The 57,671-nt window shown below is 44.1% G+C and carries 44 protein-coding genes (2 of these 44 cut by a window edge); 22 read left to right on the top strand and 22 right to left on the bottom strand.

The window, feature by feature from the left end; genetic code table 11:
• The 3 genes in view from EAG18_RS05165 to EAG18_RS05175 are tightly spaced (at most 60 nt apart) and all read left to right on the top strand, a layout consistent with a single transcriptional unit that may run on beyond the window.
• On the top strand, positions 1–3,427 hold the 3' portion of the coding sequence (locus tag EAG18_RS05165) for an amino acid adenylation domain-containing protein (protein WP_125251335.1). It extends 530 nt beyond the left edge of the window; 3,427 of the gene's 3,957 nt are visible here — the last part of the coding sequence; its start codon lies off the left edge, out of view; its stop codon occupies positions 3,425–3,427.
• A 60-nt stretch (positions 3,428–3,487) separates the two neighbouring features.
• Entirely contained in the window at positions 3,488–5,575 is a 2,088-nt protein-coding gene (locus tag EAG18_RS05170; protein ID WP_275557232.1) for a TonB-dependent receptor, read from the top strand.
• 51 nt (positions 5,576–5,626) lie between these two features.
• Complete coding sequence (locus EAG18_RS05175; RefSeq protein WP_275557233.1) at positions 5,627–7,018, top strand: PepSY-associated TM helix domain-containing protein; 1,392 nt, start codon at positions 5,627–5,629, stop codon at positions 7,016–7,018.
• Here EAG18_RS05175 and dhbA read toward each other — a convergent pair.
• From dhbA to fhuF, 6 genes are all read right to left on the bottom strand, one after another.
• Positions 6,993–7,757, bottom strand: a complete 765-nt coding sequence (dhbA, locus tag EAG18_RS05180) for a 2,3-dihydro-2,3-dihydroxybenzoate dehydrogenase (RefSeq protein ID WP_125251336.1) — start codon at positions 7,755–7,757, stop codon at positions 6,993–6,995. The genes EAG18_RS05175 and dhbA overlap by 26 nt on opposite strands.
• A complete protein-coding gene (locus EAG18_RS05185; RefSeq protein ID WP_125251337.1) occupies positions 7,747–9,051 on the bottom strand; it encodes a condensation domain-containing protein in 1,305 nt (434 codons plus the stop codon). Before EAG18_RS05185 ends, dhbA begins: the two co-directional genes overlap by 11 nt.
• Positions 9,051–9,917: an isochorismatase family protein gene (locus tag EAG18_RS05190; protein WP_125251338.1), complete on the bottom strand. Its 867-nt coding sequence runs from the start codon at positions 9,915–9,917 to the stop codon at positions 9,051–9,053. The genes EAG18_RS05185 and EAG18_RS05190 overlap by 1 nt, the downstream gene beginning before the upstream one ends.
• 9 nt (positions 9,918–9,926) lie before the next feature.
• Positions 9,927–11,543 carry a (2,3-dihydroxybenzoyl)adenylate synthase gene (locus EAG18_RS05195; RefSeq protein ID WP_125251339.1) on the bottom strand — a complete coding sequence of 539 codons (1,617 nt, stop codon included), beginning with the start codon at positions 11,541–11,543 and terminating at the stop codon, positions 9,927–9,929.
• A complete protein-coding gene (locus EAG18_RS05200; protein WP_125251340.1) occupies positions 11,530–12,744 on the bottom strand; it encodes an isochorismate synthase in 1,215 nt (404 codons plus the stop codon). Before EAG18_RS05200 ends, EAG18_RS05195 begins: the two co-directional genes overlap by 14 nt.
• A 79-nt stretch (positions 12,745–12,823) precedes the next feature.
• Positions 12,824–13,582, bottom strand: a complete 759-nt coding sequence (fhuF, locus tag EAG18_RS05205) for a siderophore-iron reductase FhuF (protein ID WP_125251341.1) — start codon at positions 13,580–13,582, stop codon at positions 12,824–12,826.
• A gap of 99 nt (positions 13,583–13,681) precedes the next feature.
• On the opposite strand from fhuF, the gene EAG18_RS05210 reads away from it, so the two are divergent.
• The 8 genes from EAG18_RS05210 to EAG18_RS05245 all read left to right on the top strand — a co-directional run bounded on the left by EAG18_RS05210 (position 13,682) and on the right by EAG18_RS05245 (position 25,807).
• Entirely contained in the window at positions 13,682–15,316 is a 1,635-nt protein-coding gene (locus EAG18_RS05210) for a cyclic peptide export ABC transporter (protein ID WP_125251342.1), read from the top strand.
• A gap of 359 nt (positions 15,317–15,675) precedes the next feature.
• Positions 15,676–16,356, top strand: coding sequence for a DNA-3-methyladenine glycosylase I (locus tag EAG18_RS05215; RefSeq protein WP_125251343.1), 681 nt, complete (start codon positions 15,676–15,678; stop codon positions 16,354–16,356).
• Positions 16,357–16,376: 20 nt separating this feature from the next.
• Positions 16,377–17,798, top strand: a complete 1,422-nt coding sequence (locus EAG18_RS05220; protein ID WP_125251344.1) for a YdiU family protein — start codon at positions 16,377–16,379, stop codon at positions 17,796–17,798.
• Complete coding sequence (locus tag EAG18_RS05225) at positions 17,799–19,577, top strand: ABC transporter ATP-binding protein (RefSeq protein WP_125251345.1); 1,779 nt, start codon at positions 17,799–17,801, stop codon at positions 19,575–19,577.
• A 151-nt stretch (positions 19,578–19,728) separates the two neighbouring features.
• A complete protein-coding gene (locus EAG18_RS05230; RefSeq protein ID WP_125251346.1) occupies positions 19,729–20,778 on the top strand; it encodes an OmpA family protein in 1,050 nt (349 codons plus the stop codon).
• Between the two features lie 310 nt (positions 20,779–21,088).
• Positions 21,089–23,686 (top strand): bifunctional aconitate hydratase 2/2-methylisocitrate dehydratase, encoded by a 2,598-nt coding sequence (gene acnB / locus EAG18_RS05235; protein WP_125251347.1) that lies wholly within the window; start codon positions 21,089–21,091, stop codon positions 23,684–23,686.
• 243 nt (positions 23,687–23,929) lie between these two features.
• Positions 23,930–24,562 carry a 2OG-Fe dioxygenase family protein gene (locus EAG18_RS05240; RefSeq protein WP_125251348.1) on the top strand — a complete coding sequence of 211 codons (633 nt, stop codon included), beginning with the start codon at positions 23,930–23,932 and terminating at the stop codon, positions 24,560–24,562.
• A 9-nt stretch (positions 24,563–24,571) separates the two neighbouring features.
• A complete protein-coding gene (locus EAG18_RS05245) occupies positions 24,572–25,807 on the top strand; it encodes a cysteine desulfurase-like protein (protein ID WP_125251349.1) in 1,236 nt (411 codons plus the stop codon).
• Positions 25,808–26,257: 450 nt separating this feature from the next.
• On the opposite strand, the gene EAG18_RS05250 is transcribed toward EAG18_RS05245, so the two are convergent.
• The 10 genes from EAG18_RS05250 to EAG18_RS05300 all read right to left on the bottom strand — a co-directional run bounded on the left by EAG18_RS05250 (position 26,258) and on the right by EAG18_RS05300 (position 40,025).
• The gene (locus EAG18_RS05250; protein WP_125251350.1) at positions 26,258–26,719 is read right to left on the bottom strand and encodes a cyclic nucleotide-binding domain-containing protein; all 462 of its coding nucleotides are present in this window, start codon (positions 26,717–26,719) and stop codon (positions 26,258–26,260) included.
• Between the two features lie 22 nt (positions 26,720–26,741).
• Complete coding sequence (gene ntrC / locus EAG18_RS05255; RefSeq protein WP_125251351.1) at positions 26,742–28,139, bottom strand: nitrogen regulation protein NR(I); 1,398 nt, start codon at positions 28,137–28,139, stop codon at positions 26,742–26,744.
• The gene (gene glnL, locus EAG18_RS05260; protein ID WP_125251352.1) at positions 28,136–29,218 is read right to left on the bottom strand and encodes a nitrogen regulation protein NR(II); all 1,083 of its coding nucleotides are present in this window, start codon (positions 29,216–29,218) and stop codon (positions 28,136–28,138) included. Before glnL ends, ntrC begins: the two co-directional genes overlap by 4 nt.
• Before the next feature lie 251 nt (positions 29,219–29,469).
• Positions 29,470–30,000, bottom strand: a complete 531-nt coding sequence (locus tag EAG18_RS05265; protein WP_275557234.1) for a DUF4124 domain-containing protein — start codon at positions 29,998–30,000, stop codon at positions 29,470–29,472.
• A 413-nt stretch (positions 30,001–30,413) separates the two neighbouring features.
• Positions 30,414–31,820 carry a glutamate--ammonia ligase gene (gene glnA, locus EAG18_RS05270; protein WP_125251353.1) on the bottom strand — a complete coding sequence of 469 codons (1,407 nt, stop codon included), beginning with the start codon at positions 31,818–31,820 and terminating at the stop codon, positions 30,414–30,416.
• Between the two features lie 930 nt (positions 31,821–32,750).
• Complete coding sequence (locus EAG18_RS05280; protein WP_125251354.1) at positions 32,751–33,473, bottom strand: ABC transporter ATP-binding protein; 723 nt, start codon at positions 33,471–33,473, stop codon at positions 32,751–32,753.
• 26 nt (positions 33,474–33,499) lie between these two features.
• Positions 33,500–34,750, bottom strand: a complete 1,251-nt coding sequence (locus tag EAG18_RS05285; RefSeq protein WP_275557235.1) for an HlyD family efflux transporter periplasmic adaptor subunit — start codon at positions 34,748–34,750, stop codon at positions 33,500–33,502.
• A gap of 150 nt (positions 34,751–34,900) precedes the next feature.
• Entirely contained in the window at positions 34,901–36,196 is a 1,296-nt protein-coding gene (locus EAG18_RS05290; protein WP_125251355.1) for a HAMP domain-containing sensor histidine kinase, read from the bottom strand.
• A complete protein-coding gene (locus tag EAG18_RS05295) occupies positions 36,183–37,550 on the bottom strand; it encodes a sigma-54 dependent transcriptional regulator (protein WP_125251356.1) in 1,368 nt (455 codons plus the stop codon). Before EAG18_RS05295 ends, EAG18_RS05290 begins: the two co-directional genes overlap by 14 nt.
• Positions 37,551–37,580: 30 nt before the next feature.
• Positions 37,581–40,025 (bottom strand): ABC transporter permease, encoded by a 2,445-nt coding sequence (locus tag EAG18_RS05300; protein ID WP_125251357.1) that lies wholly within the window; start codon positions 40,023–40,025, stop codon positions 37,581–37,583.
• Between the two features lie 369 nt (positions 40,026–40,394).
• On the opposite strand from EAG18_RS05300, the gene typA reads away from it, so the two are divergent.
• Complete coding sequence (gene typA, locus EAG18_RS05305; RefSeq protein WP_125251358.1) at positions 40,395–42,215, top strand: translational GTPase TypA; 1,821 nt, start codon at positions 40,395–40,397, stop codon at positions 42,213–42,215.
• Positions 42,216–42,289: 74 nt separating this feature from the next.
• Here the strand turns inward: typA and EAG18_RS05310 are convergent, their stop codons facing one another.
• From EAG18_RS05310 to EAG18_RS05330, 5 genes are all read right to left on the bottom strand, one after another.
• Positions 42,290–43,138, bottom strand: a complete 849-nt coding sequence (locus EAG18_RS05310; RefSeq protein WP_125251359.1) for a CZB domain-containing protein — start codon at positions 43,136–43,138, stop codon at positions 42,290–42,292.
• 44 nt (positions 43,139–43,182) lie between these two features.
• A complete protein-coding gene (locus EAG18_RS05315) occupies positions 43,183–44,277 on the bottom strand; it encodes an ABC transporter substrate-binding protein (RefSeq protein ID WP_125251360.1) in 1,095 nt (364 codons plus the stop codon).
• Complete coding sequence (locus EAG18_RS05320; protein WP_125251361.1) at positions 44,258–46,327, bottom strand: GNAT family N-acetyltransferase; 2,070 nt, start codon at positions 46,325–46,327, stop codon at positions 44,258–44,260. The genes EAG18_RS05315 and EAG18_RS05320 overlap by 20 nt, the downstream gene beginning before the upstream one ends.
• Positions 46,305–48,470: a DNA helicase II gene (gene uvrD / locus EAG18_RS05325; protein WP_125251362.1), complete on the bottom strand. Its 2,166-nt coding sequence runs from the start codon at positions 48,468–48,470 to the stop codon at positions 46,305–46,307. The genes EAG18_RS05320 and uvrD overlap by 23 nt, the downstream gene beginning before the upstream one ends.
• A 139-nt stretch (positions 48,471–48,609) precedes the next feature.
• A complete protein-coding gene (locus tag EAG18_RS05330; RefSeq protein ID WP_125251363.1) occupies positions 48,610–49,557 on the bottom strand; it encodes a chemotaxis protein CheV in 948 nt (315 codons plus the stop codon).
• Positions 49,558–49,679: 122 nt separating this feature from the next.
• Between EAG18_RS05330 and EAG18_RS05335 the strand changes: the two genes are divergently transcribed.
• Positions 49,680–50,759: an ion channel gene (locus EAG18_RS05335; RefSeq protein WP_125251364.1), complete on the top strand. Its 1,080-nt coding sequence runs from the start codon at positions 49,680–49,682 to the stop codon at positions 50,757–50,759.
• Positions 50,738–50,941 carry a hypothetical protein gene (locus tag EAG18_RS22320; protein ID WP_275557236.1) on the top strand — a complete coding sequence of 68 codons (204 nt, stop codon included), beginning with the start codon at positions 50,738–50,740 and terminating at the stop codon, positions 50,939–50,941. Before EAG18_RS05335 ends, EAG18_RS22320 begins: the two co-directional genes overlap by 22 nt.
• Here the strand turns inward: EAG18_RS22320 and EAG18_RS05345 are convergent.
• Positions 50,938–51,399, bottom strand: coding sequence for an EVE domain-containing protein (locus EAG18_RS05345; RefSeq protein WP_125251365.1), 462 nt, complete (start codon positions 51,397–51,399; stop codon positions 50,938–50,940). The genes EAG18_RS22320 and EAG18_RS05345 overlap by 4 nt on opposite strands.
• A 125-nt stretch (positions 51,400–51,524) precedes the next feature.
• On the opposite strand from EAG18_RS05345, the gene tesB reads away from it, so the two are divergent.
• The 8 genes from tesB to EAG18_RS05385 form a co-directional block, all read left to right on the top strand.
• Positions 51,525–52,382, top strand: a complete 858-nt coding sequence (gene tesB, locus EAG18_RS05350; protein WP_125251366.1) for an acyl-CoA thioesterase II — start codon at positions 51,525–51,527, stop codon at positions 52,380–52,382.
• A gap of 347 nt (positions 52,383–52,729) precedes the next feature.
• Entirely contained in the window at positions 52,730–53,398 is a 669-nt protein-coding gene (locus EAG18_RS05355; protein WP_125251367.1) for a CsgG/HfaB family protein, read from the top strand.
• 34 nt (positions 53,399–53,432) lie between these two features.
• Positions 53,433–53,777: a DUF4810 domain-containing protein gene (locus EAG18_RS05360; RefSeq protein WP_125251368.1), complete on the top strand. Its 345-nt coding sequence runs from the start codon at positions 53,433–53,435 to the stop codon at positions 53,775–53,777.
• Position 53,778: 1 nt separating this feature from the next.
• Positions 53,779–54,438: a DUF799 domain-containing protein gene (locus EAG18_RS05365; RefSeq protein ID WP_125251369.1), complete on the top strand. Its 660-nt coding sequence runs from the start codon at positions 53,779–53,781 to the stop codon at positions 54,436–54,438.
• Positions 54,439–54,523: 85 nt separating this feature from the next.
• Positions 54,524–55,324 carry a VOC family protein gene (locus EAG18_RS05370; RefSeq protein ID WP_125251370.1) on the top strand — a complete coding sequence of 267 codons (801 nt, stop codon included), beginning with the start codon at positions 54,524–54,526 and terminating at the stop codon, positions 55,322–55,324.
• 132 nt (positions 55,325–55,456) lie between these two features.
• Entirely contained in the window at positions 55,457–56,122 is a 666-nt protein-coding gene (locus tag EAG18_RS05375) for an SDR family oxidoreductase (RefSeq protein WP_125251371.1), read from the top strand.
• A gap of 84 nt (positions 56,123–56,206) precedes the next feature.
• Positions 56,207–56,575: a hypothetical protein gene (locus EAG18_RS05380; protein WP_125251372.1), complete on the top strand. Its 369-nt coding sequence runs from the start codon at positions 56,207–56,209 to the stop codon at positions 56,573–56,575.
• On the top strand, positions 56,576–57,671 hold the 5' end (the start) of the coding sequence (locus EAG18_RS05385) for a fatty acid cis/trans isomerase (RefSeq protein WP_125251373.1). It continues 1,238 nt past the right edge of the window; 1,096 of the gene's 2,334 nt are visible here — the first part of the coding sequence; the start codon lies at positions 56,576–56,578; the stop codon falls past the right edge of the window. It begins immediately after the preceding gene.

The following is a 57,671-nucleotide window of genomic DNA, read 5'->3' on the forward strand; positions in this document are numbered from 1 at the left end:
CGCATGGTCAAAAACTTTGATCTTAAAAGACTTGCTAGCGGCATATCAGGGACAAGCACTGACTAAACCATCATGTCGTTACCTAGATTATGCGACGTGGCAAAGTGAGTACTTGCTTAATGAAGAGGCCAACAATATTTTAGACTATTGGCAAGGTTATGTGGGTGCAGCACCGCAGCCGATTGCGCTACCTATGGTGGAGCCTGAAACCGAACACCAAGCTCATGCGCTGACATTAAGTTGTCAGTTACCCAGTGCGCAAGTTCAGCAAGTTAACGCCTTTTGCCAGCGCCACGGAAACACTGCCGCAGCGTTATTTATGACGTTATTGCAAGCGACATTGAGCCGCTTTAGTAGTACCGCGCACTTTTTGATAGGCTCGCCTACCGCAGCTCGTAATCTGCCAGAGCTTGCTGATGTGGTTGGGTGTTTTATGAATACTCAACTGTACAGAAATGAAGTACAAGATGGTGTCACTTTTCTTGATGCGATTGAGTGCAACCAACGACATACGCTGCGTTTGATTAATGAAGATCAAGTACCATTTGAATGGCTTGCGGAGCAATTAGAATGGCCTGTGCAGGCTGATAGACATCCGCACTTTCAAGTCTTGTTCAACTATTTGCAAAGTGACCCGCAGCCAACTAGCGACCAAACGATGGCGCTTATCCCCGTGAGCGTAGAAAGCCACACTGCAAAGTTTGAATTATCGTTAGATGTTAGTGTGCAAGAGGGGGCGATTGAGCTTTATTTTGAGGCCGACAGCACGGTGTATAGCCAATCGCTATTGCAACAATTGCAGCACAGCTATCTCACTTTATTACACGCTGTGCTGCATGAGCCACAGCAAAGTATAAATAACGTACTTATCCATCAGCCCGACAGCGTATTTTGTGCGCCACAACAAGATAACGATGCAGTCACTATTATCGACCTTATTACTAAACAAGGCAGCCGCCAAGAGTCGTTGGCCATCGCGGATGATAGCGGTGCGCAGCTAAGCTACCAAAAGTTGCTTGAGTTAAGCGCTAATTTTGCCCACTTTCTAATTGCGCAGGGAGTGCAAAGCGAAGATAGAATTGCCATTATCACTTCTCGTCAGGTTGATATGGTTATTGCGCTGCTTGGGTGTATGCAGGCGGGGGCGGTGTATGTTCCTATCGACCCGACCATGCCACAACAGCGCCAACAATTAATTTTCAATTCAAGTGCCGCTGTGGCGATTGTGACGAATATCGACACTGTTTATAACCCCGGGAATTTACCTGTTTGGTCAATTGCTGCGGTGAACGAGCAGCAATCTTCGCAGCCTCCGTCTATTGTTCGTATCAGGCCGCAGCAGCTGGCTTATATTCTCTATACCTCTGGTTCAACTGGTCAGCCTAAAGGTGTTGCGATAAGTCATGGTAATTTAGTTAACTTCATTCTCGCCATGCAGTCTCAATTTTCACTCACACATGACTCAAAATGGTTAGCCTTGACTGCACTGGGGTTCGATATTTCTGGTTTAGAGCTTTATCTGCCTTTGGTCAGTGGGGCGCAGACTTATATTGCTAACTCAGTACTAGCACTACAAGCTACTGACTTAATCGGTATTACTCATATTCAAGCGACCCCTGCGGGGTGGCAGGCCTTATTGGCAAAAGAGTTGATTAGCGCTGCGGTTATTGGTCTGTGTGGCGGAGAGGCGCTGCCTCCAGCGTTGGCTCAATCATTACAAGATAAACAAGTCACGCTCTACAACATGTATGGCCCGACGGAGACCACAGTGTGGTCTTCTAGCCACCTTGTCACTACGCATATTCATCTTGGTCATCCGATCCGAAATACACAGTTATATGTGTTAGATCAGCACTTAAACGCTTGTCCGCAGGGCGTATGTGGAGAGCTGTACATCGGTGGTTTAGGGTTGGCTCGGGGATATTTTGCACAACCTGCACTGACTGCACAGCGGTTTATCGCCAATCCATTTTCTGACATGGGTGAGCGACTCTATCGCACAGGTGACTTAGTTGAGGTAAACGCCCGTAATGAGCTGCATTTTCTCGGCCGTACAGATCACCAGATAAAAATTAGAGGGCACCGTATAGAAATCGGTGAGATTGAAAGTCAGTTGCTATGTATTGATGGTATAACCCAAGCTGTGGTGGTTGCTCACGATGCCGAGGGGAGCAAGCAGTTGATTGGTTATGTTTGCACCCAGCAGTTGCAAAGTGAAGACATAAAAACAGCGCTGAGTGCACTGGTGCCAAGTTATATGGTGCCAGAGCAACTTATTATACTGGATACTCTACCGCTTAATCACAGCGGTAAAGTGGATAGAAAAGCGCTGCCAGCACCTTCATTACAGCAGACGCAGGGCACATTACCTGTGGGTCATGTTGAGCAAGCATTAGCACGCGTCTGGCAACAGATTTTACAGCGTCAGCAAGTGTTTCGGGAAGATAATTTCTTTGCCCTTGGAGGCAACTCGATTCACGCGCTACGCATGGTGCATCAGTGGCATAAACTTGCCAGACCTGAACCTCTCGTTGCTCAGGCTATCTGGCAAGCGGATAACTTACGTGCCTTAGCTGAGCAAATGGTGGCCTCAAAACAAGCTTCTGTGAGTGATATTTTGCCTGAGTCAGTAGGGGGACGCGCACCCAGTGATTTATTAATATGTCTTCACGATGGCCGTGGATTTACCATGTCATATCGCCCCTTGGCAATGGCGATGCCTGAACAGATGAGGTGTGTCGGGATCACCCCTGACACTGAGTTATCATCTAGCGATAATTTTAAGACGCTGGCATCTCGTTATGCTCAACAGCTTGGAGACCTGAGCGGCTATGAAAATATTCATGTGTTAGGCTGGTCGTTAGGTGGTGCCTTGGCATTACAGTTGGTTGAAGCGCTCGCATTACATAAATATCAGGTAGCTAACGTCTTCCTCATTGATAGCTGGGATCCCTTTGAACTTGCGAATCAAAGCTCGGAGAGTTGGCGTGATTATATTTTAACGCGACTTTCTGAAAGCGTCGCCGCTCCCGAGCGCTTTACTGATTTTGCGCAAGCGGTAAGGGCGTTTCCATGGTCGGACGGTGATTCTAGTGCGTCAAGAGGTGAGGATATTTCACGCTTTGTGACAGCGCATCTAGCACTGTTGGAAAAGAATATTGCTGCCATGCCAGTGTCAGAAATTATCCAGACCTTAGAGCAAACTTATTTATTGCGCTGCGCAGGTCGACACGAAGTGGAATATCACACATTAGATACGCCTACCTATTATGCGGTGTGGAGCACAGAGCGCGATGAAGTGCTGACTAACGCGTTCAACCAGCGCTTTGGCATTGAGCACATTGAGTATGTGAATGCCAATCACATGGAGATTATTTCTCATGGGAGTGTCATAGAAACTGTACAAAAAGTGATAAAATTAAAATAAGCATAGATTGTAAGTGATAATTGTTTTCGTTACCATTGCAGGTAATAAGAAAAGGAGATTATGACGATGCAATCAGTAGGTAAGCGATTACTGATATTAGCCAGTATTGTTCCGCTATCCAGTTGGGCAGCAGAGCAATCACTGGCAAGTGAAGATATAGAGGTAATAGAAGTGCTTGGACGAGATTCGGAAAAGCATTTTGCTACGTATACGTATTCCGCAACTAAGACTGCAGCTGATATTTTAGATTTACCGCAATCCATTAGTGCAGTGACCAAAGAGTTAATTCAGCAACAGGGATTGATGCGCCTGAATGATGTAACGCCTTTTGTTAGCGGTGCCAGTGAGTTTTCGGTATACAACGATATTACTATTCGCGGTTTTCGCAGCCAAGATGATCGTCGCCTCAATGGTATGCGCACGTACAATGACTTTTGGTCACAAACAGCCATCGCGCATGTCGAACGGGTAGAAGTGATAAAAGGCCCAGCCTCTGCAATTTTCGGTGATGCCAGCCCCGGTGGTGTCATTAATACGGTAACCAAAAAACCGCTCGCAACCAGTCGCCATGAGCTAAGTGCTCGTATTGGGAGTTATCAAGAGAAGTATGTGGCGCTTGATACCACTGGTGCTGCGAATCAATCTGAGTCAATATTATATCGCTTAAATGTTGGTTACGAAGACTCAGAATCTTTCAGAAATCAAGCGTTTAACAAGGGGTTATTGGTCTCTCCAAGCGTTACTTTTCTTGCCAGTGATACCCTGAAGCTAAACTTGGAGTTTGTCTATTCAGACAGTGAGGGGATTTTAGAACGAGGCCAGCCCAATATTCGTGGCAGTCAACAGTTGGGCGCGGTGCCAATCGAAGTCTCGGCCACCCAGCCTGGGGACCATTTAGATACTGAAAGTTTGATTAGTAGCCTTGCCGTTGATTATCGTTTTAGCGACTCATGGTGGCTAGCTGTACAGTATATGCACCAAGATAGTGACCAAGATTTAATCGAGCATGGTATTGGAAACTATGTTGATGGTTCTGACTCTGTGGTGAATCTGCGTTACATTGATCGTAACTCTGAAGCAGAGTCGGACTCGTTCTCCAGTTATCTAAATGGTAATTTCTATACTGGAAACATCGAACATAATGTTGTCATTGGTTATGACTATATTGACAGGTTTAGAGAATCTAGTCAGCGTGTGGCCAATAATGCAATACAGTTCGATATCCTAAACCCGGTTTACCAACATCGCGATACGGCCAGTTATAATGCAACTCAGCGCCCTGTGTTTGGGGGTAACCTACAAAGCGAAGGGATTTATATACAAGACCGCATCGTGCTGGGACAATGGTCGCTATTAGCCAGTTTACGTGAAGAGCGCTTTGACCTTGATAATACGGGTGGTGGTAGCTCAAAAGATAGCCAGTTACTGCCAAGGCTTGGCACTGTATACAAACTGTCAGATACCCAGAGCGTCTATGCCAGCTGGATGCAAGGGTTTGAGCCACCTCCACTGTATTCAAATAACCCTGAGCAAGGTGGACCATTTAAGCCACAAGATAGCGAATTATACGAAGCCGGTTTTAAGGCACGTTTATTCAATGATAACTTACAAATAACAACAGCAATTTATCAAATTACTCGTGAAAATGTTGTGCTATATGATGCTGAAGCATCAGCTAAAATTGATTTCGCTCGCTACATGTATCGTCAGCGTGGTGCTGAGCGGGCGAGAGGATTTGAGTTTGATCTCAACGGTCAATTGAGCGAACAGTTCTCAATTATTGCTAACTATGCTTACAACTCAGCAAAAGTAACCAAAGATCTGAATGACAGTGAGATTGGGAAACGTAAAGAAGGTGCTGCTAAGCATATGGCGACAATTTGGTCACGGTATCAATTTAATGATAATTGGTCTGTAGGTATTGGCGCCAACTACGTCGGTGAGCGTCCGACATCATCAGAAGGACTATTGCTGCCAAGCTATGTGCTGTATAACGCGGGTATTTATTATCAAGCGGATGACTGGAAAGCATCACTGGTAGTAGATAATCTATTTGACAAAGTACATTGGACCGGCGGTTACAGCTATAGCCAGCTATTCCCAGGTGATCCGCGTAGCGCGAGCTTAGCGATTAACTATCGATTCTAAACAAGGAGAGTGAAGTACGCGCTGTTGCGACTTCCTTTTTAGGTGAAAAAAATGACAGCAAAACAATGGTTCAGTTGGCATAGTTTAAGCGGCGTTTGGTTTGGCTTACTATTATTCGTGATCTGTTGGACAGGGGCATTTGCTACCATTTCTTATGAGTTAGATTGGCTATTTGATGAGACGGTTCGTGCGCCAGAGAGCAGTCCTCAAGTGAGCTTGGCGAGTGCATATGAAAAGGTGCAAGAGACCTATCCGGACGCGCGAATCGGGATTGCTTTTGCAGGTGCCGAGGCACATTTTGCGCACGACTTTGTGGTGCGCTTACCCGACAACCCATGGCAACATATTTATGTTGATCCCTACACCGGGAATATTCAAGGAGAAACGAGCTTTTTGAATATTCAACGGTTTTTCCGAGACTTTCATATGCACTTCTTTGGTGTGTTCGATAGTATCGTTTCTTACTATTTGGTTTTGGTGTTTGCAATTCCGATCACCATATCAACGCTGACGGCACTGTACCTTTATCGAGGATGGTGGCGTAAATTTTTTACATTAAAACTCAGTGGAGACACTCGCGCGAAAGTCGCCAGTACCCATAAATTAGCTGGAGTATGGAGTCTATGGTTGGCTGTGGTCATTGCCGTGACCAGCATGTGGTATTTATTTGAGTTTGTTAGGATGGACTTAGCTGATGGCAAAACGGCATATACTGATGTTGGGCAGTTCGCTGTAAATCCATTGCCAGAGTTGGCAGCACAAGATAAACCTCAACTATCAGTGGTGACACTCGCAGCTAAGGTTAAAGAAGCGCGACCAGACTTAGATATTAGAGCTATCCGCTATTCTGGCGGTTACTTTTATGCTGAAGGCCAGGCTAATGATGTATTGGTCAGAGACCGCGCTAACAAGGTTTATGTCAACCCATACACAGGTGAGATAGTCTATAGCCAAACTGCATCTAGCCAAGGGTTATATTGGCGATTATCTGACACTGCGGATCCCTTACATTTTGGTAATTTTGCAGGGGTTTGGGTAAAAATACTGTGGTGTATATTTGGCTTAGCGCTGTCATTTTTAGTGCTTAGCGGTACCTATATGTATGTTAAACGTCAGTTGAAACTGCGTCGCAAAGAAGATCTTCGCGGTGTGAAGGTGTCTCTGGGGTTAAGCGGTGCACTGCTGTTGTGCATTGGATATTATGCCTACCACACACTGATGGGGTATGGCATTGCTGGCCAGTTCCCGGTGTTGCCATTGGGCTCTAAACTATTTTTGGTGGTATGGACATTATTAACGTGCGCCATTATCGCTATCTGGATAAAAGCGTTGCTGAATCTATGTCGCGAAGCAACGCTCGTGAATAAGCCTGAGGCTAAGCCTAAAGCAAAGTCTCAGGCGAACTCTAAGGCGAAGCCTAAAGTGTCGCACCACCATCTATAGTGAGCACTTGCAAGGTAGTATGCGAACTCAGTGATGAAGCAAAAAATAACACTGAATTGGCAATTTCTTCTGGTGTCGCCAGTTTTTGCAGTGGGATCCCAAGCTTGTATTGGCTTGCAAAACCCCGAATAACTTGGTCGGCACCTGAATCATCTAACCACATACCGGTTTGCATTGGGGTTAATGTTGACCCCGGTGCGATAACATTGGCACGTATGCCATAAGGGGCTAATTCTAACCCCGCGGTTAGGGTTAATTGTGTTGCAGCAGATTTAGAGGCACAGTAGGCGGCCATACTTTGACGTGGTGTATGACTGGCATTTGAGCTAACCGTTACAATACTGCCGAGACCTTGCTGTTTGAAGTGACTTGCACAGGCTTTTAGAAACACAAACACGGCTCCTGCGTTAACGTGTTGACAGTGCTGCCATTGCTCTAATGAGTGCGACTCTAATTCACCTAACTCAAGTACCCCTGCGACATTAAGTAAATTATAAGGGGCAAGACCCTGCTGAATAAGCTCAGTCAATGTAGCTTGTAGTGTTGTTAAGTCTTCGAGATCGCACTGTACTGCTTTAAACAGGTTATGAGTACGGGGAAATTGTTTATCAAAACCAACAACGCGCGCGCCAAGTTGAATGAATTTTTCCGCAATACTTTGACCTATCCCTTGGCCTGCACCTGTGATCCAAACCACCTTATTGCGATACTCCTGTTGCAGCAGACTATCAAATCCCATGTTCTAACTCCTGTGTAATCGCGTTACAAGATAAAGCTGGTGTGCGTGTCCAGCGACTCGCGGTTGAGACGATGGCCTGTGCAATTGCACTAATTTGTTGTGATGAATATCTGGCATGGTTGTAATCAATATCAAACTGCGCTGGCTCATCACCATTTAGGTAGATTTGGATCATCAGGTCATCAGTGGTACCTGCACTGAGAATGTGACTACGCGTTGTTACCTCGCCATAACGAGGATGACTGGTAAACGGTAGAATGTTAATTGTCGGGCCGCTTATCTCAATGGATTTACCTTGTTGTTTACGGTCGCGTTTTAAGTGCTCTACGCGGTAGCACTGTAAGGACTTAAGGCGCTTAATTTGTTTATTGATGTGCTTTGCAACATGCTTTAGCCCATCCGCCGACGGTAAAGTTAATGGTAATGGCAGAACATTGCTTTGTACCGTCGGACAGGAGAACTCAATAGCACAGTGGCGATTCATCATCACAAGCCCTAAGGTGACTTCAAAGGTACTGTGCTTGGCAGCTAACACGGCTGCAATGACGCTCAGTAAAATTTCACTTGGGGCGGCATCCACATAGTTTGCGGCAGATTGTAACGTTTGCCATTGGGGACGTGTTAACCCGAAGTGATAACGTTGATTAGGTGCTGTGATCGCGGCTTCACTATGACTAAAGCTTTGTGCCGGTGGGTGTTGATCCAGCCACTGGTTTAAAGACGCTTTAGCCTCGGATAGACGTTGTTGGTATTTGTCGCTGGTGTGTAAATCAAGTAGCTGTTGTTGCGTGGTAAATTGGCAATGAGGCATAGGTTTACCCGCGTTTAATGCGTTATAACAGCGAGTTAAAGCTTGATGAAATAGCCCAAAGCCATAGCCATCTAGCACGATGTGATGGCCAACAATAAAACAATAATCTTGGCTTGGCGTACGTACTAATTTAAATTGCATTAAGCAGTCAATAGCCAAATCAAACGATTTGCCGAGCGTTGTGGCAACCTGCTGAGACATAAACTCCGCGACTGAGACAATATCATGGTCAAGATATTCAATGTTCAATGAGGGCTGAATGTTTCTCACAATAATACTGGGGGTAAAGCTGTCATCATGAATAAAGTGACTACGTAATAACTCTGTTTGCTCAAATACATGATGCAGCGCGGCTTTAAACAGCGCGGCATCGATTTTACCGTGAAACTCTAAACACTCGGCAACATTAAACAAATGACCTTGGCCACTGATGGTATGCAGTAGCCACATGGCATGCTGAGAGTCAGTTAATGGCAACGCCATTATTCAGCCATCCGTGTTTCTAACAGCTCCACCCAAGCAGCAAGCGTTGGTACTTGTGCAAGCTCGATGAAATTAGTTTCAATACCTTGTTGCTGCCACAAAGAAATTAAATTCATGACTTGTACAGAGTCTAAGCCGTAATCAATGAGGCTTTCATGTTCATCAAACTCATCAGGTTCACAATCAATTAATGGCAAGATAAACGCTTTTAATCCGTCTAGAGTGGTCAAGTTTGTACTGGCTTCACCGATAAGCTCTGCGGTGGTAAGCACTTTACCTGCACGTTGACTGATGATGTGAAGTGCCATCATATGTTCATCTTTGGTGAAATCTGCGATTGCATCTGCGACAACAAAGGGTTGGATATCTCGCATAAACGCATCTATTGCCGTGGTCATTACACCGATATGACCATAAATACCGACAATCAATAGTTGATCACGTTGCTGAGCTTGCAGTTGACTTTCAAAATCACATTTTTGAAATGCGCTATACCGCCACTTGGTCAAAACCGTGTCTTTTTCTGTGGGGGCAAGTGCATCAACGATAGGTTGCTGGCTGGGATCTTGTAGTCCAGCTCCCCACATATCAAGTAGTAAGCCGCGCTCATTACGACCTTGTTTAATTGGCTGAGCGGTGTAGTAGACTGGAATATCATGCTCATAACAATGCGCTTTTATACGTTGAATATTTTCTATCATGGCGGTGACTAATGGGTTGTCTTGACCATAAAAAGAAACAAAATAATGCTGGACATCATGGATCAATAACGCTGCACGGTGTGGCTCTAGCTGCCACTCTACGCGATTTGGTGCAAGCTCAGCGGCGCGCGGCAGAGCATAGTGATTTAATTTAGGTATACTCATGTTACTTCTCTAAAATTGTGGGGTAGGTTGCTGAACTTCGGTTTCGTTACGAAGCTGTTTTTTATCGACTTTGCCAACAGGCGTTAACGGTAAGTTGTCTATAAACTTAAACTTATCTGGCACTTTGTAGTCAGCGATACCCTGCTCGCGCAGGTATTTTCGAAGTGCAAGTGCTTTAACTGGTATACCAGTAAGAAAAGCAAAACTTTTTTCACCTAACGTTGCATCTGGCATAGCTACAATCGCGGCTTGTTGAATATTTGGATGCCCGAGTAAAAGGTTCTCGACTTCTTCTGCTGCGATCTTTTCACCACCACGATTGATTTGGTCTTTCACTCGACCGGTGACGATGAGGTGGCCAGATGGTAAACGTTTTACCAAGTCTCCGGAGCTATAAAAACCATGCTCATCAAAGGCACTTTGATTATGTTCCGGTGAGCGATAGTAACCGCGAATTGTATAAGGCCCTCTTGTTAAGAGTCGCCCTTCTTCACCATCTGGCACTAAGTTACCTTGCTCATCGACGACTTTGATTTCATCGTCTTCACTGATTGGTCGACCTTGTGTATGAAGGATATGCCAAAGATCATCATCATAGCGGGTATAGTTAACCAACCCTTCAGCCATGCCAAATACTTGTTGTAGCTGGCAGCCAAGTAGTGGCTTAACTTGCTCTGCAATGGTCAGGCTTAATTTAGCGCCACCTACTTGAATTACCGCGAGGCTTTGTAAGTTATGTGCGCTTTTTGGTGCGTGCTGTAACCACAGTTGTAAGGCTGGAGGAACTAAAGCCGTATGGGTAACTTGGTATCTTTCTATTAGCTGGAAGCAACTGCTTGGGCTGGGATCGTTTGCCATCACAACCGTGCCGCCTGCGGCAAAAACCCCAAGTGCGCCAGGGGAGCTTAGTGGAAAGTTATGAGGCGCAGGGAGGGCGCATAAATAAACATGTTGCTCTGTTAATTCGCAAATATCTTTGCTGGCGACCACAGAGTACAAATAGTCATTGTGGGTTCGCGGAATCAGTTTAGGTGTTCCTGTACTGCCGCCCGAAAGTTGGAAGAACGCCACGTGTTCAGGGTTTAAATCAGGGGCAATAAATGCGCGGGGCTGAAGGTAGGCCTGTTTTAATAGGCTATTACCTTTGGGGTGATCCACCAACGTCGTGCGAATACTTGGGTACTGTTGTTGTAATGTTTGAATAAAAGCGTCATCACGATACAGCTCATGCGCTGAAGAGACAATCAGTACTGTTGGTTCAAGTTGCTCGCAGTAACTGTTAATTTCTGTCTGTTTATGGCTAAACAGCGCACATACGGGGGCTGCGCCTAACTTTAGCAAAGCAAATAAGCTAATATAAAATTCAACTTGGTTTGCCAGTTGAATAAGCGCAGTATCTCCTTGCTGGATCCCTTGAGCGGCAAGGTAAGCAGCCAAGTGATCGCTATACGCTTCAAGCTCTTGATACGTCAAACTACGGTGGGCATCAATAACGGCTGGTTTGTCGCCATGTTGTGCGAGCTGATCGCTGATGACTGAAGTTAGCGGGCGGTCTTGCCAATAACCTTTTTCACGATAGCGCTTTGCTAGCTCAGGGGGCCAAGGGGTAAAATCAATTTGCTTCATGGAGTTTATTTCTCATTGCGTAGTATGTTTGCTTTATTTCGAGTGCATTCAACATGGTATTGAGTTTTGCCTCTGTTTCTAACCACTCCGAGCGGGGATCAGAAGCCGCCACTATGCCTGCGCCAGCAAAGAGTGTCGCAGTGTGTTTATATAGCTGCGCACAACGTATTACCACTACCCATTCACCGTTACCCTGCTTATCAAACCAGCCAATTATTCCTGAGAATAAGCCTCTGCTATGTTGTTCTAGTTCCGCTATTTTTGGATAGGCAACAGAGGTCGGCTTACCGCATAGCGCAGGGGTGGGGTGCAGCTGGTTGGCAATCATCAAGCTGTGAGTTTCAGGATGTTGTAAGGCACCAGAGATCACAGTGGATAAATGCCACATGGTGGCTGTACTTAATAATTCAGGCTGGGCAGGGATATTTAGTTTACTGCAAAATGGACTAAGTACTTGCTGGATGTCTTCAATGACCACAGCATGCTCATATCTATCCTTTTTTGATGCAAATAATACGCTGCGTCGATGGGCTTCTTCCTTTGGGCACGGATCTCGTGGAATAGACCCAGCTAATGGGTTGGTGGTTAACGCTTCAGCTTGCTTTTTGAGTAACAGCTCAGGGCTTACTCCCATTAATGTCGCGCCATCTATCGTCGGGAATGAAAAGTGATACCCTGACTGACTTTGCTGTAATAAATTACGTAGCACCAAGTGGTGATTTATTGGCTGATCGAAATCCAGCTGTGTTTGCTTACTGAGTACAATTTTGTCTAGCTGCTCGCTATCGAATAATTGCTTCGCTTGGACAACCGCTTGCTCAAATTGCGCCTGCGATTGAATGTCTGTAATTGCTGATAGGTGGTTCTTTTGCCCATGAACAGGAGCCAATTCAGCATCAAACCAAGCGTTAAACGCGGCTTTATCCCAGCGCGATACCTTTTCCGGAATGATGACTTGTGCCTGTTCTGTTTTGCAAAACGGCAGTGCTGCAAATGCGATGGTGTCATCAGGCAGGTCACGCATGTTAGCGCTAATGTTGGCAACCAGTTGTGCGGTATCGTTGATCGGTAGCGTAATGCGTTTGCGCACGCCTTGACTGATTAGGCAGTGCGTTCCTGTGGTAAAGAGGCAGTTTTTCTCTGGGTTAAACTGCGCGGCTTTTGCATATTGTTCGAGCTGAATAACTTGACTGAAGTCCATGAGCACACCTCGCTGACAAAGCAGCAGTGAAAACGAATTAATTGACATCAAGACGAAGGTAAACAATAAAGATTTAGATTTATATGTCGTTAGTTGCCATCATTGTTTTATACAGAGCTCGCTGTTGTTGGCGTGCATCGGCATGATGTGGTTGTTTGGGGCAATCACGGCAAAGCTTGCTATTACTTACCTTGTGTAAAAAGCAACAGGATGCTCTTAATTGATAAGGGCCATGTTTATCACTAAGCTCGATTCGAGGTGCGTAAAATGGGTTAGGCAGTTGTCCTAAGAATTTTGACTGGGTGAGGGTCTCAAAGTCTTCCTGCGTCTCTGTGCGCCTGCCAGTATAATGAAGGATTGTGGGGAAAAACTGCCTTAGTCTAAAAGCGCAATTGCTCCATAAAACAGGTTCAGGCACACCAAAGTGCTGTACTAAGAAACGATGTAAGGGCACCAAGTGCTCAAAGATGAAGCTGTCGTATTTTTCCAAGGTAGGCTGCGAAGCCATAGCGGTGCCTTGGTGTGGTAATTGTAGCTGCCAATGATTGGTGTCTATGCTTACCTGCTCAGTTGCAAAAGGCAGTTTACGATTTAACACACTGTGTACAAACAGCACCGAAGGCATGATCTGTAAGGTGTAGTGCATATGCCATACCGAAGCTTGTGCTCTTTTACCTTTCACTCCTTTGGCTGCACTGAATTGCGCAATCGCCTCGCTAAGTGTCACCACGCGCTCAAGTTGTTGAGACAGTGGCGTTTTCGTTTCGCTGATTAATGAAACGCCGCGTACGTATTGTTCAAGTGCTGGTGACAAGTAAGGTTTGAGAATAGGTAACATGATTTAGGCTATCGGGTTTTTAATATATGACGCGATCCAAGTGAATTTTTTTAGTTCAAAGTCGTCCTGTAAGGGATTTGATCATCCTTGGGAGAAATCGTGTTAGTTTTTCTGATAAAAAAGACTTGGCAGCGCTTTGTTGCGACAGCGCTTAGCAGTATTATTTTTGGCATTATCAGTGTTTCATTGGTGGCACTGATCAACGAAATTATTAATGCTAATGGTGAACGCCAAACTGAGTATTTTATGGTGTTTGCTGCGCTTGCCTTGGCGGGTGTTGTGGTACAACTTATTTCCAAGTTGGTCGCTGAGCAGCTCAGTGAGCATAGTCAGGCTGAATTGCGAAAGTTAGTTGCAGATAAAACCATAGAAGCGAAAATCAGCAATATAGAAGCGCAAGGAGACGCAAAGATCAAATCTTGCTTAACTGAGCATAGCCTCAAGGTTGCAGGGTTTTTTATGAGTATGCCAGGGATTTTAACAAATGCCATGATAGTCTTGGGTGCTTTTGTATACATGGCGTGGCTAGATTGGGTTATCTTTCTTTTTGCGCTGCTCACCTTAGTACTTGGCTCGGTGAGTTATAGCTTTGCAAACAATATAGCCTTCAAGAAAATTGCTAACGCAGCGGCGATGCAGGATGGCCTTTTCCATCAGTTTGATGCCATAACAGACGGCATTAAAGAGCTCAAACTTAATCGCAGTAAGCGCGCATTTTTTAAACAAGAAGTCCTCCATCCAGCCATTGATGCCTTGCGTAAAGAACGTATCGACGGGGTATCGATATTACATATGGCATCATCGTGGGGTGGCTTTTTAATTTTTACTTTCATTGGTGGCGCACTTTTCTTCCTTTCACAGCAAACCGGTGAAGAGAGTCAGCGTATTATGTCGGGCTTTGCATTATTGTTTTTGTATATGCTTACGCCTCTTGAAACCTTACTTGCCAACATACCCAGAGCATTTGCTGCGCAAGCCTCTGCTAACACCATTAAGACACTAAGTGATGAGCTGGTCAATGAGGATGAGAGTCGGGTACCAGCACTTGCAAGTTTTGAACGCATTCAATTACAGTCGCTATGTCATCGCTACTATCATGAGCAAAGTGACGATATATTTTCATTGCAGCCGATTGATATTGGGTTTAAAAAGGGTGAGTTGATTTACCTAGTTGGTGGTAACGGCAGTGGCAAGACTACTTTTGCTAAAGTACTGTGCGGCCTATATGAAGCTGATGAAGGGCAGATCAAAGTAGATAATCAAGCGATCACATGCACTGATTTAGATGGCTATCGGCAGTTATTTAGCACCGTGTTTGGTGACTATTACCTATTTGATCGCCTGTTAAACGTGCCATGTGAACAATTGGAGCAAAAAGGTAACGCGCTAATTCGTAAGCTGAATCTACATCATAAGGTAAGTATCGAAGCTGGCCGTTTTACCACGCAGCGTCTTTCTCAGGGTCAGCGCAAGCGCCTTGCACTGGTCGTTGCTTATTTAGAGGATCGACCATTTTACTTATTTGATGAATGGGCTGCTGATCAAGACCCTGTTTTCAAAGATGTATTTTACCGAGAGTTGTTGCCAGAGCTGAGAGACAAAGGAAAAACAGTACTTGTCATCACTCATGATGATAAATACTTTGCTTTGGCGGATAGATTACTCAAGATGGAAAATGGCTGTTTAACAGAGGTAACACCATCAGCTGTTACACCAATGCCAACGCTCGCTTAATACCAATTTGACTTAATACTTACTCAATTTGAAGGAGTAAATCTGACGCTAACAGCGTTAAAAGTTCCTCGTTTAGAACAACTAAATAGCAAAATTTTTGCCTTGCCTACACGGATGTAGGTACCTTGGCGATAGCTGGACGCGTTAGCGGGGTTATCGACAAGATTTTCTGGCCTCAAAATAGACCACTTAATTAAGCAAATTGGTATAACTTTCCTATTCCCTTAACTTTAATTGGCCGTTGCGATCCCCAACGGTCAATTATCAACATATCTTGTTGCTATTTGTAGAAAACCTCTGACATCAATATTTCAGATCAGTTACCCTGTAATAACTATCCAGTAAATTCAGTAGCGAGCATGAACGTATTCGACAACATTTATCAAAGAGCTGCTCAGCGCAAAGGTTCGGAAGCGGCACTTGTAGCAAAATTAAGTAAACCATTAAGTCCAGAAAGCCTACGTGCGCTCAGTGATGACCAGTGGCTGGAGGAATTTACCCGTAAAGTATTTCAAAGTGGCTTTTATTGGTCTGTCGTTGACAACAAGTGGGAAGGATTTAGAGAAGTTTTTTGGCAGTTCTCCGTCGACAAGTTACTGATGATGTCACCAGAAATGTATGAGCAGCGTAGTCAAGATGAACGTATCATTCGTAATGCCAAAAAAGTGAAAAGTATCGCTGATAATTGTCATATGATTTTTGAAGTACAGCAGCAGTATGGCCGCTTTAGTGAGTTTGTTGCTAGCTGGCCTGAAGATAATATTGTTGGATTATGGTTGTATCTGAAAAAACATGGTGCGCGTTTGGGTGGTAATACAGGTCCTTACGCACTGAGAGTTTTGGGAAAAGACACCTTTTTGTTGAGTAAAGATGTAGAAACGGTACTGCGCGCAGAAGCTATTATTGATGGTGGGCTACAAAGCCAAAAGTCATTATTAGCAGCACAACAATTTTTCAATGAAATGCGTCAGTATAGTGGTTTCAGTCTACAAGAATTAAGCCAAATCGTAGCGATGAGCGTAGGTGAAAACGTTCGCTAGTGAAAGAGGGAGAAAGTTGGATGGCGTTTTTTCAGCCCTATCAAGGCACAGAGCTGCTTTTTGATGAGCAGCCTACAAAATTTAATCAACCCGTTTTGCTGTTAAAGCATGCTCCTTTATTGGAGAAGTTGGGTCTTAGTCATGTTGACGATATAGCACTGGCTGCATTGTTGAGTGGCCAGCAACCGCTTGGAGAGATTAAGCCGGCGAGCCTAGCATACAGTGGTCATCAATTTGGTCAATTTAACCCACTGCTAGGAGATGGTCGCGCTCACCTTATTGGTGGGGTTAAACTTGAAGATGGCACACAATATGACCTGCACTTAAAAGGCTCTGGTGCAACGCGGTTCTCGCGTGGTGGTGATGGTTTTTGTGCGCTGGGCCCTGCTGTCAGGGAGTTTATAATGAGTCAGGCGATGGCTGCGCTTGGGGTGCCAACAACAGAGTGCTTATCGGTAGTCACAACCGGCCATCAAGTTTATCGTCAAACTGAGGTGCCTGGTGCTGTGGTGTGTCGTGTGGCTAAGAGTCATATTCGTATCGGCACTTTGCAATATCTTGCCACTCAAGAGAATCAGGCGGGGCTATGGCAACTGTTACAGCAGCTAGGTGTGCAATTATTTGACGGTTTAGCGGTGCGCTCGGAGCGTGATGTGCTTGAACTGTTCCGTGAGGTATGTGAGCAGCTGGTGGACTTGGCGGTAGAGTGGATGCGAGTAGGCTTTATTCATGGCGTCATGAACACAGACAATATTTTGCTCAGTGGTGAAACCATAGACTATGGTCCGTGCGCCATGATGGAAAAGTTTGATTTTAACGCAGTATATAGCTCAATTGATAGGCAGGGGCGTTATGCGTTTGGTAATCAACCAAATATCATGAACTGGAATTGTGCGCGACTGGCGGAGTCCTTGTTGGTGTTATGGCAAGATGAGCAGCAGGGTATCGCTGCACTAAGCCAAATATTGACAGAGTTTTCAGAGTCTTTTAATCGTAAATATAAAGACATGTGGGCGGCAAAGTTAGGAATTGACGAGTGGCACGATGCCGATGATGTTTTACTTGCCGACTTGCTCAAGCTAATGACTGAGCATTCACTTGACTTTACTAATACCTTTGCAGCGCTTACGAACACTTTGCTTGGAAACCCAAATAAGACCTTACAAATACCCAGTGAACTGGATAGTTGGCAGCAACGTTGGCAACAAAGGCGTGCATCAGATGATGTCGCGACGCACTTGATGAGTCAAGCAAATCCAATTTTGATCCCTCGAAACGCACTGGTAGAAGCAGAGATTGAACAGTTTAATCAGAGTGGGTCGAGTGAATCGCTTGATGRTTGGCTACTGGCACTCAACAGCCCTTACGAATATAAGGACTATCCTGAGATGTGGATGAAGGCATCCACACCCGCACACTATAAAACTTTTTGTGGAACCTAAATGGCAAAAAATCAGCTTTCTTGGCAAGAGATCAAAGATAAGGTACTTGAGCAAAAGCGCCCACTAATTTCAGCGCATATTATTGCGTTGTTTGCGGCCTTGGTCAGTGTGCCCATTCCGTTAATGATGCCGCTGCTAGTGGATGAAGTGCTACTTAACACGCCAGGCCCTGCCGTGAATTGGATGAACTCAATACTGCCACAGCATTGGCACCAGCCCAGCGCTTATATCATTGTTATTTTGCTGGCTGTTATTGCCATGCGACTTGCTAGTTTAGTATTGGGGGTGATGCAGTCTCGACAATTCACAATTATTGGCAAGGGGATCAGTTATGAGATCCGTGAACGCTTACTTTCTCACTTGCCTAAGGTGCAACTCAAAGAGTATGAAAGTCAAGGTGGCGCGGCTATTAGTTCGCGCTGTATCACAGATGTGGAAACATTAGATAAGTTTATTAGCCAGACCTTGTCTCGCTTTTTGATAGGGTTACTGACCATCGTTGGTACTGCTTCTATTTTACTGTGGATTGATTGGGTGCTTGGACTGGTTATTTTGCTACTTAATCCTGCGGTTATCTATTTTTCTCGGCAATTTGGTAAACATGTCAAAGAGCTAAAAAAAGAAGAAAATGCAGCGTTTGAGGCATTACAAACAGCGTTAGTAGAGACGTTAGATGCAATTTCTCAATTAAAAGCGGTACGTCGTGAAGGCACTTACTTTGAACAAGTTAAAGTAGCTGCCAAAGATCTCAAACATTTTGCTGTGCAGTCACAATGGAAAACGGATGCCGTTAATCGCCTAAGCTTTACAGTGTTTTTGGTTGGGTTCGAGTTTTTCCGTGCTGTTGCCATGTTTATGGTGGTGTTTTCTGACTTAACCGTAGGGCAGATATTTGCGGTATTTGGATACCTATGGTTTATGATGGGACCGGTTCAGGAAATCTTGGGTATTCAATATGCTTATTATGGGGCATCAGCGGCATTAACGCGGCTCAATCAAGTATTTAATTTTGCCACCGAGACACAGTATCCTGCAACGCATTCGGTGTTTGATTCTGCTCAAGTGGATATTAAGTTCAACAATATTGATTTTGCCTATGTTGCAGAGCAGCCCGTACTAAAACAAGTTTCTTTACACATTCCAGCAGGTAAGAAAGTGGCTCTGGTGGCGGTCTCTGGTGGGGGGAAATCAACATTAGTGCAGCTGCTGTTAGGATTATATGAAAAGCAAAGTGGCGATATTCACATTAATGACACACCAGTAGAGCAAATTGGCTATGACGCTGTGAGAGATAATATTGTCACTGTATTACAACAACCCATGCTCTTTAATGCCAGTATTCGTGAAAATCTGGCAATGGGAAGAACAGTAGCTGATGATGTGCTTTGGCAGGCGTTACAAGTTGCAGAACTTGCCAGTACTGTAATGATGTTGGAAGACAAGTTAGACGCCCAAGTCGGTCGCAATGGTATTAAATTATCAGGTGGACAGAAACAGCGACTTGCCATCGCCCGTATGGTTGTCGCAGATCCAAAAGTGGTGGTATTGGATGAAGCAACATCAGCGCTTGATATTGAAACAGAAGCCAAAATTCATCGTAATTTACAGGCTTTCTTAGCGAGCAGAACCACACTGATCATCGCCCATCGCTTGAGTGCAATTAAACAAGCCGACTTAATTTATGTGCTTGATGACGGTTCTGTATCCCAATATGGAGCGCATGATGAACTATTACAGGAACAGGGGCTTTACCGTATCTTGTTTGGCCATCAGCATTAATGGATATTTGGCGAAAATTCTGGATGTAACGTTAAGTAAACATTAATAGACCAGCTAATATTATCTTTGCAACGTAATCAGTCTGCGCATTATCTGATAAACTGTCAGAGTCAATACTCAATGCGTTAACTAACAGAGATGGGAAGGAATGATGAAAATTAAAACTTTGAGCTTACTAGTTGCGATGGCAGTATCAGCCACTGCACATGCAAATACCACCGAGCCAACTGAAGGCGTATATCTTGGTGTATTTGGTGACTACTATGATGCCGACTGGCAAAATCACCGCGACATGGCTGGTTTAGATGTTGAGGACTCAACGGGTTGGGGGGCTGAAATTGGCTACCGCTTTGATAAGTTTTGGAGCGGTCGTATTGAATATGCAGACATGGACTTTGATTTAGGTGGGATCAGTAATGGTTCGCTTGACGCTGAGCGCTATGGTATCGATGGTCTATATCACTTTGATGGTGGCCCATTCTACGGTCTAGTTGGTTTGAAAAAAATGAACTTAGATGCCATTTCAGATAACACCTTCGCAAACTTAGGTGCGGGTGTACGTCACCACTTTACTGAGCACCTATTTTTAAATGCTGAAGCTGCTGTGTATCAGGGGTTAGAAGCTGGTTTTACTGATGTAGGTGGTAAAATTGGTATTAACTACTCGTTCGGTAGTGCAGGTAAATCAGAAGCAGTTGCACCAGCTCCAGCACCTGTTGTTGCACAAGCACCGCAAGACAGTGATAAAGATGGCGTAGTGGATAGCGAAGATAAATGCGCAAATACACCAATGACGGATGCAGTTGATGCGTCTGGCTGTACTTTGTATGAAACGAAAGAAGACAAAGTGAGCCTGCTAGTGCGTTTCCCACACGATGATGCCACTTTCTCTCAGCAATATGTCGATGACATCAATGCTGTAGCCAAGTTCTTAAAAGAACATAAAAACGCAGACGTTTTGATTGAAGGTCACGCGTCAGCTGTCGGTGATGCTGATTACAACCAACAACTGTCTGAGCGCCGCGCGAAAAACGTTGCTGAAAAACTCGTTGATATGGGTATAGATTCAATGCGTATTACCACTGTGGGTTACGGTGAGGAGCGTTTGAAGAATCCAGCGAATACGCTAAAAGCACATGCGGAAAACCGCCGTGTAGAAGCGCATGTTTCTTCTAAAGAAAAAGTAAAAGTTAAGCGTTAATGTTCACTTAACTTATGCGAAAAGGCTCCTATTGGAGCCTTTTTTGATCCAATTAATTGCGCGCTTTTACAAAATTTAAATGATTCTCGTTTGACTAATATTCATCAAAATATACTTGTTCCACTATGCTTATTCATAGTATTTATAGTGACTATAAGGCGAGGTATCGCATGCAAGATTTTCATCTATACTCAAAGACCTTATAATTGTTCATTATATTTTATGGTCAAGGGAATGGTTCAGCCGGTTTCACTAATAACCGCAGCCAGATCATTTACTTGTCTGTCCACGTCACCAAGAGGGCAATATTGTGCTTCAAGAATATCGTAAACACGTAGAAGAGCGTGCCGCGCAAGGTATCGTGCCTAAGCCGTTAGACGCGCAGCAAACTGCTGACCTTATCGAATTATTAAAAACTCCACCGGCTGGTGAAGAAGAGTTTATTGTTGATCTATTCATTAACCGTGTACCGCCAGGTGTAGATGACGCGGCTTATGTAAAAGCGGGCTTTTTGGCTGCGGTAGCGAAAGGCGAAGCTGAATCACCACTTATTTCAAAAGAGTATGCAGCTGAGCTACTTGGTACCATGCTAGGTGGTTATAACATCGCGCCAATGATTGACCTGTTAGACGATGCAACACTTGCACCTATCGTTGCTAAAGGTTTATCTCATACACTACTGATGTTTGACGCATTCTACGACGTAGAAGAAAAAGCAAAAGCTGGCAACGAGTTTGCTAAGCAAGTTATTGAATCATGGGCAAATGCAGAATGGTTCCTTGAGAAGCCAGCGGTTGCAGACAAAATTTCTGTAACTGTATTCAAAGTAACGGGTGAGACAAACACAGATGACTTGTCTCCAGCTCCAGACGCTTGGTCTCGTCCAGATATCCCATTACACGCACTGGCTATGCTTAAAAACGAGCGTGATGGTATCAACCCAGACAAACCTGCTGAAGTAGGTCCTATCGCACAGCTTGAAGCGCTGAATGGTAAAGGTTTACCGCTAGCATACGTGGGTGATGTTGTTGGTACCGGTTCATCTCGTAAATCTGCAACTAACTCAGTACTTTGGTTCATGGGTGATGACATCCCATTCGTACCAAACAAGCGCGTTGGCGGTGTTTGTCTAGGTGGTAAAATTGCACCTATCTTCTTCAACACCATGGAAGATTCAGGTGCACTACCTATTGAACTTCCAGTTGACGAGCTAAACATGGGCGACCAAATCGACATCTTCCCATACGAAGGTGTAGTTAAGCGTCACGGTACAGACGAAGTTATCTCGACGTTCTCACTAAAATCAGACGTAATTCTTGATGAAGTGCGTGCTGGTGGTCGTATTCCACTTATCATCGGTCGCGGTCTAACAGACAAGGCACGTACCTCTCTTGGTCTTGAAGCTGAAGACATCTTCCGTAAGCCAAAACTAGTGGCGGATTCTGGAAAGGGCTTTACCCTTGCACAGAAAATGGTAGGTAAAGCATGTAACATGCCGGGTGTACGCCCAGGTCAATACTGTGAACCAACAATGACAACGGTAGGTTCTCAGGATACCACGGGTCCTATGACGCGTGATGAGCTTAAAGATCTTGCTTGTCTTGGCTTCTCTGCTGACCTGACAATGCAGTCATTCTGCCACACATCAGCTTATCCTAAGCCAATCGACGTAAACACACACCACACACTTCCTGATTTCATCATGAACCGTGGCGGTGTATCGCTACGTCCAGGTGACGGTGTTATCCACTCATGGCTAAACCGTATGCTACTACCTGATACAGTAGGTACAGGTGGTGACTCACATACTCGTTTCCCGTTAGGTATTTCATTCCCAGCAGGTTCTGGTGCGGTAGCATTTGCAGCTGCAACAGGTGTAATGCCACTTGATATGCCTGAGTCAATCCTTGTTCGCTTTAAAGGTGAAATGCAGCCAGGTATCACACTACGTGACCTAGTACACGCTATCCCTTACTATGCAATTCAGCAAGGTCTATTGACGGTTGAGAAAAAAGGTAAGATCAACGAATTCTCTGGTCGTATCCTTGAAATCGAAGGTGTTGAACATCTAACTGTTGAGCAAGCGTTCGAACTATCTGACGCTTCTGCAGAGCGTAGTGCAGCAGGTTGTACTGTTAAACTTTCACAAGCGTCTATTGAAGAGTACCTAAACTCTAACATCGTGATGCTTAAGTGGATGATCTCTGAAGGCTATGGTGATGTACGTACTATTGAGCGTCGTATCACTAAGATGCAAGAGTGGTTAGCAAACCCAGAGCTAATGACAGCAGACGCGGATGCAGAATACGCGCACACTATTGAGATTGACCTTGCAGATATCAAAGAGCCAATCCTTTGTGCACCGAATGACCCTGATGACGCACGTTTACTTTCAGCGGTAACCGGTGAGAAAATCGATGAAGTATTCATCGGTTCTTGTATGACTAACATCGGTCACTTCCGTGCAGCTGGTAAACTACTAGATAACTTCGGTGGTCGTCTACCAACGCAACTATGGGTTGCTCCACCAACGAAGATGGACCGCGATCAGTTAACTGACGAAGGTTACTACGGTATTTATGGCCGTGTAGGTGCACGTATCGAAACGCCTGGATGTTCACTATGTATGGGTAACCAAGCACGTGTTGCTGATAAAGCAACAGTGGTGTCTACCTCTACTCGTAACTTCCCTAACCGCCTAGGTACAGGTGCGAATGTATTCCTTGCATCAGCAGAACTTGCAGCTGTCGCTGCTATTCTTGGTAAATTACCAACACCTGCTGAATATCAAGAGTATGCAGAGAAAATCAATGCAACGGCTGCTGACACGTACCGTTACTTGAACTTCCACAAGATGCCTCAGTACACTAAGAAAGCAGACTCAGTGATCATTCAACAAGCAGTTTAATTACGCGTTTAGAATACATTGAGATAAAAAGCCAGCACTTGCTGGCTTTTTTTATGCGCATAAAACGCTCGAGTTAAATGGTGTTATCAAGCTTTATTTTAAATCTAGATAAGTAATCTATTAAAGTTGTAATAAGTGGGTTTTTATTGCGTTTTAGTGATTAAAATCCCGTTTTTTTAAACAGTAATTTTCTCTAGTTTTATTAGAATTATCGGCAAATTCTCATCAATGGGCGAGAGGATCATGACAACAGTAAACAACCAGAATTTATTACAACTACGCTTTTTACCACAGCAGCATATTGATGCAGTGAAGCCGTATTTTAGCCAGCTTCCAGACAACCCTTATGCTGATGGCGCATTTAGAAAACGTCGCTACTCGGTGGTAAAGTTCATCAATAATGAAGTAACATTACAGCCGACCAAGGCCTTTGTGCAAGACGACTCAATTAATACCTTTCAAGGCAATGTTGAGCGTGTTTACGAAAACCTAGAACAAGAAATGCTAAATACCGATGGTTTCAAGCATATGCTTGCAGAATTTAAAGCCATGACAGGTATTGCAGATGACACCGATATTGAGGTGCATCAGTTCCGCATGCTGGCGATAGAAAGTGATACACCTCCAGCCCCTGAGGGCGTGCACCAAGATGGCTTTGACCATGTGTGTGTATGTGGTGTTTCGCATGAAAATATTGCTGGTGGTGAATTATTGGTATACGAGCATAAAGAAGCCGAGCCATGTTTTAAAATGGAAATCAAAGATGGTCTATTTGCACTGGTGAATGACCGTGAAGTGTGGCATAACGCAACACCAATGAATAAGCTAGATGCCGAGCAAGTCGGTTACCTAGATTGCTTCGTGTTTACAGCCTAAGAGGGTAGTATGGATTTAAATCAAGTGCGTCGTCAGTTTCCTGCGTTGATGCAAAGTGTCGGCGGGACTGCTCCTATTTTTCTAGATGGCCCAGGTGGCTCTCAAGTACCACAATCTGTGTTGAGCGCGATGTCAGCCTACCTTGGTTACTTCAACTCCAACTTGGGTGGCGCATTTTTCTCAAGCGACAAAACGGTCAGTTTAATGAATGAAGCCCGCCAAGCGGTGGCGGACTTTTTGAATGCACCGAGTGTTGAGCAAATCGTTTTTGGTGCCAACATGACTAGCCTTGCATTCAGCTTTAGCCGAGCCGTATCACGTGATTGGCAAGTTGGCGATGAAGTTATTGTGACCAATGCAGATCACTATTCAAATGTATCTTCATGGCGTCAAGCTGCTGAAGATAAAGGGGCGACTGTACACACAGTTAAGGTAAACGAAACCGACTGTACGCTTGATTTGGCACAGCTAGAAGGGTTATTAAATCATAACACGAAGTTAGTTGCTGTTACGTATGCCTCTAATACCACAGGCTCAATCAATGACATCAAGCGCATTGTCGAGCGTGCGCACCAAGTTGGTGCGTTAGTGTTTGTTGATGCTGTTCACTATGCGCCACATGAATTACTTGATGTTCAAGCACTAGACTGTGATTTCCTTGCATGCTCAGCCTATAAGTTCTTCGGCCCACATGTTGGTATCGTTTATGGCAAACGAGAGCATCTAGAAGGCTTTACACCATATAAAGTAGAGCCTGTAAAAGATATTATCCCTTATCGTTGGGAAACGGGTACTCAGAGCTTTGAAGGAATAGCAGGTGTGGTGGCTGCCATAGACTATATCGCCTCTTTAAGCGAAATGAGTGCCGATACGCCGCGCCGTGATAAGTTAGTGGAAGCCTTTGCACGCATCAAAGCGCACGAGACGCAACTGAGCCAACATTTCTTGACGCGTTTAGCGGAGTTTAAGCAAATTAAGCTATTTGGTATCGCATCGCTTGATAGGTTAGCAGAGCGTACACCAACGTTTGCGCTGACATTTGACGGCATTGCACCTCGTGAGGTTTCTGAGTTTTTAGGTGCAAAACACATGTGTGTATGGGATGGTCACTTTTACGCGCAAGGGTTATGTGAGCAACTAGGCGTAATGGACAAAGGCGGTGTTGTTCGCATCGGCTGTATGCACTACAACACGATTGCTGAGTTAGATCGACTATTTGATGCCTTTAGTGAATTATTAGCGTAAGTCGTATCAACATAATGGGAGCCAAGGCTCCCATTATTTATTTCCCAACAAGATCACATGGAATCGTGTTTGTTGGAAGCTAATTTGATACGCTCATATTAGCGAACTCAAAGAGAAGGAAGCACTCATTGGTAAAGGATATAAATAATATCGGCAAGATAGTGGCCATACCGGTATGTTGTGGACTGTTAACCATTTTAATGATTTATGCGTATCAGTTTCCGGTTCCGATGGTTGGGATGGTCAATGAAACGGATTTAACAAGTTCGGATTTTTGGTGTACGGCAGTACTCGGTTATCTCTTTTACGGATTTATCTGCTTTACTATCCCGCTGATGATGCTTATTCAGTATGTCATTTCAAAGTCAAAGTGGATTACAAATCACAGCGGGCAAGACAAGCTGCTTTGGTGTAGTGCCATTCTTTTATGTTTTGCTTGGGCTGCTTTACTTAGTCAGTTACACCTTCAATAAAGGCATTAAGCTTTGCAATACGATGACTCATGCCTTCAATCAGCTTGTCTTTAATTTTTTCTCGGATCACATTGGGCAAGCGCGTAAGAGCATCAGGAGTAATAGCTAATATAATGCTGTCTTTTACCGCTTGTGCACTGGTGCTGCGCTCTCGGTTTGTGATAAATGCGCCTTCACCTAAGAACTCTCCGGGTCCGACTTTGCCTAAGTCATGAGCGGCATCTTGTTTAAAAATCAAAAATTCGCCGCTTAATACAATATAAAGACGATTGTCTTTTTCAAAGCGTTTAAAGGCGTGGCGCTGCTGTGGTACCAGATATAGATGGCTAAAAGACTCCAAGAGCACCTGACGCTCTGCCAAGGTAAATTCTTTAAAAAAGGCTAAGCGATTAATAATCTCTAGCTGTTTTATCAGTGGGACATTTTCAAGTAACTTCATGCAAATGATTTATCATCTAAACTTAATCTTGAATATTGCGTTCTTTTAGCTTTCGCGTCAACGTGTTGCGTCCCCAACCTATCTTTAATGCAGCATCTTGCTTGTGACCATGGCATGCATGCAGTGCTGATTTTATTAAACGCGTCTCCAATTGTGCCTGTATATCTGGCCAAATATGATCTTTGCCTTTACGCAGTTCCGTATCAAGCCAAGATTGAAAAGCATCAAGCCAATGGGCTTGCTCAGCGGCTTCGAGTTGCTGTGGTTGCGCTAGTTCCTCTGGTAAGTCAGCAGCAGTAACAAGCTCACCAGGGGCCATTACTGTTAGCCAACGACAGGTATTTTCAAGCTGGCGAACATTACCAGGCCAATGATACGCCTGCATTTTTTGTAAGGCTTGTGTGGAGATAATTTTAGGATCAGCTTTTAGCTCTTTGGCACTTTTTGCTAAAAAATGGTCGCATAGTGCTGCAATGTCCTCAGGTCTTTCCCTAAGTGCCGGTAGCTTGAGACGTACAACGTTAAGGCGGTGAAACAAATCTTCACGGAATTTGCCCTGTTTTACCAGTGCTTCTAGGTTTTGGTGTGTGGCAGCTACAATTCGAACATCGACTTTAACACTGTTGTGGCCTCCGACGCGATAAAACTCGCCATCAGCAAGGACTCGCAATAATCGAGTTTGCACATCCAATGGCATATCACCAATTTCGTCAAGGAACAAAGTACCGCCATCTGCTTGTTCAAAACGTCCTCTACGCATGCTATCGGCCCCAGTGAAAGCCCCTTTTTCATGACCGAAAAGCTCAGACTCAACAAGATCTTTTGGTATAGCAGCCATATTGAGCGCAATAAACGCAGCATCTTTGCGCGGACTATGATTATGCAGTGCACCTGCTACTAACTCTTTACCTGATCCGGACTCACCGTTGATGAGTACACTCATACTCGATGCTGAGAGTTTTCCAATGGCGCGAAACACCTCTTGCATGGCCGGTGCTTCGCCTATGATATCCGGGCTAGTCGCTTTGCTATTTGTGCGTTTGTGTTTTTTAGTCTGTTGACTGGCACGAAATGCTCGTTGCACCAGTGACACTGCTTCGTTTAAGTCAAAAGGTTTGGCAAGATATTCGAAAGCGCCTTTTTTGAACGCATTGACAGCGGAGTCTAAATCAGAATGCGCTGTCATAATGATGACAGGCAAAGTTGGGTGTAGACTCGCTATCTTGTCTAATAAGGCCATACCATCAATGCCTGGCATACGTACATCTGAAATCAGCACTGCGGGTTGCTCATATTCAAGCGCAGTTAACACGTCCTGAGCACTGGCGAAGCTTTCGGTTTCAAACTCTGCTCGCTTTAATGCTTTTTCTAAAACAAATCTAATTGAAGCGTCATCATCGACTAACCACACTGATTTCATTGCACGGTTCCTGTTTCGGTGTTGTCAAAGGGAAGGTAGATACTAAATTCAGTGTGTCCCGGCCAACTATCGCATTCGATAAACCCTTGGTGTTGCTCCACCAGCGTTTGTGCAATAGACAGCCCAAGCCCTGAGCCACCTTCTTTGTTCGTTATCATCGGGAAAAATAACGTTTCTTTTACCTCTTCTGCGATACCCGGACCATTATCGCTGATCCGCACAAGTAGCGCTTTTTTAAGCAGCCGCTCGCCATGATGCAGACGATGCTTAATACGCGTTGTGATGGTAATAGTGCCATCATGTTGTAGTGCTTGTTGAGCATTACGAAGCATATTGAGTAGCACCTGCTGGATTTTCGCCTGATCTATCACTATGGCTGGGATACTGGGATCATAATCCTTCACTAATTTGATCTCTGCATCGCGCTCCAAGGTAGTGAGCTTAATTACCGACTCTAGTGCTTGGTGTATATTACACGGCGCTTTTTGTGGTAATTGGTTTGGCCCAAGTAACTTGTCTACAAGTTCTCTGAGCCTGTCAGCTTGCTCAATGATAAGTGCTGCGCATTCTTCCCGTTCTTGCTGATCTGTTTCATACTGCAATAATTGCGCCGCACCTCTAATGCCACCAAGAGGGTTTTTTATCTCATGTGCTAAACCACGGATCAAATTTCTTGCTGCTTGAAACTGGTGCATCTGATTCGATGCTTGATCATAGCGCAGGGCGTCATCAACACGGCGGCACTCTAGTAATATATATGCTTGATCTGACTGCAATATCCGCCTTGCATGAAGGCTTAATGTTGCGACCCGGTTATCGACAAACACCACGTCAACCCTGTGCTGCTGGCAATCAACACCATCTTGGAGTACATATTTGGAGAGCCTTGGTAGGTCAATATGATGGTGGTTAAAGATATTATCAATGGCCAATCCAGTGAGGCGCTTAGTACTTAACCCTAACAGCTCACTGCTGCTGTAATTCGCAAAGCAAATAGTAAGGTTATGGTCGAGCACTAAAATTGCAGTCGAAAGAGATTGCCACACTTTTTCTAAGTCAATTGAATTGTTTTGATCCATTTGTGTTCACCGTGCACCAAGTTGGTGCAATGAGAATAGCACAGTGTGTTACACATGTACGAAAATTATTATCCTGCCCAATACATTCATCGTTTTGAGCTTGCTCTTACTTATCCATTAATAAATCATGCCAACTTGATAAGGCGCTAATCCGTAATTGCTTACTTAACACCAGCTAGTTTGGATGCAATGAGTTTGCCTACCCAAAGGGGTGGTAAGCAACACACGTAGAAGGGGTTATTTTTGGAGGATCAGTTATTTACTGTGTTGCGATGTAAATAGAACTTATGCTCATTACTTTGGGCGACAACTTGACCTTTTTGATTGAAGACTTTTAGTACTAGCGCATGTTCACCACGATGTATATTGCGCAGCGAAAACTGAGCATTGGACTGTTTTGGTCCAGTTGCCTCACCATTTAGATAAAGCTGTACACTTAACCCCTGAGTAAACCTAGGTTCCACAGAGCCTGTGACATATACGCTACCGCTGTTGTCACGAATGGTTTGTTCATTTTCAGGGGAGGTTATCTTAGCTTGATAAGTAATGGTTGGTGTAGTATCAGATTGTGATGCTAAAACTTTTGTATCGATGCTTGGCATGGTTAATATGTTCGAGTGTAGTTTGACCTCTTTAGAGCCAGGTTTCGGTATATCAGAATAAACCCAATGCCCGTTTTTATCTTTCCAGCGATAGATTTTAGGGTTGGACTCGGCAGTAGCATCAATGCTTATTATGGTTAGCATCATGCTAACCGAACAAAAAATACCCCACTGACGCACCACAACTCTCCAAACTACATAACTCATCATACTTTAGTATAGAGTACTTTGAATTGCGAGTTTAGGCTTATACTAATTAGCCTGAATACTTGCTCAATTTGAAGGAGTAAACCTGACGCTAACCGCGTTAAAACTTCTTCTTTAGAACAACTAAATAGCGAAATTATTGGTTAGTTATCGACAAGATTTTCTCGCTTCAACATAGACCACTTAATTAAGCTAATTGGTATAATATGCTGAGTTTTTGCTTATCAAATGCGCTTTCGGCCGAATTTTATAGCGGTGAATAAAAAAGCCCGCATAAGCGGGCTTGAGAACACATATGATTAAGAGTGCCAGAAACACATAATGCGTTTAGGCTCTACAAGCTCAATATCTGCGCATTGAGCCAAGTAGCAGGTTTACTACAGAGCTTATACGCTGTAGTACATTTCGAACTCAACAGGGTGAGTTGTCATGTTTAATTTTTCAACTTCTTTTGACTTAAGCGTGATGTAAGCATCAATTAAGTCGTCAGTGAATACGCCACCTTGAGTTAAGAACTCGCGGTCAGCATCTAGCGCAGCAAGTGCTTCATCAAGTGAAGAAGCAACGGTAGGGATCTCAGCTGCTTCTTCTGCTGGCAAGTCATATAGATCTTTATCCATTGCATCACCAGGGTGGATCTTATTCTTGATACCATCTAGGCCAGCCATTAACATTGCAGAGAAAGCAAGGTATGGGTTTGCAGTTGGATCTGGGAAGCGTACCTCAATACGACGCGCTTTTTCTGATGGCACCACTGGAATACGGATTGATGCAGAGCGGTTACGTGCAGAGTATGCAAGCATTACTGGCGCTTCAAATCCTGGTACTAAACGCTTGTATGAGTTAGTTGATGCGTTAGCAAAGGCGTTTATTGCTTTAGCGTGCTTGATGATACCGCCGATGTAATAAAGTGCATCTTCAGATAGACCGCCGTATTTATCGCCAGCAAAAATGTTTTTACMATCTTTCGCTAATGATTGGTGGCAGTGCATCCCTGAACCGTTATCGCCAACAATAGGTTTAGGCATAAACGTTGCTGTTTTGCCGTATAGATGTGCCATGTTGTGAATAACATACTTCATTTCTTGGATTTCATCTGCTTTTAGCACCATAGTGTTAAAGCGAGTTGCAATCTCATTTTGGCCAGCGGTTGCCACTTCATGGTGGTGCGCTTCAACTACCTGACCCATTTCTTCTAACACGAGGCAAGTAGCGCTACGCCAGTCTTGCGAAGAGTCAACAGGTGCAACTGGGAAGTAGCCGCCCTTAACACCTGGGCGATGACCTGTGTTGCCACCTTCGTAATCTTTGTCCGAGTTCCAACATGCTTCTTCTGCATCGATTTTATACATTGAACCAGACATGTCTGTTTTAAACTTAACATCGTCAAATAAGAAAAATTCTGGCTCTGGGCCGAATAAAACCGTATCTGCGATACCCGTTGAGCGCATGTATTCTTCAGCGCGCTTTGATACTGAGCGAGGGTCGCGTTCGTAGCCTTGATGTGTATTTGGCTCAACCACGTCACAACGTACAATAAGGGTTGTTTCTTCTGCGAATGGGTCTAGCTTTGCGCTTTGTGCATCAGGCATAAGCACCATGTCAGATTCGTTGATGCCTTTCCAACCAGCAATAGATGAGCCGTCAAACATCTTGCCGTCTTCAAAGAAATCTTCATCGGCTTGATGGTGTGGGATAGATACGTGTTGTTCTTTACCTTTTGTATCAGTAAAACGTAAATCAACAAATTTTACGTCGTGCTCTTTAATAAAATCTAAAACCGATTGTGACATGTGTCCTCCGACTCGTTGGGTTATTTTGCTGCAATGTACTGCAATTGAACACAGATAAGCTTGATCTGTGCCAAAGTTTTATCAGTATGATAAGTAAAGGCTTTTTAAGTATTTCATGACGTGTTAATTGTTGTGTTGCACCAATTTGGTGCTCTGTTGCTACACGGTGGTGCGCAAGTGTAGTGCTGTTCGTTCCATGCCTTTATTACTTTTACCTATAATTGAATGTGGGTGCTAGCTTTCGCTGTGAGTAACGACCTATTCTGTAGTTATCGCCGTTCTCTATCAATTCGCTTTGTAGCACGCTGCTAATTTCGAATTCAGATTAGTTGAAGAACCTCTGTTAGGCAAAATGATTGGGCTGATATTTTGATAAAAAGTGCAACATGCGACTTCATTACTACTGGTCTCAAGGAGTAACGAGATCAGTGTGAAATCGCTATATCCTACTATGTCTCTGATCTATAAGGCGGCTTTAGGGGCCTTAGCGCGTTTAGCATTTGGATAGGGTGGGCAGCGCTTAATTAGCGTGTCTGCTGCGCAGCCCTACATAGATGTGGGGGAAGGTGACTTTGCATGAGCATCAAGTCTTTATCATCTGACTCACATAAAATAACTATGCTACGCAAGCTCTGCCTTGCATTGATACCAAGTAAACTGATGCGACAATAATACCAATTTGACTTAATACTTGCTCAATTTGAAGGAGTCAATCTGGCGCTAACAGCGTTAAAAACTTCTTATTTAGAACAACTAAATAACAAAATTTTTGCTTTGCTTACACGGAGGTAGGTACCTTGGCGATAGCAGGACGCGGTAGCGGGGTTATCGACAAGATTTTCTCACCTCAACATAGACCACTTAATTAAGAAAATTGGTATTACCCAGCACGCATGCCCGTGTTGAGATACTTTTGATTTCCGAATACTTTTAAAACGCATCAACCAGTGTAGGGTGAGCTGTTTGCGCTTGTGGAGCCAGTATTTTTCCATCTAACAGATGTAGCTTGCGTGTTGCCATATCTGCATACCTGGGATCGTGCGTCACCATGCACAGTGTTGTGCCTTCCAAGTTTAGTGTTTTAAGCATATCCATTACCGCATCCCCATTTTTAGAATCGAGGTTACCTGTCGGCTCATCCACAAGCAGTAAAGCAGGGTTACCTACCAAGGCTCTGGCAATCGCTATCCGCTGTTGTTGTCCACCAGATAATTGATTAGGGCGGTGCTTTGTACGATGTGCCATATCGACTTTTGTTAGGCAGCTCATTACTGCCTGGTCAATGTCCGAGTTACTCATTGGGTTTTGACGGTAGCGTAATGGTAGCGCAATATTGTCATACACAGAGAGTTCGTCGATTAGATTAAAAGACTGAAATATAAATCCAATTTTTTCATTTCTGATATGTGCGGCAGCGGTCAAGCTAAGTTGGCTGACTTCTGTACCTTCAATAACATAACTCCCTGTGCTGGGCATATCGAGTAACCCGAGGATGGAGAGTAGAGTGGACTTACCGCAGCCAGATGGGCCACAAATTGAAACAAAATCACCTTTGTAAATCTCGAGGTTGATTCCACGTAGAGCGTGTGTCTCCATTTCTTCAGTGCTAAATACTTTGGTAATATCTGACATCTTTAAAATCGTTTCTTTCATAACTTTGTCCTAATATTGAGGATGACTTACTGCATGATCCGTACTTGTTTTGCATTTTTATAGGTGCTGGTATCGGATAATATAATTTGTTGATTGGGCGAGATGCCGCTTTCAATTTGCAAGAACTTTCCGGCATCAATACCAAAAGAAACTAACTGAGGCACCGCAATATCCTGCTCTAACACAAACAATGTTTGCTGACTATGAGATTGGGTATTACTGGGGCGTTCCACGTATAAAACGTTTTTGAGTTGATGTGTGTTGATCTGTGCATCAACATTAAGTTCAGGCCTTGCTGAATCAGGCACGCCATTGACAAAGGTGAGCTCAACTTCAATCGTTCCCTCTTGGACTTGAGGGCTGATGCGAGTCACTTTTGCTTGTACTTGTTCACGGCGAGTATTGACCACTGCTGATTGACCAACTTGGATTTGCTCTGCTTTGGATTGTGATACTCGAACTAAAGCTTGGAGATCCTTACTGCTCCCGACTTGTGCCAGCTCTTGACCTGCAACTACGCTTTGACCTAGCTCAACGGCTAAACGCTGTAAAACGCCTTCTGTGCCAGCCCGTACGGTTAGTTTTGCTTCCCGCTCTGCTAATCGAGCAAGGATCGAGTGTGCTTGATTGATAAGCTCTTGTGATATGGTTAAATCTTCAGAATGTACCAACTTTAGCTGTGCTATTCTTTGCTCTTGAAGTTTTACCCGCTCGGCAAGCTGCTCCTCCTCAAGTTCTGCCGTCTTGACCTCAATTGCTGGCACTACACCTTGATCTCTTAATGTTTGCTGGGCTTCACGGCGCATAACAAGTGATTGGTGCTGACTGGTTAGTTCAGCTAATGTAGCCATTTCCATCAGTAGCTCACGCTGATTGGCCAGCTTTTGTCGGCGAAAGTTGGCTTGTTGACGATTAAGCTCCATTTCTGCACTTTCCAGCTGTTGCGTGAGATCTGGATCTTGCATCTTTAGAATAATGGTATCGGGCTTAACAGCTCCACCTGGGCGAACAAGTATTTCATATACGGTTGCTGGGTCTTGTGTGGTGATGAGTTTTTGTTTATTTGAGCGCAGGACCCCATAACCATCAACACTGACATTTAAGTCACCTTGTTTTACTTGCCCCACAATGATCGCCTGTCTTTGCAATTTAAAATCATCTGAGGTTGAAAATAGCTCAAGGCTAAGCCAAGCGAATAGGAGCACCATCGACACACCGATGATAAGCCTCACTTTTTGCAAAGGCCTTACTTGCTTTTGCTTTACTACATCCATCATAAGTTACCTTGATTGGTTCGATTAACTTACTTTGAGCAAGCCATATGCCAAATTTTAAACCATTGATCTAGTTGTTGTTTTCTATTCTTGTGATGGAGTGGAGTCCGATTATGGACGCTGTGTTATAAAAACTGGACTGTAAGATAAGCATTAATTTATCAAAACAGGAAAGCTCAGCTGGCAAATAGCTCCCGTTTTATCTTGTCGGTTGGTTAGGTTGACTGTGCCCGACATTTGCTCAACAAAGTAGCGACTGATATACAAACCTATCCCTTCTCCTGCTTGTTTTGTTGAGTAAAAAGGCACAAAGAGGTTATCGCTGTTTGCCACCCCGTTTCCTTCATCAATGACTTCAAAATACGCCATATTATCTTTGGTATATATTTTCAGTGTAATGGTGGCGTGAGCAGAGCTTGCCTCTATCGCATTTTTTACAATATTTATTAAAACTTGATTGATAAGCGTTGGATCAACATGAAAATAGGCTGGAGATAACTCAACTTGCCATTGCACTTCTGGGAAAAAGCTTTGAATCGACTGACTCAGCTCTAAGCCTGATATTCGCCGAAGGTCGACTTTGATTGGTTGATTTAATTGGCTGTATTTGTGGATGAAATCCTGTAAGTGAAAACATCGTTCAAGTACGATATTAAATGCCTCATTATCTCTGGGGTCTTTGGCTCGAGTCTGTAAACGCTCAAGTATTGCTGAGACAGGAGTGAGGGAGTTGCGTATTTCATGACTAATGACACGTATTAATCGCTGCCAAGCTTGTAACTCTTGATCGCGCAACGCTTGATGAATATCAATGCAAGCAACGAGATGGTAAGAGGAATTTTGTCGGGTAAACGTACTGTGTCTCACTTGCCATCGCTTATTCCGCTCAGGGTCGATGAAATGCCAATTAGGTTCAGGTGTTAGCCCGATTGCTTCTGGTGGGCTGTATCTTAGTGTTTGCCACGGTTTTTGGAACAGTTCTACGCATTCGTCATTACCAAAGCATAGTTGCATACGTTGGTCGAAAATAAAGATGGGAGTGTTTAACACGCTGATTAACTCTGCAACTAAAAAGGACTGTACATCTTCATCTGTTTTTTCACTTTGAAGCATTTCAGAAACACCATTTAGTTGCTGGTGCAGATGCGCAACCACCCCTGTTGAGAATGTCGGTTTAGCTCTGAGGCTAAAGTCGCGCTTTAGCCATGCCTCTGCTTGGTAGCTACATCGCTCAAATGAGTGTTTGCAGCGCATGTAGAGTTGTCTGAATAGTACACCCTGCATAATCAAAAAGCTGGTGATAATTAGCGCGGTTGATGTAGACAAAGCCGTCGGCAAGTTTATGTCTAAGTGCCAACTGAGTGCAGCAACCCCGAAAACTTCAACGGCTACCAACAATATAAACTTAACAATAAAGTAGCCCGCTAGAGGTTCTTTAATTATGGCCATACTTTTCAAGACGACGGTAGAGCGCTTGCTTAGTAATACCCAATAACTCAGCGGCTTGCTGCTTGTTTCCAGAGGTATTTGCTAGCGCTTGTGTGATTAATTGCTGCTCAGCTTGCTCCAACGTAATAAGAGGCAAGGGGGCGGTTGCACTGCTGCTTAGCGATAAGGAAGATGATGCACTTAGTTGTAGTTGTTCAGTGCTGATCTCTCCTGTACGGCTCAATAAAACGGCACGCTCTAATAAATGACTCAATTCCCTAGTATTACCTGGCCAATCATACTGTTTTAGTTGTGCTATCGCCATAGGTGTAAGTGAGCATTCACTTTTGCCATATCGATTACCATGTGATTTGATAAAATGTCGAGCGAGTAACTCAATGTCTTCTAGGCGTGAGCGTAAAGGCGGGATCTCGATAGTAAAGGTGTTGATGCGGTAAAACAAATCTTGACGAAACTCTGCTTTGGCGATTTGTTGCTCCAATTTGGCATTAGTCGCACTAATTAGTCTGACATCGGCTATTTCGGTTTTACTTGAACCCACAGCTTCATATTCTCGAGATTCAAGGACGCGAAGTAGTTTACTCTGCTGATTAATGGGAAGTGTGCCAATTTCATCTAAGAATAAGGTGCCGAGGTTAGCCAGTTTAAATCGTCCGGCACGATCCGATTTAGCATCGGTAAACGCGCCTTTGGTATGACCGAATAGTTCACTTTCAAACAGCTGATCGGGAATGGTAGCCATATTTACCGAGATAAATGGTTGCATCGCTCGCGTTGAGTGCTGGTGGATCCACTGCGCTATCAGGCTTTTGCCAACACCGTTTTCTCCAGTAAGGAGAATATTTGCATCGGTTGGTGCCATGATCTCCAGTTGCTCCATCAGTTGCTGCATCGCATTGCTCTGCCAAAGCACGGTACTTTTCTCTCCAGCCAGCGCATGTTGTAATGCCTGATTTTTATTACTCAGTTCACTGAGTTGGAGCTGGTGGCGAATGACTTGCTCAAAGCGTTGGTTCTTCCATGGTTTTTCTAGGAAGTCCGCAGCACCAAGCTGCATTGCTTGTACAACTAACTGGGTATGTGACCATGCCGTCATTGCGACCACGGGGATGGTGTTGCCCAGCTGCTGTTGTTGACGTAAAAACCTAAGCCCTTCTTGTCCAGAAGTGGAATCTAGCTCAAAGTTCATATCGAGCAAAATCAGACTAGGCTGGCGTTGCTCGAGGAAAGTGAGTGCCTGAACCGGATTTTCGACTTCTTCTACAGCTAAGCCTAAATCTTCCAGTACAAATCTTGCTGCTAATCGGACTTCTCTGTTGTCTTCGACTAGTAATATTAGAGGCTTGGCACTCACAGTAAACTTCCTTGATGGTAAAAAATGTTATTATTCTCCGCGCAGTGCGTGCAGTGCTGGGCGGGCAATAATGTCTCTGGCAGAGGCTAGGGTCACACCAGTAACTAAGGTTATCACAGCTGCCAACGATACTAGCCAGTGCACAATACTACTGGCTGTATTAGGTACAAGCGTATCCTGAAGTGCTGAAATACTCAATAAAATACATGCAGATGCACAGACCGCGATAAGTAGGGGTCGCAAGTTATCCTTTAATATTAAAATCAATACGGTGATTGGTGTTGCGCCTATGGACATTCTCACCCCCAGCTCGAAACGGCGTAATGCAATGTTATATTTGCAGACACCATAGATCCCGATTGCAGCTAGGACTAAGGCAATGACAGACAATACCAATGTAAAGATACTAGCGACACGATCTCGCTGTAAATGTGTTGCAAGTAGTGTTGTTGTCGACTGAAAATTATAGACTCGCATCTGTGGGTGAATATCGACCAAAAGCTGGTTTATTTCTGCTTTGCTGATACCTGTATTGGCCTTAGTTTCAATCATGATAAAAGGGTAGCCAGTTGGTATTGCGGGAATAAAAATTCTAGCAATATTTGGCTGATTAGGTAGATAAATATCATCGACTACGCCAATAACTTCAACACTGTTTTGACTGTTACGTGAATATAATTTGGCACCGAGCACTTGTCCTCTTTCTCTAAGCTGCCTTGCCAGATACTGATTGATAATAACGACGGACTCGTTGTTAATGGCTTCTTCCATCGTGAAGGCTCTACCATCAATGAGCTTGGTTCCGAAAGCGTTAAAGTAAGATGTCGTACCAGCCGTGCTTTGAAATTCAAATGAGTTTTTCTTGATCCCTGGCTCAAATTGCATCTGACGACTAGAAAAGCCAGGAACCCAATAAGAAATGGGAGGGTAGCCGCCGATCCCTGCATGCTCGACTTGTGGTAATGCCCGCAGGGAGTCTAATGCTGAGAGTAATAGCTGCCGGCGTTCCTCAAGCGTCATTTGTTGCAGTAATGTGCCAAGATTCAGTGCCACTTGGTAGGTATTCTGTTCTTTTATACCCGTTTCACGCTGTAAATGCTGCCAGCTTGTTTGAAATACACCAAGGCAAACGGTAAGCAAAGAGAGGCAAATAAGCAGTTGAAAAGAGATGAGTAAGTTACGGGTGGTAGCAGAGATTTGTACACCAGTCCCTTTACCACTGCTTTGTAATTGGCGAATAATGTTCTGATAATTAAGCTGACGGCTGACAATCCAAGCGAGCATCAAGCACAAAGCGGCGCTCGTCATTAAAGCAAATACCACGGTATGCAGTTCAAGTTGTAGTGTTTGCAAACGCGCAAGAGGCCCCGCCATGCCAGATTTTAGTAACCAGATAATAGCGGTTGCGACTACAAGGGAAATCGCGGCCGCGCAGGTAAACAAGAGCCCTAACTCTGTTACTATGTGATGAAACAAGTGGCTTGGTCTTGCACCTAAAGCAGCTTGAACAGCAAAGTTTTTTTGTTGCTCCACAGCTCGCGATAGTACTAAGTTACAGATATTACTTAGTGCAATTAACAACAGTACAATGCTGCCAAGTAACATCATCAAGCTGACCTGTGAGGCATCGCCGACAATACGAGTTTTGAACGGGATCAATTCCAGTTTTACTCTACTATTTGCGAAATCTTGCATGCCTCTGGTTTGCTGATGTAGCTGCTCATTAAACCAGTTTTCCAGAGACAGCTGTGCTGTTTGAGAGTCTGCTGACTTATGTAATTTTAGGATCTGGTAGGTTTGAATGTTGTTACGTTGCCACTGAGGAGCCGGTGAATCGTTGTAGTCATAGGTTAGCCAAACATCAGTATGCCAATTTGGTGTTGAAAGCACTGGTTCGTCAAATTGTGAGGCCGTTACACCAATAATTTTGAAACTGACGCCTTTAAAAACCACCGTTTTTTCTAAAACATCAGGGTTACCAGCGAAATATTGCTGCCACACAGAATATGAAATCATTGCAACCGGTTGCTGACTATCTAGACCTTCATCGCTGGAAAAGTAGCGACCGAGTGCCATCGGTGCATCAAGTAACTGCATGTATTCAGGGGTGATGGCACCGATATTAAATGTAGGACTACTTGGTAAGCTTTGCTCCACATCAATACTAATGTTTTGTAGTGCTATGCTTTCAATCTCGGGGAATTGGGGTTGTTTCTCATAAGACGTTAAGCTTCCAGCGTGCGGAATAAAGTTGCTTTGTTTTATTTCATTATTGTCATCGACTAGCGCGCCGCGTAACAACATCAACCGCTCCGCATCTGGATAAGGGAGTGGTGCTGCGAGTAATTGATAATTGAGGTTGTATGTCGACACCAAAGCACCTAGTGCGAGCCCAAGTGTCAGAATAATAGTGACTGTATAACTGATATGACGTTTGAGCCGTTGCCAAGCCATGTTTATTGAATGTGTTACCATATTTGCTCCAAGTACAGTGAGGTGTCACGATGGTTTATTATTAATATTTCACCTTGATTGGTACTTTAGCAACGTATGTGCCAAACGCTATTGCCATGATATTAATAGGCTTTATTGTATTTTTGCAAGGGCTAAGTCCAGAATCGGACGAGCAAAGTATTGTAATCGGACTCGACCTAGTCGCGTTTTACTGCCCTCTTTACCAGAGAAATTCATGCTAGATTATTGAAAAAAATGTTGGATAAACTTTCATCTGTCACATTAATAGTAGATAATACGCGACCTTTAATTCTCAATCGGGCAATCTCAACGCGCATTTTTGCGTAGATCGACTAGGATCACTGAGGGCCAACTTCACTGAGTAATAATATGAGCATCGAAAAGTTAAGAAATATCGCGATTATCGCGCACGTAGACCACGGTAAAACAACGCTTGTAGACAAGCTACTTGAGCAATCAGGTACACTACAGCAGCGCGGTGGTAATGAAGAGCGAGTGATGGACTCAAACGATCTTGAAAGAGAACGTGGTATCACCATCCTTGCAAAAAATACCGCAATCAAGTGGAACGACTACCGTATCAATATCGTAGATACTCCGGGACACGCCGACTTCGGTGGTGAAGTAGAACGTGTTCTTTCGATGGCTGACTCAGTATTACTACTAGTTGATGCACAAGAAGGTCCGATGCCACAAACGCGTTTCGTAACACAAAAGGCGTTTGCTCAGGGTCTTAAGCCTATTGTCGTAATCAACAAAATTGACAAGCCGGGCGCTCGTCCTGATTGGGTAATGGACCAAGTTTTTGACCTATTCGACAACTTAGGTGCAACTGACGAACAGCTAGACTTTAAAGTGATTTACGCATCAGCAATCAACGGCTGGGCAACACTTGATCTAGATGAGCCGTCTGACAACATGGAACCAATGTTCCAAGCTATCGTAGATGAAGTTGAAGCGCCTAACGCGGATCCTGAAGGTCCGTTCCAGATGCAAATTTCTCAGCTTGATTACAACTCATACGTAGGTGTTATCGGTGTTGGCCGCATCAAGCGTGGTTCAGTTAAGCCTAACCAACAGGTGACTATCGTCGGTGCTGATGGTAAAACACGTAACGGTAAAGTAGGTCAAGTACTTGGTTACTTAGGTCTTGACCGTCATGAGGTTGAGCAAGCAACTGCAGGTGATATCATCGCAATCACAGGTCTTGGCGAACTGAAAATTTCTGACACTATCTGTTGCCAGAACAATGTTGAAGCATTGCCTCCGTTATCTGTTGATGAACCAACAGTAACAATGACTTTCTCTGTAAACACGTCTCCATTCTCAGGTCAAGAAGGTAAATACGTCACCTCACGTAATATCCTTGAGCGTCTAGAAGCTGAGCTTGTTCACAACGTTGCACTACGTGTTGAAGAAACCGATAACCCAGATAGCTTCCGTGTATCTGGTCGTGGTGAACTTCACTTGGGTATTCTGATTGAGAATATGCGTCGTGAAGGCTACGAGATTGCAGTATCTCGTCCAGAAGTAATCCTACGTGAAGTTGATGGTCAGCTAGAAGAGCCGTACGAAACAGTAACCATTGACTGTCAAGAAGAGCACCAAGGTTCTATCATGGAGCAGCTTGGTCTTCGTAAAGCAGAAATGACTGACATGTCTCCAGATGGCAAAGGTCGTGTGCGTATGGACTTCATGATGCCTGCACGTGGTCTAATTGGTTTCCAAACAGAATTTATGACGTTAACGTCTGGTTCTGGTTTGATGTACCATACGTTCTCGCATTACGGTCCACACAAAGGCGGTAACATTGGTCAGCGCAAGAATGGTGTACTAATCGCGAATGCACCAGGTAAAGCGCTAACAAACGCACTATTTAACCTACAAGAACGTGGTCGTCTATTTATCGGTCACGGTGTTGAGGTTTACGAAGGTATGATCATCGGTATTCATAGCCGTGACAACGACCTAACGGTAAATGCACTTAAAGGTAAGCAGTTAACTAACGTACGTGCAGCAGGTACTGACGAAGCACAAAACCTTGTGCCACCTATCGTGATGTCGCTAGAACAAGCGCTTGAGTTCATTGATGATGATGAGCTAGTAGAAGTAACGCCTGAAAGCATCCGTATTCGTAAGAAATTACTGACTGAAAGCGAGCGTAAACGCGCTAGCCGCCAAGCTAAGTAATCATTAATCTGAGCTCAGATTATAAAGTACAAAACGCCGCGAATAGCGGCGTTTTTGTGTGTAACTATATAGTGTTAAAACAAACCGTACTCTTCGGTTTCTTCTGGCTCATAATGTTGTAAATGTTCTGGTCGGAAAATAGCACTAGGGTCAATCAACACGCTGTGGCGTTCACCCATTTTTACTAATCCTTTCATTAATTTCTTCGTTTGTGCATCGATCTCGAAGCCAATACTGGTCATTTCATGAAGTGACTTGATATCGCTTTCTTCACAGTGCACGTTATCTTCGACTTTGTCGACAAGCAAGCCAATATGGGGGCTTTGGCCATCCTGGGTCGTGAATACAATAATAGGCTTATGATCTAGCATAATTTGGTCGCGGGCAGACTCAAAGAGTCGCATGAGTTTATTGAATGTCGTTCTTTTCTCTCGCGCTAACATGTCTAATGCTTCTTGCTTGTTGCCTTTGGCACAAAGGGTGAGGAGTTTATCGGCTAACGCATGTAACTGTTCATGTGGGATCTCAAAGCGTTTTAGTAACGCTTTGAGATCATCATTGTCAGTTTTAAAACTATAAAACCATTGTCCAAAAGCGCACTGTTTTGGATCTTTCGCTTTTAAAAAAGGGGCATCATTAAAAATACTTGCTTCTAGAGCGTGTAGCCATTCTTTATGGTCTTCTTCTCGCTTTTTAAGCATGTCTACAAGTTCTTGGTTAGTATCATAAGAAGAACGTTTGTTGAGGATGATCCCTAAGTCGAATATGGGAGTGGGTATTCCCATATAATCTTTAACACCAAGAAAGCTCGGGTTGTCGTTAGGTAAGTCTGTTAAGTTTTCTTCGTAACGCTCAGTTAATAAAATATCGAGGATTTGCAGTGATATTGTTTTTTTTCCGACCCGAAAGTTAATTAAATCCATGTCAGCCTCGCCTATAGTCAATCTCTCCTAAGGATAGAACATTATTAGAAAAATGAGCGGTAAACTGGCAATTTCTTTTGTCCAGGTTGCAACATAAATACATCACGAATAAGTTGGTTATTTTCTAACTGATCTTGTAACGCATTCAGTAGGCAGGTACTTTGCAGCGGCAACTGACAAGCTTGAATAGCGCTGGTGAGTAAATAGGCGTTGAGAAACCCTTCAAACACCTGTTCATTTAAGGGCAGGTTAGTTTGATTAATGGTCTGTCGGAAGTGATCACACAGTTGTGCTTTGCAAATCACAGGATCAGGGACAACTTCGGTGACGAGTACCTTAGGCTGTCCTTTGAGGCGGGCAAATAGCTCGTTAGAAGAAGCAAAAGAAACCGTTGCATAGTGTGCTTCTAACCCTGAAAGTTTTGCTTGATTAATAAACTTGGCTAAAGGCTGATAGGTACCAACCATGGCAAACGCCTCTATTTTATGGCGCTTAGCTCGTTTCAGTGCTTTATCTATATCGTCACTATTACGCCTAAAGCGTGTAATAACAACAGGCCGCATGCCATGTTCTGACAAGGCTTTGGTCAGGCCTTTTTCAACCGTTAAGCCAAATTCATCTGCTTGAATAAGTAAAGCAATACGTTTGAATTTTAGCTCATCGACAAAGTAGTGAATGATATCTTGGGTTTCTTTATTGTAGCTGGCGCGTAGGTTGAATACATCGAAGGTAGTAGGGTTTTGTAAAAACTCAGCGCCTGTGTACGGCATTAATAAAGGGATGTGGGAGTGCTCTAGTATGGGCTTAATTGCATAAGAGGTGGGGGTGCCCATTACTCCAAATAACGCATCTACTTTGTGCTCATAAATAAGCTTGCGTGCATTGATGACGGTTTTATGCGGTTCATAACCATCGTCTAAGGCTTCGAGCGTCACAGGCAACGCGTCAGCCGGTTTATGCTGATTATAGTGATCCAAGTGTAACTCTGCACCGGCTTTTAACTGCTGACCAATCTCCTGGGCTGGCCCTGAAAGTGCCGTCGACATTCCCATTTTGACCGCTTGTTTGGCAGATAACGGAAGGCTCGAGCTCAGAATCATGACTGCCAACAGCAGCAGTTTAATGCCGGAAATATTCATATACTTGCTGTAAGGCCTCTCTTAATTTAATAACTAATGCTTTTTTACCAGAAAGTCCTAGCATTTGCTGTACGACTTGGGTTGCATGCTGCTGTAATACTAGCCGAATAATTAATTCTGAGGAAATATTAGTTAAGCTTTTAACTAATTTTGGTTGTAGTGTGACAAGTTGCCATAAAAAGGGGCATATTTGTTGTTCATTAGGTGTACTTTGTGAAAGAAAGTGCAGGTAGCTCAGTTGCTCACTACTTACTTGCTGTGATTGTAGTGTCGCCAAGACCGCTGTGACGGTACTAGTATCAAGATGTTGATAAGTCGTACGTAACTGGTAGACAAACCCTTGCTTAAATAACGCTTGATAAGAAGCCGATATTGGCGCCTTTCTGGGCTTTAGAGCAATCAAGGCATATTCACCGCTGGCTTTATCTTGTTTAAAACCGATTTTTAAAGGTTGGTATCCTTGTTGATGCCAAAATGTCAGCAACTCGGTGGTGAGGCCAAAACTGGTACCAACTGCGCTGATATGCCTAGGCAACGAGTTCTCAACAGCGCTTAATAGTTGGCTGCCAATCCCGCGACGCTGCATATCTGGGTGTACTGCAATACGGATAATGCGAGCATGATGAGCGCTAACAAAGTGGCGATCGCCGTAGGTGGTGGCGAGCTGTTGTGACATCAGGTGCCCAGCTGGCCTGCGCTTACCATTGATAATATCCTGCGCCAATGGATCAGGCATTCCGCCTTCTAATACCGCGAGACAAATTGCTACCAACTGATCATCGCAAAAAGTGCCGTACAGGTACAGATCTGGTGCATCTAACAGTTGTCTCAAATCATCAACACTGGTTTGATAATGCGCCAATACTAACAAAGAAAACACCTGTTCAAGCAATGTGTTATTCGTAGCCAATTCGGCTTGTGTAATGGCGCGCATTGAGTACTGATAAGAGGAGGTGGGCGGTTTGATTTTACACTCTAATGCGAATAACCGCCGAATTTGTTGCTCTAATGGATCATTGGACGCATAACGAATAGGTGATGTTAGAGTGAAATCAAGATGTTTTGGATAGTGGGTGGCAAGGTGGCGTTTAAACCTTAAGGTATAGCCCCGGCCATTTCCTTCATAACCTACTAAGGTACTCGAAAATACACAACGAAAGCCAAGCTGCGCAACTTGAATTAAAAAAGGCACTGGCAGTGTGGCTGCTTCGTCTATTAACAAAATCGTATTGCTATCCAGAGAGGGCGCTTGCTGTAGTAACGCATCTGGTGCTAGATAACTTAGATTGGCGAGTGTTTTGCTATTGTGCTTGACGGGCTGATTGAGTGTATTCGCACGCATCGCAAAACAACTGTGCAAAGCATGGAAATGACGGCTGCAAATAACAAATGGTTGTTCAGGCAGCTTTGCTGCTAGCAACCCTAAAAGCGCACTCTTACCGCGTCCGCGATCGGCACTGAGCAAGATAGGAGTATGGTTATTTATTAGTGCACTAGTGATACGGGATAATACGTGTTGCTGCGCTTCGATACCGCACGTCGTCGGGCCCGATGGGTGGTAATTTTTGGGCAGCGAGCTTTCGTGTTTTTCGCTAATTTGCCAAGCTGGTTGGCGCTGCCATAGTTGCCGCCATCGGTTTAAAAAGTAGCTGTGTGTTGGCGTATACCCTTCTGAGCTCCAGCGTTGAATTGCTGAGTCTATCCAGTGATCCAGCTCGCTCAACTCAGGAAGTAGTAGCACAAACAAACCGCCCGCTTTTACGGTACCGGCAGCTGCTGCGATTTTGTTGGGGAGAATCCCACTAAAGCCATCGTAAATTAGGTGGTCAAACTCTTGTCCAAGTATTTGATGTAAGTGATCCGGCCATATTGCTTGGCTAAGTAATTGGTTATTACTGAGCACCAAACAGTCACTTGATTGCGTAAGCAGCTGTTCAGATTGTTGGTAACACCAAGCTTGGCGACCAGTGACGAGCAACAGCTGCCGATGGCGGGCATCAGCAAGCTGTTTGAGTAAGGTTGGGAGGTTAGAGTGCTTGTAATCTAGCATAGGCTGTCACTAACCACTTGCTACCCACGTCATCAAAATTGACTTGAATACGTGATTGCGCTCCTGCGCCTTCGTAATTCAATACGGTGCCTGCACCAAACTTCGCATGAAGTACACGTTGTCCAAGGTTGAAGCCACTTTCTTCAAAAGTTGCATGACTGATTGAAGGGCTGAACCTCCCCGTATTTGCAGGGCGAGAGATTTGCGTTTTAATTCGGATCTCTTCCATACAGTCTTCAGGGATTTCTCGGAGGAAACGTGATGGGCTGTGGTGCTTTTCTTGACCATATAAACGCCGACTTTCTGCATGGCTAATGTAAAGCTTATCCATGGCGCGTGTCATACCAACGTAGCAGAGGCGGCGCTCTTCTTCTAGTCGACCGGACTCTTCATTACTTTGCTGTGATGGAAACATGCCTTCCTCCACACCAACCATAAATACTAAGGGGAATTCTAGACCTTTAGCTGAGTGTAGCGTCATCATTTGCACAGCATCTTCGTGCTCGTCTGCTTGGCCTTCACCAGCTTCTAATGAGGTATAGGCTAAGAAGCCCTGTAGCGGTGAAGTGAAGTCTTCATCAATAGGCAGTTCATACTGACCACAGGCGCTGATGAGTTCTTCCAAGTTTTCCACTCGTGCGCGGCCTTTTTCGCCTTTTTCTGCTTGATACATGGCCATCAAACCTGACTGTTCAATCGCTGTCTGTGCTTGCTGCGCAAGTTCCAGTTCAGTGATTTTGTCGTCTAGTTGTTCGATTAGGTCGATAAACTTAGTGACTGCGGTGGCGGCTCGCCCTGCCAAATGTTTTTGCGCCAGCACTGCTTTTGCTGCATCCCAAAGTGACAAGGATTCATGACGTGCACAGTCGCGAATATGACTTAGGGTTTTATCACCAATCCCCCGTGCTGGAGTATTAATAACGCGCTCAAAGGCGGCATCATCGTTACGGTTACTGATAATGCGTAAGTAAGAAAGCGCATCTTTTATTTCTTGGCGTTCGAAAAAGCGCATACCACCGTAGATCCGGTACTTTAGCCCTTCTTGCAGTAGTGCTTCTTCTAATACCCGTGATTGTGCGTTATTTCTATACAGCACCGCGCTGTCGCTCAGCGCATTACCAGCTTGCAGCCATGACTTGATTTTACCCACAACAAATCTTGCTTCATCAAGCTCATTGAAAGCCGCGTAAATTGAAATGGGTTCACCTTGATTACCGTCCGTCCATAGGCTTTTTCCCATACGCTCTGCATTATTTTCAATTAGCGCATTTGATGCTTTTAGAATCGTCGCGGTAGAGCGGTAATTTTGCTCAAGGCGAATGGTCTGTGCGTTAAAGTCATCTAGGAATCGTTTGATGTTTTCAACTTTTGCACCGCGCCAACCATATATACTTTGGTCATCATCGCCTACGATCATGATGTTGTTTTCGCTTCCAGCAAGCAGGCGTAACCATAAGTATTGAATACTGTTGGTATCTTGGAATTCGTCTACCAGCATGTGGCGAAATCGCTGTTGATAATGACGCAATAAAGTCGGTTGTTGCTGTAACAGTTCATAACAGCGGAGTAAGATCTCAGCAAAATCAACCAAGCCGGCTCTGTCGCAAGCATCTTGATAAGCGCTGTAAACTTTTAACATCAGTTGTTCATTGACATCATATGCTTGAATATCTTTTGGCCTTAACCCTTCATCTTTTCGAGCACTGATATACCAGCTTAACTGTTTAGGTGGCCATTTTTTCTCATCGATATTCATAGCTTTGAGCAAGCGACGGATCATCCGCTGTTGATCATCGCTGTCTAAGATTTGAAACGACTCAGGCAGTTTTGCTTCACGATGATGGGCGCGTAACATTCGGTGAGCAAGGCCGTGGAAGGTACCAATCCACATACCACCAACAGGAGCACTTATCGTTGCCTCGACGCGCGCACGCATTTCTTTGGCAGCCTTGTTGGTAAAAGTTACCGCGAAAATACTAAACGGCGAGGCATGTTCAACTTGCATAAGCCAAGCAATGCGGTGAACAAGTACTCGTGTTTTACCTGACCCCGCGCCCGCGAGCACTAACATGTTTTGCAGAGGAGCTGCGACTGCATCGCGCTGTTTGTCGTTGAGGCCGTCGAGTAGTTCTGATACGTCCATTGCTTTGCCTATTTGCTCAAATGATGGCAAGTATACCGAGTCACTGGGTTAAATCCCAGCATCTCGCTAAGTAAAGCAAGGCTTAGAAAAGCAACGCTATGATTTATAAGAAAAATAAAACTGTTTTTTTATACAGTGTTTATTTGTTTTCTAACACGTCTTTCAGGCGGCTCTGCACTTCGGTCACCAACAAGTCGGGCTGAAATTTTGACAAGAAGGCATTACATCCAACTTTTTCGACCATGGCATTATTGAAACTGCCGCTCAGTGAGGTATTAAGGATGACGTAAAGGTCCTTTAGGCGACTATCGTTACGGATCTCATAAGTCAGGCGATACCCGTCCATAACGGGCATCTCGGCATCGGTGATAACTGCTAAGAGTTCTTTTTGTACATCAATGCCTTCATCGGCCCAGTGTTTTAGTACATTCAGCGCCTCTTGGCCATCAGTCGCTGGGATTATCTCGATTCCCAGCTGCGCTAGTGTATCGGCCACTTGTCTGCGTGCAGTAGGAGAGTCGTCCGCATGTAAAATCTTGCGACCATGAAATTCATTGATAATGGCTTTATCAAGAATACCTTGTGGGATCTCGACGGTGTACTCAACAATTTCAGCCAATACCTTCTCTACATCAATGATTTCAACAATATGCTCTACACCATTGCGTTGTATTTTAGTCAATGCAGTAAGGTAGTGGTTACGACCAACGGACTTGGGGGTTGGCATAATGTCTGACCAAGTGGTGTTAATTATCTGGTCGACTTTTCCAACTAAAAAGGCCTGAACAGAGCGGTTGTATTCGGTGATGACTAGGTTGCAGTCTTTATCTCGTTCGCATGACGGCATGCAGATAGCTTGGCGCAGATCAATAACCGGGATCGACTCTCCACGGATATTGGTTACACCACATACTTTAGGATGGGCATTAGGTATCTTATTTAGATGAGGGAGTTTAACGACTTCTTTTACTTTAAAGACGTTAAGCGCAAAAAAATGGCGACTATGAAGATGAAACAATAGTAGTTCAAGGCGGTTTTCACCCACCAGTTGCGTGCGTTGATCTACTGAGGCCAATACACCAGCCATGTTAACCCCTCATTACTTCTTGTAACCTTTTCTAAGACTATATCAAAGAAGTCGATATGTCGTGTTGTTTTTTGGGTAAAATCTACAGTATGGTAGCAGTATGTATATGATAGGGAAGTAATATGCCTATATTTTTTAAGCGCTTAGTTGTTTTGATGCGAGCTCATGTCGATAAAGCAAGTTGGCAGCTGCTGTTTATGGCAACGCTTATTCACATGTCGGTGACATGGGGGCTATTATGGCTCAGTAATGAAACGGCGTTATTGCCACTAAGTACATTTTTTTATTATTACGTCGTGACGACCTCGACGGTTGGGTATGGCGACTTTAGTGCAACAACAGACTTTGGGCGTTTGGTTGTGGCGACAATACAGATCCCATTTGGCCTAGCGCTATTTGGTGTGTTGTTAGGGAAAGCTGGACAGTTTGTGACGTTTTGGGTGAGAAGAGGCATGACAGGGGAAAAAGATTTCGCACACTTGCAAAATCATATTGTAATTTTTGGTTGGCATGATGTCAGAACAAAAAAGATGGTGGATTACATTTTAGGTGATAACAAGCGGGAAGAAAGAAAGATAGTACTGGCAGTTACTGAAATGATGGAACATCCATTATTAAGTTATCCAGATGTCGCTTTTGCCAGATTAACAAGTTTTACTGATGACGAGCAATTAACCCGTATTAATATTGAGCGTGCCGACAAAGTCATTATTGACGGTGACGACGATAATCAAACTTTTACCACTGCTTTAAAACTGAGCCGAGTTGTAAAACCAGAAGCACATATCACAGCCCACTTTTTAGACGATAGTAAGGCACTGTTATTAAGAGAGCATTGTTCCAACGTTGAATGTTCAGCGTCGATGTCTGCCGAAATTTTGGTGCGTGCCATGCAAGACCCTGGGTCAAGTAGAGTACAGGAAGAGTTATTATCAACACTACATGGTGACACACAATTTAGCTTGACCATTCCCGTTGAGGTCGGCAGCTTAACCTTTGAGGATATTTTTGGTTACTTCAAGCAGCATCATGACGCGACCTTATTGGGCGTTGCGCATGATCTCAATGGCTTAAATATGGACCTTAATCCGCCTTTGGATTACCGCATTAGTGGAGGTGATATTTTACATTATATCGCGCCACAGCGTGTATTGGCATCAGAGGTGAATTGGCCAGGGTTATGTTCGAAACCCCGCTGTTAATCTTCGGTGCAGTGTGTGCTTATTTGCTTCCTGTCGCTTTGGTTGCAGGAAGTAAACGCACGAAAGGTCATGAGAAAAATGGGTGGCTAATCGGAACATTATTGTTTTCATGGGTCGCCTTGCTGCTTTATATCAGTATTGTCCCTAAACATGGGTGGAATAAAAATAGGAGCAAGCGTTAGCTTGCTCCTGACATGGCTAATATGGCGTGCCATTCAGCATCCACAACTGGCATGATAGATAGCCGACCTGCTTTTTTTAGCGCAATTTCCGTTAATGCTGGATTTGCCTTGATGGCTTGAAGTGTGACAGGGCGCAAATGCCTTTCATAAGCTAAAGTGACCCCGACCCAGCGCGGGTTATCTGGAGAGGACTTTGGGTCGTAGTAGTCACTGTTGAGATCAAATTGATGAGGATCTGGAGTTGCTGCCTTTATCACTCGGGCAATACCAACTACTGCGGGTACTTTGCAACTGGAATGATAAATAAACACCAAATCGTCTACCTTCACTTCATCACGCAAAAAATTACGAGCCTGATAGTTGCGGATCCCTTCCCAAAAAGTCCGCTGTTCAGGTACATTTTTGAGATCATCAATTGAGAAAGCATCAGGTTCAGTTTTAAACAGCCAATAAGCCATATGGGTTAGTCCAATAGGTTGAGTTATGATGTATTATACTCATTTGAGCAATGTATTTGGATTGGTCAAGGTATTACGTCATTATATCTACTATTGCCAGTTCTACTAGACGTTCGGAGCGCAGCATGAGTCAAGTATTACAAAACCTATTGGATCTTCTTAGCCTCGAGGAGATCGAGCAAGGCATCTACCGTGGGCAGAGTCAAGATCTGGGCTTTCCGCAAGTATTTGGTGGTCAAGTGATGGGACAGGCATTGTCTGCGGCGAAATATACCTTGCCTGAAGGTCGGTATGTTAATTCACTCCATTCGTACTTCTTACGTCCAGGAGATGCGAGTAAGCCGATTGTTTATGATGTTGAGAATATTCGTGATGGGCGCAGTTTTAGCACACGCAGAGTGAGCGCTATTCAGTATGGCAAGCCGATTTTTTACATGACTGCGTCATTTCAAGGGGATGAGCCAGGTTTGTCTCATCAGTCCTTAATGCCAGATGTACCAGAGCCGGAGAGTTTAAAGTCATCGCTTCATTTTTATCAGGAACATACAGACTTAATTCCAGAAATGTTGCGCGCCAAATTTACGCAAGAAATGCCCTTGGATATGCGCCCAGTTAACTTCCAAAATCCTTTTCAGCCTAAAAAGCAATCACCGGTTAGGAACGTCTGGTTTAAAGCCAATGGTGAGATGCCCGACGACCGTCGAATACATAACTATTTATTGGCGTATGCGTCAGACTTTGAGTTTTTGCCAACTGCATTGCAACCACACGGGCTGTCGTTTATGCAGCCGAATATGCAGGTTGCAACCATTGATCATGCGATGTGGTTTCATCGTCCATTTAGAATGGATGAGTGGATTTTGTATAGTGTGGATAGTCCGAGTGCTTCTAATGGCCGTGGTCTTGTCAGAGGGCAGTTTTTTAATCGTCAAGGTGAACTTGTAGCCTCTACTATCCAAGAAGGGGTTATGCGCCAACGTTGATTTGTAGAAAAGTGTAAATCGGCTTCAATATCATACCTTTTTTGTTTAGTGCCGCTAATGGCACTAAACACCACTCTCCTCTTTTTTCTTTAACACCTTGTATATAAATAACTATTTTCTATAAACCTAGCTAGGTTTAATGCGCTTTGCTGCAAAAGGCAAACAGGTGGCACAAGGCTATACTTAGTAAGCCTTGTTACGACTTCACCAAATGTAGCGTGAGGTACACCTTTGACAAACAAAAATTAACATCAAAGCGCATCAAGTTTGATTACATTAGTTAGCAACAAGGCACAGATTATTCTGGGCTGTTTTTACAAGGCCTGAACCTCATTAGGAGATAAATAATGAACAAACAACTCGTGACTGTATTTGCGCTAACTTTTATTGGACTGACTGCGGGTTGCGCAACGGAAGCATCAAGAACACTCGAGAGCCCAAAAGTGGCAACATACAACCAAGCTTACAATGGCCCGAAGAGCCAGTTAGCGGTTGGTAAGTTACAAAATCGCTCTGCTTATCTCAACGGTGTTTTTAATTCTGGCGCCGATCGTCTTGGCTCTCAGGCTAAAACGATTCTTACTACGCACCTGCAACAAAGTAATCGATTTGTCGTGCTAGATAGAGAAAATATGAGTGAAATTTCTCAAGAAGCGGGCTTTTCAGGGGCAAAACAAAAGATCAAAGGCGCTAATTTCGTGGTGACTGGTGATGTATCTGAGTTTGGTAGAAAAGAAGTCGGTGATAAACAATTATTCGGCATTTTGGGTAAAGGTAAATCGCAAGTTGCGTATGCCAAAGTCAACCTGAATATTGTTGATGTTAACAGTTCGGAAGTTGTGTATTCGGTACAAGGCGCTGGTGAATATAGCTTGTCTAATCGTGAAGTAATAGGGTTTGGTGGTACTGCCAGTTATGACTCAACATTAAACGGTAAAGTATTGGATTTGGCCATTCGTGAAGCGGTTAACAACTTAGTAAATGGTATTGAACAGGGCGATTGGCAGCCTTTATAAACCCATTTAGCGCAATCTAATTTTCAGGTAGATTATGAAAAAAACGATATTTGTGGCGGTGTTGTTATTGGTATTGTCAGGGTGTCAAAGTACAACACCGCAATATTATTACGGCTCTTATGAGCGCAATGTCTACGCGTTTTTTCGTGGCGATATGGCGGCACTGAATGAACAAATCGCCGAATTAGAGTCTGATATAGCACGTGCTGAAGCTAACCAATTGAGTCCTGCGCCGGGAATGTATGCTCACCTTGGATATTTGCATTTACTTCAAGGTGATCAAACAAAGGGATTTAGTTATTTTGAGCAAGAGAAGCAGCTGTTTCCTGAGTCTCAGCACTATATTAACTTTCTCATGGTCAATGCACAGGGAGAATAATATGAAATGGTTCAGGTGCGCGTTGGTATTCGTTACGTTGACTTTGCTAAATGGCTGTAAAACGTCACCAAGTCAAGACTATAGCGCTTTTATTCAAAGTGATCCTAAATCCATCTTGGTATTACCGCCAATCAATAACTCAAATGAAGTTATTGCACCTTACAGTGTGATGGCAACCGTAATACAGCCTCTGGCAGATTCGGGATACTATGTGTTTCCAGTATCGTTAGTGCAAGAGACATTTAAAAGTAATGGCCTTGCAATTGCACACGACGTTCATAATGTAGCACCTAGCAAGCTGCACGAGATATTCGCTGCAGATGCAGCTTTGTATATTGAAGTTCAAGATTATGGAACTTCTTATATTGTGATCGATAGCGACACTAAGGTTGCATTATCTGCAAAGTTAGTCGATCTAAAAACTGGCCAAGTGATCTGGCAGGGACACGCTCAAGCTACTAGTAGTGAAGATCGCGATGATAATGATAACAGTCTAGCAGGCGCTTTAATTGGTGCAGTGCTGAATCAAGTGATTGAAAGCACCTTCGATATGGGCTTCGAAGTATCACAAGAGGCATCTCAGCGCTTGCTATCTGCAGGGTCTACAAATGGTTTGCTGTATGGCCCTCGTTCGCCCAAGTACGGTCAATTAAAGGAATAACCCTTGGTTATCTGACTTAGCAGCACTTCATTATTACCAGAACACTGCTATATTCACTTGACTAGGTTTCATTGGAGAAATTGTGATGTCAGTTGTCAGCGAATTTAGACCCGGTTACTTTTGTTGGATTGAGCTGTGCTCAAGTGACTGGAAATCAGCAAAACCTTTTTATAGCCAGTTATTCGATTGGCAGATTCTAGATCAGCCGATAGGTGAAGACTGTTACTACACTATGCTGCAAAAAGGCGCCGATGATATAGCTGCGATGTATCAGATGACAGCTGAGCAGCAGAAAAACGGCGCAGTGAGTCATTGGCTTGCTTATGTTGCAGTAACCCATGTCGATAACAGTGTGGCTCGTGCTGTGGAATTAGGTGCAAAAGTGTTGGCAGGGCCCCATGATGTAGCTGGTGCTGGGCGCATGGTAATGTTGCAAGAGCCTGGGGGTGCCATTTTTGCATTATGGCAAGAAGGTGGGCATATCGGCACACAACGTCAGCTAGAAGCTAATACCCCTTATTGGTTTGAACTGGTGAGTAAAAATAGTCAAAAAAGTCGCGATTTTTATACTTCGTTATTTGATTGGCAAGTTGAAACCAAAGATATGGGGGAGATGGAATATACGCTATTTAAAGTCGATGACCACCCGGTTGCAGGGATGATAGAAATGACTGCAGAGTGGGGGGAGGATATTCCGCCACATTGGATGGTATACCTTGCTGTATTAGATTGTGACAGTAAAGCAGCGCACGCGCAAAAGCTAGGTGGTGAAATATGTGTGCCACCAACAGATGTGCCTGAAGTTGGGCGGTTTTGTGTCATTACAGATCCACAAGGGGCGGTTTTTTCTATGCTTGAGTCTGCAACGGATGATATTTGCGCATAAAATCTGACTTTTCACCCTAGTATGACTATTGTATCGATTTTTCGTGACTTATAAATTCAGGCTCAATTGATCTTGAGTTTGGTACACTCACACCAATAGTAATACTTTGAGCAATAAAATGAGGAGAAGGATATGGCATTGCATGTTTTGGTGACAGGTGCAAATCGTGGGATTGGATTAGAGTTTTGTAAGCAATATCAAGCTTTAGGCTGTGAGGTAACGGCTGTTGTTCGTAATACTTCAGAAGAGCTAGAAGCATTAGGTATCAACATAATAGAAAATATTGATGTTGCTACAGAAAATGGCGTTAAAAAGCTGCTGGCGGCACTGGGCACAAAACAAGTAGATGTGCTGGTGAACAACGCTGGGGTGTTCCACAATGAAACGCTCGCAGATATGGATTTTAAAACTCTTGAGCAACAGTTTCATGTCAATGCGATGGGGCCAATTCGGGTTACTCATGCGCTCTTAAAGAACTTCAGCGTAGGTAGTAAAGTTGCGATGATAACCAGCCGAATGGGTTCCATTGCTGATAATGGTTCTGGTGGATATATTGGTTATCGTATGTCAAAAGCGGCACTCAATGCTGCGAGCGTGAGCATGGCTCATGAACTAAAAAATCAGGGAATTTCGGTTGGACTGTTCCATCCGGGTTTTGTGCAAACACAAATGGTTGGGTTTGCTGGAGATATTACCCCTGATGTCGCCGCTGAGCGTTTAATTAAAAGAATTGAACACTTGAACATCGAAAATAGTGGAGGCTTTTGGCACTCTAACGGTGAAACCTTACCTTGGTAAACGGGGCGCTTTGTTGCGCTCTTTTTCAGCTATCAGCCATCTAGCTGTGCTAATATAAAGTAAATACTCAGATGGTAACCTTTGATGGAATTACAACAAGATACCCCCTTGTCACTACCGCTTTTTTTGTTAGATGACAATATTGAAAATCGTGACGTTAATGTTCCAGACGCCGAAGTGTCTGTGATCTTGAGTGAGAACTTACTTGCTCACTTATGTCAGAATCCTAAAGAAGATGAAAATATCAGCTTGCATATTGATGACTATGAGCTTCTTAATATCAGTGCGAATGTCACTGCGTTGCTAGAAGCAGGCCATCAACTGCAACTGTTGCTTAACCGAGGTCCCGTACTTAGCGCTGTATTGAGCACCGAAGGTGAGGCATTATTTGTTTCTCCTCCGATGGAAATGTTACCTACATTTGACCTAGGCTTAGATGACGAGGACGAGTAAATGTCTAAACGTGTATTGTTTTGTGCGGTGATGCTCACCGTGTTATCGGGTTGTGTGGCGCTCGGCGTTTCCAAGTACGATGACATGTTTGGCCCTGAGCAGCCGCAAGCACGGATTGAGCAGCACCATCAAAGCGGTACACGTTATTTGCACACGGTGAAGCCTATTTTAGAGTCCCGCTGTGTGGTGTGTCATGGTTGTTATGATGCGCCTTGCCAGCTTAAGCTATCCTCCCCCGAAGGGATCGATAGAGGGCTTTCGAAGGAGCTTGTATACGATGGCACACGGCTGCTAGCACAAACGCCAACACGCTTGTTATTTGATGCACAAACTACAACACAATGGCGTGAACGAGGCTTCACAGCAGTACTGAATGAGCGCCAACAGTCTGACTATAGCAACCTTGCAGGTAGTGTGCTCTATAACAGTTTGCTGCTCAAAATGTCTCACCCCTTCCCGAAGCAAGGTATATTGGGTAAAGAGTTTGACTTTTCTCTTGATAGGGAGCAATCCTGTCCAACCATGGATGAGTTCTCTGCGCTGGCGAAGCAACAGCCACATGCCGGTATGCCTTACGGGCTGCCCGCTCTGAGCCATGATGAGTTTAAAACACTTGAACAGTGGCTAAAAAATGGTAGCAAAATGCAGCAAGTAACTGAACCAAGTGATGTTGATCAAAAAGAAGCGGCAAAATGGGAGCAATTTTTAAATCAAGATACCAATAAGCATCGCTTAGCAGCACGCTATATTTTTGAGCATTGGTATCTTGCACACATCTATTTTCCAAAAAGTGATGATGGTTCATTTTTTCAATTGGTGCGCTCCAGCACTCCCCCTGGGCAACCGATTGCGTTAGTGAAGGCAGTGAGACCGTTTGATGATCCAAAAATAGATAGAGTCTATTATCGTTTGATGCAAGTCCGCAGCACCATTTTGTCAAAAACACACATGCCATTAGCGCTCGATGACGCTAAGCTAGCTCGTTTACACCAGCAGTTTTATGCTGCTGATTATCAAGTACAATCACTGCCTGGCTATGAACCCGAGCTTGCAGCAAACCCATTCAAAGTATTCAAAGACATTCCAGTTAAATCCC

The organism is Pseudoalteromonas sp. J010 (genome assembly GCF_003934235.1).
Taxonomy (GTDB): domain Bacteria; phylum Pseudomonadota; class Gammaproteobacteria; order Enterobacterales; family Alteromonadaceae; genus Pseudoalteromonas; species Pseudoalteromonas peptidolytica.

Excerpts from the sequence above, each read along its gene's own strand:
- EAG18_RS05335 (WP_125251364.1), top strand. The coding sequence starts at position 49,680 with ATGCCTATATTTTTTAAGCGCTTAGTTGTTTTGATGCGAGCTCATGTC.
- typA (WP_125251358.1), top strand. The coding sequence starts at position 40,395 with ATGAGCATCGAAAAGTTAAGAAATATCGCGATTATCGCGCACGTAGAC.
- EAG18_RS05310 (WP_125251359.1), bottom strand. The coding sequence starts at position 43,138 with ATGGATTTAATTAACTTTCGGGTCGGAAAAAAAACAATATCACTGCAA.
- EAG18_RS05280 (WP_125251354.1), bottom strand. The coding sequence starts at position 33,473 with ATGAAAGAAACGATTTTAAAGATGTCAGATATTACCAAAGTATTTAGC.
- EAG18_RS05315 (WP_125251360.1), bottom strand. The coding sequence starts at position 44,277 with ATGAATATTTCCGGCATTAAACTGCTGCTGTTGGCAGTCATGATTCTG.
- EAG18_RS05230 (WP_125251346.1), top strand. The coding sequence starts at position 19,729 with ATGAAAATTAAAACTTTGAGCTTACTAGTTGCGATGGCAGTATCAGCC.
- uvrD (WP_125251362.1), bottom strand. The coding sequence starts at position 48,470 with ATGGACGTATCAGAACTACTCGACGGCCTCAACGACAAACAGCGCGAT.
- EAG18_RS05185 (WP_125251337.1), bottom strand. The coding sequence starts at position 9,051 with ATGGCGTTGCCATTAACTGACTCTCAGCATGCCATGTGGCTACTGCAT.
- EAG18_RS05250 (WP_125251350.1), bottom strand. The coding sequence starts at position 26,719 with ATGAAGTTACTTGAAAATGTCCCACTGATAAAACAGCTAGAGATTATT.
- tesB (WP_125251366.1), top strand. The coding sequence starts at position 51,525 with ATGAGTCAAGTATTACAAAACCTATTGGATCTTCTTAGCCTCGAGGAG.
- EAG18_RS05380 (WP_125251372.1), top strand. The coding sequence starts at position 56,207 with ATGGAATTACAACAAGATACCCCCTTGTCACTACCGCTTTTTTTGTTA.
- EAG18_RS05320 (WP_125251361.1), bottom strand. The coding sequence starts at position 46,327 with ATGCTAGATTACAAGCACTCTAACCTCCCAACCTTACTCAAACAGCTT.
- EAG18_RS05345 (WP_125251365.1), bottom strand. The coding sequence starts at position 51,399 with ATGGCTTATTGGCTGTTTAAAACTGAACCTGATGCTTTCTCAATTGAT.
- EAG18_RS05215 (WP_125251343.1), top strand. The coding sequence starts at position 15,676 with ATGAACGTATTCGACAACATTTATCAAAGAGCTGCTCAGCGCAAAGGT.
- glnL (WP_125251352.1), bottom strand. The coding sequence starts at position 29,218 with ATGGATCAAAACAATTCAATTGACTTAGAAAAAGTGTGGCAATCTCTT.
- EAG18_RS05245 (WP_125251349.1), top strand. The coding sequence starts at position 24,572 with ATGGATTTAAATCAAGTGCGTCGTCAGTTTCCTGCGTTGATGCAAAGT.
- EAG18_RS05285 (WP_275557235.1), bottom strand. The coding sequence starts at position 34,750 with ATGATGGATGTAGTAAAGCAAAAGCAAGTAAGGCCTTTGCAAAAAGTG.
- fhuF (WP_125251341.1), bottom strand. The coding sequence starts at position 13,582 with ATGTTACCTATTCTCAAACCTTACTTGTCACCAGCACTTGAACAATAC.
- EAG18_RS05360 (WP_125251368.1), top strand. The coding sequence starts at position 53,433 with ATGAAAAAAACGATATTTGTGGCGGTGTTGTTATTGGTATTGTCAGGG.
- EAG18_RS22320 (WP_275557236.1), top strand. The coding sequence starts at position 50,738 with ATGTTCGAAACCCCGCTGTTAATCTTCGGTGCAGTGTGTGCTTATTTG.
- EAG18_RS05370 (WP_125251370.1), top strand. The coding sequence starts at position 54,524 with ATGTCAGTTGTCAGCGAATTTAGACCCGGTTACTTTTGTTGGATTGAG.
- EAG18_RS05375 (WP_125251371.1), top strand. The coding sequence starts at position 55,457 with ATGGCATTGCATGTTTTGGTGACAGGTGCAAATCGTGGGATTGGATTA.
- EAG18_RS05200 (WP_125251340.1), bottom strand. The coding sequence starts at position 12,744 with ATGGACTTCAGTCAAGTTATTCAGCTCGAACAATATGCAAAAGCCGCG.
- EAG18_RS05355 (WP_125251367.1), top strand. The coding sequence starts at position 52,730 with ATGAACAAACAACTCGTGACTGTATTTGCGCTAACTTTTATTGGACTG.
- EAG18_RS05170 (WP_275557232.1), top strand. The coding sequence starts at position 3,488 with ATGACGATGCAATCAGTAGGTAAGCGATTACTGATATTAGCCAGTATT.
- EAG18_RS05225 (WP_125251345.1), top strand. The coding sequence starts at position 17,799 with ATGGCAAAAAATCAGCTTTCTTGGCAAGAGATCAAAGATAAGGTACTT.
- dhbA (WP_125251336.1), bottom strand. The coding sequence starts at position 7,757 with ATGGGATTTGATAGTCTGCTGCAACAGGAGTATCGCAATAAGGTGGTT.
- EAG18_RS05190 (WP_125251338.1), bottom strand. The coding sequence starts at position 9,917 with ATGAGTATACCTAAATTAAATCACTATGCTCTGCCGCGCGCCGCTGAG.
- EAG18_RS05195 (WP_125251339.1), bottom strand. The coding sequence starts at position 11,543 with ATGAAGCAAATTGATTTTACCCCTTGGCCCCCTGAGCTAGCAAAGCGC.
- EAG18_RS05365 (WP_125251369.1), top strand. The coding sequence starts at position 53,779 with ATGAAATGGTTCAGGTGCGCGTTGGTATTCGTTACGTTGACTTTGCTA.
- EAG18_RS05240 (WP_125251348.1), top strand. The coding sequence starts at position 23,930 with ATGACAACAGTAAACAACCAGAATTTATTACAACTACGCTTTTTACCA.
- ntrC (WP_125251351.1), bottom strand. The coding sequence starts at position 28,139 with ATGAAATCAGTGTGGTTAGTCGATGATGACGCTTCAATTAGATTTGTT.
- EAG18_RS05300 (WP_125251357.1), bottom strand. The coding sequence starts at position 40,025 with ATGGTAACACATTCAATAAACATGGCTTGGCAACGGCTCAAACGTCAT.
- EAG18_RS05175 (WP_275557233.1), top strand. The coding sequence starts at position 5,627 with ATGACAGCAAAACAATGGTTCAGTTGGCATAGTTTAAGCGGCGTTTGG.
- EAG18_RS05330 (WP_125251363.1), bottom strand. The coding sequence starts at position 49,557 with ATGGCTGGTGTATTGGCCTCAGTAGATCAACGCACGCAACTGGTGGGT.
- EAG18_RS05290 (WP_125251355.1), bottom strand. The coding sequence starts at position 36,196 with ATGGCCATAATTAAAGAACCTCTAGCGGGCTACTTTATTGTTAAGTTT.